The 48,689-nt window shown below is 47.0% G+C and carries 44 protein-coding genes and 1 pseudogene (1 of these 45 cut by a window edge); 18 read left to right on the forward strand and 27 right to left on the reverse strand.

Features of this window, described 5'->3' with window-relative positions:
* The 11 genes from H6F90_RS01940 to H6F90_RS01990 all read right to left on the reverse strand — a co-directional run.
* Window positions 1-324: the 5' portion of a glycosyltransferase family 2 protein gene (locus tag H6F90_RS01940; protein ID WP_190549732.1), read on the reverse strand. It extends 675 nt beyond the left edge of the window; the window shows 324 of its 999 coding nt (coding positions 1-324); its start codon is at window positions 322-324; its stop codon lies off the left edge, out of view.
* A gap of 6 nt (window positions 325-330) precedes the next feature.
* Window positions 331-1,428 (reverse strand): glycosyltransferase family 1 protein, encoded by a 1,098-nt coding sequence (locus tag H6F90_RS01945; RefSeq protein ID WP_190549734.1) that lies wholly within the window; start codon window positions 1,426-1,428, stop codon window positions 331-333.
* Window positions 1,429-1,433: 5 nt separating this feature from the next.
* Entirely contained in the window at window positions 1,434-2,384 is a 951-nt protein-coding gene (locus H6F90_RS01950; RefSeq protein ID WP_190549737.1) for a glycosyltransferase, read from the reverse strand.
* Window positions 2,385-2,397: 13 nt separating this feature from the next.
* Window positions 2,398-3,048: a bifunctional 2-polyprenyl-6-hydroxyphenol methylase/3-demethylubiquinol 3-O-methyltransferase UbiG gene (locus tag H6F90_RS01955; RefSeq protein ID WP_206756145.1), complete on the reverse strand. Its 651-nt coding sequence runs from the start codon at window positions 3,046-3,048 to the stop codon at window positions 2,398-2,400.
* Entirely contained in the window at window positions 3,045-4,058 is a 1,014-nt protein-coding gene (locus tag H6F90_RS01960) for a glycosyltransferase family 1 protein (protein WP_190549739.1), read from the reverse strand. The genes H6F90_RS01955 and H6F90_RS01960 overlap by 4 nt, the downstream gene beginning before the upstream one ends.
* A gap of 20 nt (window positions 4,059-4,078) precedes the next feature.
* Window positions 4,079-4,900 carry an FkbM family methyltransferase gene (locus H6F90_RS01965; RefSeq protein ID WP_190549740.1) on the reverse strand — a complete coding sequence of 274 codons (822 nt, stop codon included), beginning with the start codon at window positions 4,898-4,900 and terminating at the stop codon, window positions 4,079-4,081.
* A 21-nt stretch (window positions 4,901-4,921) separates the two neighbouring features.
* Complete coding sequence (locus H6F90_RS31345) at window positions 4,922-6,118, reverse strand: glycosyltransferase (protein ID WP_190549741.1); 1,197 nt, start codon at window positions 6,116-6,118, stop codon at window positions 4,922-4,924.
* 45 nt (window positions 6,119-6,163) lie between these two features.
* Window positions 6,164-6,979: an FkbM family methyltransferase gene (locus H6F90_RS01975; protein WP_190549742.1), complete on the reverse strand. Its 816-nt coding sequence runs from the start codon at window positions 6,977-6,979 to the stop codon at window positions 6,164-6,166.
* A 194-nt stretch (window positions 6,980-7,173) separates the two neighbouring features.
* Window positions 7,174-8,169 (reverse strand): glycosyltransferase, encoded by a 996-nt coding sequence (locus H6F90_RS01980; RefSeq protein ID WP_190549743.1) that lies wholly within the window; start codon window positions 8,167-8,169, stop codon window positions 7,174-7,176.
* A gap of 4 nt (window positions 8,170-8,173) precedes the next feature.
* Window positions 8,174-8,848: a bifunctional 2-polyprenyl-6-hydroxyphenol methylase/3-demethylubiquinol 3-O-methyltransferase UbiG gene (locus H6F90_RS01985; RefSeq protein ID WP_190549744.1), complete on the reverse strand. Its 675-nt coding sequence runs from the start codon at window positions 8,846-8,848 to the stop codon at window positions 8,174-8,176.
* Between the two features lie 35 nt (window positions 8,849-8,883).
* Window positions 8,884-10,170 carry a polysaccharide biosynthesis protein gene (locus H6F90_RS01990; RefSeq protein ID WP_190549745.1) on the reverse strand — a complete coding sequence of 429 codons (1,287 nt, stop codon included), beginning with the start codon at window positions 10,168-10,170 and terminating at the stop codon, window positions 8,884-8,886.
* 620 nt (window positions 10,171-10,790) lie between these two features.
* Between H6F90_RS01990 and H6F90_RS01995 the strand changes: the two genes are divergently transcribed.
* Window positions 10,791-11,234, forward strand: a complete 444-nt coding sequence (locus H6F90_RS01995; RefSeq protein WP_190549747.1) for a hypothetical protein — start codon at window positions 10,791-10,793, stop codon at window positions 11,232-11,234.
* On the opposite strand, the gene H6F90_RS02000 is transcribed toward H6F90_RS01995, so the two are convergent.
* From H6F90_RS02000 to gcvT, 4 genes are all read right to left on the reverse strand, one after another.
* Entirely contained in the window at window positions 11,231-11,953 is a 723-nt protein-coding gene (locus H6F90_RS02000) for a hypothetical protein (protein ID WP_190549749.1), read from the reverse strand. The genes H6F90_RS01995 and H6F90_RS02000 overlap by 4 nt on opposite strands.
* Window positions 11,954-12,016: 63 nt before the next feature.
* Complete coding sequence (locus H6F90_RS02005) at window positions 12,017-12,433, reverse strand: hypothetical protein (RefSeq protein ID WP_190549751.1); 417 nt, start codon at window positions 12,431-12,433, stop codon at window positions 12,017-12,019.
* Window positions 12,434-12,540: 107 nt separating this feature from the next.
* A complete protein-coding gene (locus tag H6F90_RS02010; RefSeq protein WP_190549753.1) occupies window positions 12,541-14,553 on the reverse strand; it encodes an S-layer homology domain-containing protein in 2,013 nt (670 codons plus the stop codon).
* A gap of 353 nt (window positions 14,554-14,906) precedes the next feature.
* Window positions 14,907-16,052, reverse strand: coding sequence for a glycine cleavage system aminomethyltransferase GcvT (gene gcvT / locus H6F90_RS02015; RefSeq protein WP_370587923.1), 1,146 nt, complete (start codon window positions 16,050-16,052; stop codon window positions 14,907-14,909).
* Window positions 16,053-16,201: 149 nt separating this feature from the next.
* Between gcvT and H6F90_RS02020 the strand changes: the two genes are divergently transcribed.
* The 3 genes from H6F90_RS02020 to H6F90_RS02030 all read left to right on the forward strand — a co-directional run bounded on the left by H6F90_RS02020 (window position 16,202) and on the right by H6F90_RS02030 (window position 19,747).
* Window positions 16,202-18,382, forward strand: a complete 2,181-nt coding sequence (locus H6F90_RS02020) for an OmpA family protein (protein WP_190549755.1) — start codon at window positions 16,202-16,204, stop codon at window positions 18,380-18,382.
* Between the two features lie 207 nt (window positions 18,383-18,589).
* Window positions 18,590-19,243 carry a M23 family metallopeptidase gene (locus H6F90_RS02025; RefSeq protein WP_190549757.1) on the forward strand — a complete coding sequence of 218 codons (654 nt, stop codon included), beginning with the start codon at window positions 18,590-18,592 and terminating at the stop codon, window positions 19,241-19,243.
* Between the two features lie 156 nt (window positions 19,244-19,399).
* On the forward strand, window positions 19,400-19,747 hold the full coding sequence (locus H6F90_RS02030) for a helix-turn-helix domain-containing protein (protein ID WP_190549759.1): 348 nt from the start codon (window positions 19,400-19,402) through the stop codon (window positions 19,745-19,747).
* Between the two features lie 101 nt (window positions 19,748-19,848).
* Here the strand turns inward: H6F90_RS02030 and H6F90_RS02035 are convergent, their stop codons facing one another.
* Complete coding sequence (locus tag H6F90_RS02035; RefSeq protein ID WP_190436037.1) at window positions 19,849-20,859, reverse strand: phosphoribulokinase; 1,011 nt, start codon at window positions 20,857-20,859, stop codon at window positions 19,849-19,851.
* Between the two features lie 571 nt (window positions 20,860-21,430).
* Here H6F90_RS02035 and petH point away from each other — a divergent pair.
* Entirely contained in the window at window positions 21,431-22,687 is a 1,257-nt protein-coding gene (gene petH, locus H6F90_RS02040) for a ferredoxin--NADP reductase (protein ID WP_190549761.1), read from the forward strand.
* Window positions 22,688-22,858: 171 nt separating this feature from the next.
* Window positions 22,859-24,184, forward strand: a complete 1,326-nt coding sequence (locus H6F90_RS02045; protein ID WP_190549763.1) for a homoserine dehydrogenase — start codon at window positions 22,859-22,861, stop codon at window positions 24,182-24,184.
* Between the two features lie 125 nt (window positions 24,185-24,309).
* On the opposite strand, the gene H6F90_RS02050 is transcribed toward H6F90_RS02045, so the two are convergent.
* From H6F90_RS02050 to H6F90_RS02075, 6 genes are all read right to left on the reverse strand, one after another.
* Window positions 24,310-24,921, reverse strand: a complete 612-nt coding sequence (locus tag H6F90_RS02050) for a hypothetical protein (RefSeq protein WP_190549766.1) — start codon at window positions 24,919-24,921, stop codon at window positions 24,310-24,312.
* A 384-nt stretch (window positions 24,922-25,305) separates the two neighbouring features.
* Complete coding sequence (gatC, locus tag H6F90_RS02055; RefSeq protein ID WP_190549768.1) at window positions 25,306-25,596, reverse strand: Asp-tRNA(Asn)/Glu-tRNA(Gln) amidotransferase subunit GatC; 291 nt, start codon at window positions 25,594-25,596, stop codon at window positions 25,306-25,308.
* A gap of 95 nt (window positions 25,597-25,691) precedes the next feature.
* A complete protein-coding gene (locus H6F90_RS02060) occupies window positions 25,692-26,213 on the reverse strand; it encodes a photosystem I assembly protein Ycf3 (RefSeq protein ID WP_190436057.1) in 522 nt (173 codons plus the stop codon).
* 141 nt (window positions 26,214-26,354) lie between these two features.
* Window positions 26,355-27,083, reverse strand: coding sequence for a dethiobiotin synthase (gene bioD / locus H6F90_RS02065; RefSeq protein ID WP_190549770.1), 729 nt, complete (start codon window positions 27,081-27,083; stop codon window positions 26,355-26,357).
* 125 nt (window positions 27,084-27,208) lie between these two features.
* Window positions 27,209-29,242, reverse strand: coding sequence for a serine/threonine-protein kinase (locus tag H6F90_RS02070; RefSeq protein ID WP_190549772.1), 2,034 nt, complete (start codon window positions 29,240-29,242; stop codon window positions 27,209-27,211).
* A gap of 201 nt (window positions 29,243-29,443) precedes the next feature.
* On the reverse strand, window positions 29,444-29,902 hold the full coding sequence (locus tag H6F90_RS02075) for a GatB/YqeY domain-containing protein (RefSeq protein ID WP_190549774.1): 459 nt from the start codon (window positions 29,900-29,902) through the stop codon (window positions 29,444-29,446).
* Between the two features lie 373 nt (window positions 29,903-30,275).
* Here H6F90_RS02075 and H6F90_RS02080 point away from each other — a divergent pair, with 373 nt between their 5' ends.
* Window positions 30,276-31,292 carry a ribose-phosphate pyrophosphokinase gene (locus tag H6F90_RS02080; RefSeq protein ID WP_190549776.1) on the forward strand — a complete coding sequence of 339 codons (1,017 nt, stop codon included), beginning with the start codon at window positions 30,276-30,278 and terminating at the stop codon, window positions 31,290-31,292.
* 87 nt (window positions 31,293-31,379) lie between these two features.
* On the opposite strand, the gene H6F90_RS02085 is transcribed toward H6F90_RS02080, so the two are convergent.
* The 3 genes from H6F90_RS02085 to H6F90_RS02095 form a co-directional block, all read right to left on the reverse strand.
* A complete protein-coding gene (locus H6F90_RS02085) occupies window positions 31,380-31,832 on the reverse strand; it encodes an NUDIX hydrolase (protein WP_190549778.1) in 453 nt (150 codons plus the stop codon).
* 78 nt (window positions 31,833-31,910) lie between these two features.
* Window positions 31,911-32,366, reverse strand: coding sequence for a DUF3531 family protein (locus H6F90_RS02090; RefSeq protein ID WP_190436075.1), 456 nt, complete (start codon window positions 32,364-32,366; stop codon window positions 31,911-31,913).
* 194 nt (window positions 32,367-32,560) lie between these two features.
* Window positions 32,561-33,544, reverse strand: coding sequence for a Sll0314/Alr1548 family TPR repeat-containing protein (locus H6F90_RS02095; RefSeq protein ID WP_242024276.1), 984 nt, complete (start codon window positions 33,542-33,544; stop codon window positions 32,561-32,563).
* Window positions 33,545-33,999: 455 nt separating this feature from the next.
* On the opposite strand from H6F90_RS02095, the gene H6F90_RS02100 reads away from it, so the two are divergent.
* The 11 genes from H6F90_RS02100 (at window position 34,000) to H6F90_RS02150 (ending at window position 47,036) form a co-directional block, all read left to right on the forward strand.
* Window positions 34,000-34,680, forward strand: a complete 681-nt coding sequence (locus H6F90_RS02100; protein ID WP_190436078.1) for an ABC transporter ATP-binding protein — start codon at window positions 34,000-34,002, stop codon at window positions 34,678-34,680.
* A gap of 5 nt (window positions 34,681-34,685) precedes the next feature.
* Window positions 34,686-35,501 carry a 16S rRNA (guanine(527)-N(7))-methyltransferase RsmG gene (gene rsmG, locus H6F90_RS02105; RefSeq protein WP_190549780.1) on the forward strand — a complete coding sequence of 272 codons (816 nt, stop codon included), beginning with the start codon at window positions 34,686-34,688 and terminating at the stop codon, window positions 35,499-35,501.
* 183 nt (window positions 35,502-35,684) lie between these two features.
* Complete coding sequence (locus H6F90_RS02110; protein WP_190549782.1) at window positions 35,685-36,770, forward strand: ABC transporter ATP-binding protein; 1,086 nt, start codon at window positions 35,685-35,687, stop codon at window positions 36,768-36,770.
* Window positions 36,770-37,552, forward strand: a complete 783-nt coding sequence (locus H6F90_RS02115) for an ABC transporter permease (RefSeq protein ID WP_190549784.1) — start codon at window positions 36,770-36,772, stop codon at window positions 37,550-37,552. The genes H6F90_RS02110 and H6F90_RS02115 overlap by 1 nt, the downstream gene beginning before the upstream one ends.
* A gap of 90 nt (window positions 37,553-37,642) precedes the next feature.
* Window positions 37,643-39,319 carry a Gldg family protein gene (locus tag H6F90_RS02120; RefSeq protein WP_190549786.1) on the forward strand — a complete coding sequence of 559 codons (1,677 nt, stop codon included), beginning with the start codon at window positions 37,643-37,645 and terminating at the stop codon, window positions 39,317-39,319.
* Between the two features lie 182 nt (window positions 39,320-39,501).
* Entirely contained in the window at window positions 39,502-40,356 is an 855-nt protein-coding gene (locus tag H6F90_RS02125) for a DUF4340 domain-containing protein (RefSeq protein WP_190549788.1), read from the forward strand.
* Window positions 40,357-40,449: 93 nt separating this feature from the next.
* Window positions 40,450-41,304 carry a formyltetrahydrofolate deformylase gene (gene purU, locus H6F90_RS02130; protein ID WP_190549790.1) on the forward strand — a complete coding sequence of 285 codons (855 nt, stop codon included), beginning with the start codon at window positions 40,450-40,452 and terminating at the stop codon, window positions 41,302-41,304.
* Window positions 41,305-41,728: 424 nt separating this feature from the next.
* On the forward strand, window positions 41,729-44,047 hold the full coding sequence (locus H6F90_RS02135; RefSeq protein WP_190549792.1) for an ATP-binding protein: 2,319 nt from the start codon (window positions 41,729-41,731) through the stop codon (window positions 44,045-44,047).
* Window positions 43,998-44,432 (forward strand): response regulator, encoded by a 435-nt coding sequence (locus H6F90_RS02140; protein ID WP_370587925.1) that lies wholly within the window; start codon window positions 43,998-44,000, stop codon window positions 44,430-44,432. The genes H6F90_RS02135 and H6F90_RS02140 overlap by 50 nt, the downstream gene beginning before the upstream one ends.
* Window positions 44,433-44,459: 27 nt before the next feature.
* Window positions 44,460-45,626: a hybrid sensor histidine kinase/response regulator gene (locus H6F90_RS02145; RefSeq protein ID WP_199295659.1), complete on the forward strand. Its 1,167-nt coding sequence runs from the start codon at window positions 44,460-44,462 to the stop codon at window positions 45,624-45,626.
* A 180-nt stretch (window positions 45,627-45,806) separates the two neighbouring features.
* Complete coding sequence (locus H6F90_RS02150; protein ID WP_190549797.1) at window positions 45,807-47,036, forward strand: M20 family metallopeptidase; 1,230 nt, start codon at window positions 45,807-45,809, stop codon at window positions 47,034-47,036.
* 1 nt (window position 47,037) lies between these two features.
* Here the strand turns inward: H6F90_RS02150 and H6F90_RS02155 are convergent, their stop codons facing one another.
* Together H6F90_RS02155 and H6F90_RS30490 are read right to left on the reverse strand one after the other, a co-directional pair.
* Window positions 47,038-47,586 (reverse strand): hypothetical protein, encoded by a 549-nt coding sequence (locus H6F90_RS02155; RefSeq protein WP_190549799.1) that lies wholly within the window; start codon window positions 47,584-47,586, stop codon window positions 47,038-47,040.
* Window positions 47,587-47,789: 203 nt separating this feature from the next.
* Window positions 47,790-48,482: pseudogene (locus tag H6F90_RS30490) on the reverse strand (IS1 family transposase); the annotation flags it as partial.
* Between the last annotated feature and the right edge of the window lie 207 nt (window positions 48,483-48,689).

A 48,689-nucleotide genomic window follows, 5' to 3' on the forward strand; every position in this document is an offset into this window, starting at 1 on the left:
GAGCCACTTAAGTTGAGGAAATGCCTGAGCTGCAAACTTTGCTGCATAATTGCAACCAGCGCTGAAAGAGCGACCTTCACCAGAAGGAGGATAAAGACAATGAATAGGAAGATTTGGGGTTTGATCTGTAAATGCTCGTATAAACTCACTGCTGCCATCAGTTGAGCCTGCATCAAAGATAACTATCGCAGCATTCAGAGAAATGTAGCACAGCGCTTGAGTAATCGAAGGCAAGGCCCCTTTCAACAGAGGTAGCCTGTTGAATGAATTGATAATGACGACAAATTCCACACTGCTCGAATGAATTGGCGGCTTTTGGCTCATAAGTAGTTACGAATTATGGCCCAAACATGCAGCAAAGGTCTTGGCGTGTACCTGTAAGTTGTGAGCTTGATACCAGGCGTAAGCAGAGTCTGCGATCGCCTGCATTGCTGTTAAGTCTTTCAGAGCAGTATTAGGCATATCAGGAGCCCAGTAATATTTTCCAGCTTCTATACCGTCTGCTGAGTACCTTTGCTTAGCAGAATTTATAATAACTACTCCATGTGCACAATATGCTGCAAATATAGTTGATTTAGCTAAAAAGCTAGGAGAATACGTAAGAAAGCCTGCTAAAGAGTGTGACAGAATATGACTAATTTCTGCTACTGGTAGTGGGCCTCTTTCCACCACGGAAACTTCTTTAATAAAGGATAAATTTAAACCCGTGGGTGGTCCTATATCTAAGATTTTCTTAATACCTAAGCTTTGACAAACTTTTATTAAGGTCTCGGCTGAGTCTTGATACACTCGCAACCTAGAAGCACGACCACCGAATACTACTAATTGTGGAGATCGCTTTGCTAATGGTAAGACTTGTGTTGGTTCTCCTACAGTAGAAAAAACGGGCAGAACTGGAAGCTGAGGGCACCCTTCAGGAGCCAGCTTGAATAGTAGATCTGCATAGAGTTGTTTACTTGTCAGACAGCTATCGCTTAAGTGGCTCAACCGAGTAACTAAATGTTTTTGTACAGGCGATAACCAAAAAGAACTTGTCCAAGGAGGACCAGAGGCGTAGAGTTCATGAAACATCGTTACTAAACGTGGGCTGCTAGCGTGCTTCTTCCAGCGCTTCAAACCTTCAGCTAACCACAACGGACAGCCACGTTTAGCATATCCATAACCTACATAGTGCAATAAAACTGTGGAACTGCAACTTGTAGATAATGAGCGGGAAAGGTTATCAGCTGAGTTTGTCGTTATTTGAGTAATACGAAAGTCATCAAGCTGTTTGTTTGCCACCCAATTGGGATCAGTAACAATAAAATGTGTTTTTAAGCCTGAATCTTTATACAAATGAAGGGCTAAGTTTAAGGCATAATCTCCTACACCATCAACAGATGGAGGAATACGGGGAACAATACAGGTAAGTGATGAAGAGCTCTTCATGTAAATCAGAGATAATGTTTAAGCTGATACCCTAATTTATATAGGGAACAGCCTAAAGAAGATGGCAGTGATGTGCAAAGTTGTTGCAACCAACCTACAAGGTGTAACCGCTTAGTAGAAGGATAGTATGTACTTGTAAAAAATTCTTTGGCTTGGCAGTGTTGCTTCTCTAATAAACAGCGACTTACAGCATTAACCATCAACGATGATAGTAAATCTTGTTTATAAGATTCAAGGGTTGAAGGTACATGTATCGTGAGTAGATAACTAACAAGCCTTTCAATTCGCAGCCCAGTCTTTGTAGCTGACTGCTCATGAACACGGTATTCAGATAAATATTGAGGGACAAAGGTGAAGCGCCCTCCTGCCTGGGCCAAACGAATAAATAACTCAATTTCAGGAGTATTTAAATCCTCTTTAAACCGCAGTTTTTGAACATCCTGTGTACGGATTAGAGAAGCAGACATAGGTATAGAGTTTTGCCAGGCTAGAGCTTCAGGCTGTTGTACCTCACCTGGAAGTAAAGCTTCACGACGATAACGCTTAGTACACTGATAGCTTTCAATCTCTAACCGAACCCCTTGGCTATTAATGATGTAATGATTAGCAAAAGCTAGATTTCTATCAGGATTTACCTCCTTTACCAAAAGCTCGACAAAGTTTGGTAAAAGGCGATCGTCATCTCCAGGAATCACTAAATATTCACCTTGGGCACTGTCAGCTAAAGCATTCCAATTGCCTGCCAACCCTAAATTATGTGTGTTGAATCGGTAACGAACTTTAGAATTTTCCCTGGCTAGGGTCTCGCTCCAAATTTTTATAGACTCATCTAGGCCAGTAGGACGAGGATCTTGACTAATGAGAATTTCAATGTTTGAGTAAGTTTGTGCAAGAGCAGAGGCTACTATCTCTTTTAAGTAATTGAGACGGCTATAGGTGGGGATTGCAATGGTCACTAACGGACTCATTTCAATAATCCTGTTTTAAGCGACAGCAAAAAATAAATTGAAACCCAAATAATCCCGGGAAAATTCGAACGGCAGTCCGGTCGAATAAAGAGCTAACTGAATGAGCTAAGAACTTACGAATGAATGGTAGGGGAAAATTACCATCAGCTTTAGCTTCAGTTACCTGATAGCCACTCTGCTCTATCAGTTCTTGAGCAGTTTCCCAATCAAAAAAACGAAAATGGGTTTTATCCATTAGCCCTCCATCTGTATATCGAAACTTACCGTTGAAGAATTTCCAACGCTGTTTCCAATACAAAACGTTTGGCAAAGCAACAATTAGAATACCATTAGGAGCCAAGCTGCGATGCAGTTGAGCTAATAAAAGTTGGGGCTGATAAAGATGCTCTAAAATATGGCTGCAAACAACACAGTCAAATTCCCCTAAAGCTTGCACGTTAAAATCATTAAGATCATGCACTAGAACTTGATCAAGGAATCTGCCTGCAAATCTCGCCTCTTGTTCTGAATAAGTTACTCCAACTATTTCACAGTCAATCTCTTGCTTGACTTTTTTTCCTAGAGAGCCTGTTCCACAACCAATATCAAGTAATCGTTTGGTATTTTTAGGAACTTGTAGAACCACAGGTTCATTTATAGATTCATATATCATAGGGATTGGGCACAAATTTCAAGAAAAGCCTTAGCACGATTTACAGTCGTATTCAAACTAATCCACTCATAGGTCTTCAGTTGAAACTTTTGATATTCATTGCTAGTTAAACTTGATACTTTGTAACTTAGCTCATCAAAATTATGGTAGATAAGGCAATTAGAGCTATCCAATCCATGCGGTGCACAACTATCAGGCTTCAAATCAAGATCTCTAAAACATAAAACACAACCATTCGCTGCCAGTTCATAGTGTCTTAGACAATCCCATCCAGCACGTTTTGTAGTTATGCCAAATCGAGAATACGTTAGATCATCATAATATTCGGCTTCTGAAGAAAATGGATATTGCTGTGAGCTACCAGTAATCTTAGTAGCCACTTCAGAATCTACAATATGTTTGGGGAAATCTTTAGATTTTAACTCCATACTCCTTGGTGAAACCTTTTGGTCAGGAATAGAGAAAGCAATAGGATATGAATTCTGCGGCAAAGGTACCCAGCGTCGTAGAGAATATGGAAGAACCTTCTCTAATGCATAGGAATACCCCTCACCGACCAACTCACGTTTGAAATATTTAATTTTTGAGATAGGAACGAAATAGGACCAAGGACGTTTTTTTATTCTCCATCCCAAAGATGTATAGGGAAAGAACGCAGGTGTGTCACTTCCATCTAGAATAACTAGTTTCTGAGGTTCGACTAGAGAAATTAAGTCCCAGACTATCTCCCATTGGCTCCAGATATTGGCGATTACTATAAGGTCATATTTATTTAGGTCTTTTTGCCAGAAATATCGTTCATGAGCAAGGTCAGGTATGTCTTCTAGTAATCCATATATTGTGAAGCCATACCCTCGCAATTTAGACCTAAGATGATCCTCCAATGGTGCATATAAGCTGTCATAGCGAGGGACATCTACACAATTTTTGCCTAACAGTGTACGCAAACCATGAAGGAGACTTTCTGCCAAATAGTCAGGCTGATTAGTGTGCAAATACAAAACTTTCATTATTTGTAAATCACAATTCCTTAAATCTTTCCTTTAAAGTATGGTTGCAAGCTTGATACTCTGTGAGGAGATATGGCAATAAAATTTGAATAGGCGAAATACTCACCGTAAACTTTGTAGTCTATTTGATAAAAACCATCTTTCTTGAGTAGGAATACTTCATATCCAAAATTCTCTAGCATACTTGATGCACTAGCCAGGGTACTTCCTGCTAATGCCCATGCTCTACCATACTCAAATTGAATTATCCCTATTTTTTGTGCTAAGAGAAGACTAGAGGCACCGCGTAATACATGAAGATCATATCCTTCAGCATCAACCTTTAGAAAATCGATGTATTCTAATCCATACCTTTCTACTTCAATATCTAAAGTGGTTACGGGCACTATTTTTTTTATGGATTTTGAATTGCTTACTCCAGATACCAAAGAAGAGGTCTCTCCAGCTTGTGGCTCCTCAAAGAAAGGCATTTCCCCTAATTTATCTGAAACTGCTGACTTGACAATCTTAATTTCCTTGTTTAAGGAAAATCTATCTTTTAACTTAGAAAATGTATAGTCAGAAGGTTCAAATAAAATTCCTTTCTTCAGTTTGGGTGCGGATTTTAGAAAATAGCTACTCCAGTTACCCAAGTTTGCTCCAACATCAATGAAAACAAATGAGCTTGGTGCAACTAGCTGTACCAACCACATTTCACCATTTTTTAGAGAGTCAGCACCTTCACTAATGTGATGATTAACTATACACTGCGCTTGATTTCGCAATAATATTGCCAGACGAACTATAAAGGGTGAGTGGCCGAGAACTCTGTGAAGATAGTCAAGATTCGCACGAAAATTCATATAGTAGCACTAATACTAATTCTATGAAGACAAGTATTTTTTGATGAGCATTCCTGTTCTAGTAAAGCGCATTAAATCACACGCTAAATCTCGAGGAGTTTCCCACCTTTTATGTAAATTTTCTTCAGGTATTTCCCCAGAGAGTAATTGAATCCACGACTTGCTAATAGTTTGAGTACTGAACCTGGTTCTAACAAATTCTCCTGCCAGCCTGCTATTGTTTTCAACTAGTTCTTTACTAAATAAACCCTTGATGATACAGTCGCCAAGTACATTGATGTTATGTTTTTGAGACAAAGACTGAAAAGCACCTTGATACACAGTTTCTTTAAGTCCACCTACCGCTACTGAAAAAACTGTACGGTCACAAGCCTGTGCATCAACAGCAGAAACGCAAAAAGTTTCAGCACAAGCCCATGAAGGATTAACAATTACAGCCCAAGAGCGGCTAATTTCAGTACAGAGTTGGTTAGGTGGCAATGCCCCTAAAAAATGAGGTTTGTAGGATGATGGTAAGGCTTTAAACCATGGTTCAACGTAATTATGTTCAAAATCTGCTTCTGCAACATTCAAGGCACCAGTTTTCACACTGCTGCCTTTGTGTAAACTAATACTTCCTGCAATAGCTAGCTGCAAGTCAACCTGCTTTTGAACTAAGTACAGCCAAAGCTGCATAAGTTCAATAAAACCCTTGTTAGGTGTGATTGCTCCAATAAACAACAAAATCGGTTGGCGATCCTGAACTGTAGGTGTGAACGTAGAACAGTATGAGTTATGAATTACTACTACTTTATTTCGCCAGCCTGATAAAGCTCGATAAATGTTAGCGTGATATCGTGAAGGAACTACAACTTGTCTTCCTCCCTTCTCTAAGAAAGAATGAACAAATGACCAAGATGTCTGATTCTGAAGCCAAATAATTGTTTTTGGTAGATTGTGATTTCTAAAGCTTAGTTGGAACCCATCCCAATGTGATTGATGAACAATTAAATAATCAAATTCTGTCCCTTCTACAAAATGGTGTTGAATACAAGAAAGTATTTTACTTCGAGTTTTAGAAGCAGCACTGAGATAAATTTGATAACCAGAAGAGGATAGAGAATAAGCTAGCCGAACTATTGAACCTATAGTTCCTGAACAGGATGCTGTACCGTTAATAAGATCATCAATTGAACTAAACTCTGGATGTTCAACTGGAAGAGAAATAAGAATTTTCACTTTAGATTAATCCTAGGAAGATCATCCTACTATTGCGATGAAAATTTACAGGGTTCTCATAAAAACCTCATCATACTGAGGTAATTCTTGAGGGCCAAATTTTGGTTTAAAGTCAAATTTTTCAAAAAAATCATAAATGTCATTTTTTTGAAAGCCTGATATTAGTAAATAAGGCTGACTAATTTCTACAACAAAAACTGCCTCATGCATTAAATGAATCATTGTCTCTAATCCCTTTAACACAAACATTTCATAACCTTCAACATCAATTTTACAAAGACGCACATCTCTAAGAATCGATTCAGCTAATAAACTATCTAGGGTAGTGAAGTAACAACTAGTAGATTTAGAGTAAGTGGTGATACGTGTTAGATCAAGGACTGAATTCATACCTGGATTGTGGTCGGCAGCAATATTCAGCTCAAGAAAACCGATTTTAGTAGAAATACCATAGGGGATTACCGTAATGTTAGTAAAATCATTTAAACAGATATTTCTATATAACCTATATATTTCTCTACCTGAAGGTTCAAATGCAAAAACTTTGACGCTAGGTAAGCTTGCCGCAATAAGAGAAAAATAGCCGATATTAGCTCCTATATCGAGAAATATTCCCCCTTTGCACAGTGTTTTATTTAAGGCTTCAAGCACGACCTCATCATGCCTTCCTTCGACAATAAGCTTTCTATCTATCATTGCAAGCGGATTTAATTCTATTAAAACTCCATGAAATTTATATATTGCATTACCAAAGATTAAGTGTATGATTTTCCCCAAACGATACTTTCCTCTCTCTATTGGTATGTTATTCAAATAACTACAATATAGGCGGAAAACTATTTTTTTAATTGTGTTGAACATGGGTTGTTGTGCAGGAATTGAGTTTTTGTCTTTGTAGCCATATTAAATATTTCAAGTATTACATAGATGGCATTTGCATCCGCTTTCACAAATAAAAGATGGAATAGACATGAAATTGAGTATTAGCTAAAAAATATTTAAGCTCAAAGATTGAATTGAGACTTCCAGTAAGTCTATGCAGTTGTTATATACACTTACCAATGCATAGTTAGGTTAGTCTTAATCAAAAATTTTATTGTGAACTTTATTTTAGCTAAGTTATTTTTATTTATTATGAAGAAATCCATATATTTGATGGAAATCAAGAATGCTCTGAAATGAATTCCAGTATTTAGATTCTGTTTGTAGCAATAAATTAAGTCAGCAATAAACTTTTTTTCTGATGAATCGAGTAAAGAAAAAGAGAGGATGTTTTCTAATCTAAAAATCTCTGCCTTGAAAACCTCTTCTCTTAAATTTATTGATTTGAGTTTTTGTAACAAATAGGAAATTACTTTATTTTTATGGGACCCTGATGATTGATAACTGTTATATGTAAAGCTTTGTTCATGTTGTCTATAGACCATTAAATCATCACTTAAAAACTTTATGCCTCCGAGCTTTGATGCTACTATGGCTAGCCATGCATCGTGATAAGGCTGACCCTTAGGAATGGGTAACGCAAACTTACATAAATCCTTTCTAAACATAACTTGGTGGCTAACTACCCAGTTGCTGGCTATTAGTTGCTTAGTCGCTTTGCCTGTGCCAAAGCGACTATACCAATTAAGATAGGATGCTACATCTGGTACTTTTGCAATGTAACCATCCTTATGAATATATTCAACAGCAGGAGAGTAGATGAGGCTATATCCTTCTATCTCAGATACCAAAGTTTCAATTTTCATCGGTTTCCAAATGTCATCCTGATCGCATAGAGCTATGTACTTCCCTTGACACATAGATATAGCGCTCTCAAAATTCCGTACGAGACCAAGATTTCTTTCATTGCAGAAATACCTTAGCCCATATTTACTACGATATTCTTCCAAAATATCAAGTGTTCTGTCACTGGAACAATCATCTGATACGACAATCTCAATATTTTTATAAGTTTGTCCAAGTATGGAATCCAGTTGTTCACGAAGATACTTTTCACCATTAAAAGTGGCAACTGCTACTGAGACAAGAGGTTCACTATTGTCTATCATGTTTTTATTTTTCTTGTAACTTCTTTCGCGCTACTGTGCAGTATTGAAACACAAAAAAGTCTCTAAGTATCCCGAAAGTCATAGCGTTAAAAAGCTTCTGCTTTAGGCCATACCCCCCCATATTGTTGCTTATTTTTTCAATGCAATATCCATTACCTTTAAACAAATGAACAATATTTTGCTTACAAAAAAACCTTAAATGAGTTCTATCTAAAATTCCACCCTCTTGATATTTAAAGTCTCCGTTGAAAAATATAGAAAATAGAATTTTGTAATTCCTGACATTAGGAATACTCGAAATAAAGAATCCCTCTTTCTTTAAGAAGTTTGATAACTTTTTTACGATGCTCCAAGGGTCAACTAAATGTTCTAATACATCAGCGCAAATTATTACATCAAAGTACTCTTCTTCAAAATCAAGTTCCATGGATTCAATATTTCCAAAAATAAATCTATCAATTTTTGGATTAACCTGTCTCGTTTCATTGAAATCTAAAAGCTCTATGCCAACAACTTCTTCTGCTAAATCCAGGTTTTTAGCCAACAGCAAGGTTTCTCCTGATCCCGCTCCAACTTCTAAAATTTTGTATTTTTTATTCACAGGAAGCAAGCTTATAATATCTTGCCGAGCAGTAGTAAAGTAACTACTTTCTTTGTTTTCATATATGCTTTTTATCATGATCTAAATTACCTTTGTATTTGTATGAAATAAATCTAGTGAACAACAGATTGTGTCTTCAATGCACTGAATCCTACATAACCCATATAAATGTTCAAGAAAAAATTCGGAATCAAAGATAGAATCCCAAATATTATTACACCATTAATAGTAGATACATTCAGGAAAAACAATAATACTGTTTGCATGAGAATCGTAATTGGAATTTGTAGCCAGCAATGTTTAACCCATGCCTTATAAGCGTTTAAATGCCACATGGTTCCTACAATGGAGTTAACAACGGCACTGACTACTATCAAAAGAACTTCATTCTTTAAATAAGAATATTTTGCACCTAAAACCCAAAGCATTTTATCTGGAAAAAGAGCTGTAATTCCTATAAGAGATATCCCAAATAGAAAAAGAGCCCCAATTATTTGCCAGTAACGATGATACATAATCTCAATTGTTTGACATCGAGAAAAGCTAGGTATTAATACATTGGTCATTACTGCACTGATGACAGCAAAAATAGCTCCTAGTCTTCCTAATGCTCCCACCTCGGCAATATTCTCTGTACTACCCAGAAGGCTGATCAACAAAATTGTTATCTGTCCTTGAAAGCAATAAAAAATGCCGAGGGGAATTTGCTTTTTATAAAGGTCTACAATGATTTTCTGATCTCCTTTGTCAATAGGAGCATTGACATCAATGCTTTTGTTAGCCCAACGTTGCAGCAACGAACTTTGTACTCCTGCCGCAATTGAAGTAGCCAAGATTGCTACAGCAGCATTGAGAAAAGACATAGATAATGCAATATATAAAAGTAATAAACGAGAGAAAGAAAATATTAGATCTAAAACTTGGATTTGATTTATTTGAGAATGTAACTGTAGAACTACAGAAAATATACCAATATTTATTTGAAAACTCAGGCTTAATAAAACTAGAGAAGTAACTAAAGCAGAATAAATAGCAGAAGCGTGATTACTAACTAGTATCCAAGACAAGATAGGTGCAATCAAAACTGTAACTATTAGAGCAATGTGTCTTCTTAAGTAAACTGCGGTATTTATTAAACGACCAAAGAGATAATGGCTCTGCCAAACCTTTCCACCAATAAATGTAATTCCTCCGCCAATACCACTATCTGTTAATACATGCATTGCGCTTTGCATAGTGCTAGCAATTGTGAGATAGGCATACTGCTGTTTATCTAATGTCCGAACTAATAAAATACCACTAGCGAACCCTAAAGCTTGAACTAATAGTTGTACTGAAACAAATTTACCTAGGATTCTTACTTTATGAAGAAATCGCTTTGGAGAAACCTTTAGGACCATTTAACACATCTCTAAAATCAAACAAATCCTACTTCTTTATATGATTGGCGAGTTGGTAAAAGACCGAGCTGTTTGAGCGAGCGCATCCCGTAAAGTCAGGTATCTCTCCTGTTTCTGGCGACCGATAATATATTTTTTACCTAAGTTCTCAACCTGGATCACCGTATCAGACATACTCAGCCAATAAATTACTTCTAAATATTCCGTCTAAGCTAAGTTTCTATTTGCTCTTAATAGTCTTCTGATCCCATAAAAGATACCCGGAAACTAAGCATTAATTAATCTAAGTTCACATTTAAAAACTCTCTTCAAAGAATAATCGTATAAATAATGCGAGCAAGAGAGTCTCAGCTCTGTTCCGTCTCTTCTTGTTGCTTGCATCAACATCTCCCTGTAAATCTCCCTCTAGCTTCTAGCACAGACAGCAACAGCTCCGGTAAACATAGAAATGCAACCATCCGTAGCATCCCTCAGGCTAACGAATGGAGCCCTAATTAATCAGCAATTCTGCCCTGACAAACCTGCGATCGCCCTCACTAACATGTTGAGAAGTGTGACTGACCTCCCAGGTATTGCTCACGCTCACCTCATTCCTCGGTACAGATCTAGGTTTAGTCAGCATGTTTAACAAATTCTCTAGAGTGGCGATCGCAATCGCTCTCTCCAGCGCCGCCATCAGCACCTCAACCCTCAAAGCTGAAGCAGTCACCAATCCCACCACTACACCTCCTGGTACTGCCTCAGCCGAGATTAGCCTAGCCACTCACCTAACTCAGGCAAACATAAAAATGTATGGTGCCTATAACTGTCCTTTTAGCCTGCTCCAGCGGCAACTGTTTGGCGAAGCCGCATTCAAGCAAGTGACCTATATCGAGTGCAACGCCAACGGCAAAAATGCCCAGGCCAGCCTTTGTCAAGCATTGCAAATCAAACAAACCCCAACTTGGGAAATTGGCGGGCATCTCTATTCCGGTGTCCGCTCCTTAGAGCAATTAGCCCGTCTCTCTAAGTACCAAGGATTCACTCACTTTCAGCAAGCTGAATCCTTGGTAAACAGCTTCTAGCGGCAGGACGCTTGACTAATCAGCATGCCATTACTAGTAGGGCTGACAGACTTGAGCTGCGATTGTTGCTGGCTTGTGGTTGAGTCGTAGGGGCAAGCCAAGTGCCCTCCCGCCCGGACTAGAAAGTCATCAAAGTCTCGGTCTTGAGCATTGGGCTTCACAATCACAGACCCCGTATCATCCCAAATAATGGCGATGCCTTGGTCGGCCAGGTTGCCCAGCCCTCCCTCAAATCTCACCAATCTGCTGCCATTGGTTTGGTTTTGGAAATTGGTGGAATAAAGTACGCCAGCAGGTCGTCCCTGAAAGCTAGATTCCAAATAGAAGGCATAGCGAGTATTGGCTTGAAACTCAAACTCAGCCAAAGGCTCAGGCACCGTATTGCCCGGAGTGCCCAAGAAATCATCGTTATCGCTAGTACCAATGTCAGAACTGTAATCCGAGGGTTCCATCAACGCTTGAGGATTGTCAGAAGGCTTCACTTCCGTAAACAGCGGCGTCCTCTCTCCCGTATCTAAGTTCACAATTCCAAAAATGGACTGGTACGCCCCGTTGGATTCAATAAACTCAAACTCCACAATCGTATCTACATCGAAGCGGATACCTTCTGTGCCAAAGATTTCCTCAGCTTGGACTGGAGCCGCCAATCCTCCCAATAAAAAGCTGCTCGCGATCGCGCCTAGCCACCACCCAATATTTCCAGCCTCTTTGTTTCGCATTGCCCGCCTTCCCATAGAGTTACTCCTCACTTAGACCACTGCTAATCCTCAATGCTGGAATGGTTACCAAATCTTCAAGTTCGCGCTTTTGAGTTGTTCAACTTGGGAACTATCCAAACCGCTGAGAAATTCCTGCGACGCTCTAATCGCTTCATTCAAACGAGACAAAGCTGGATTCACACATTCTTCACCAGGCCCACGAGCAAAGCGCCGGGGCACACGGGTCACTGCCTGCTCAGTCGTGTTGTAGGCATTGCGAGCCGCCGTTAGTTCTTGAGCCAGCCGATTCGCTGTTGCCAGGGTGTTAGGGTTCAGACCAGGTCTGGAAGGAAACCGGGGAGCCGTATTGTTAAAAACGTTAGTGCCACTTACATCCGACTGATTGTTGATTTGAACTTGAGCCTGAGCCGAGCCTGCAAAACAGCTCCCTCCCACTAAAGCAACTCCAACAATCCAACTCGCCCACCGCTTACTACGCATAAAGTTACTCCTGACTCCATCATCAAATTTTGGGGTTAAACTTTGCGGTTCAAGAGAAGGTAAAAGATTGGTCGCCCTTGATCTTCGACCTTCTCAGATTTCAGATACTAAAACTTCCAGGAATATCCCAGTCCTACTACAAAGCGAGCCCCATCGCCTGCACCAGCAATATCTCTCACGGCTGGAGTGATTACCAAGCTTTGATTTTTGAATGGCACAATTGAAAGACCTGCCGCTAAGTCTTCGCCTGTCCATTCCACTAAGGCACTCACAGGGCGAACAACTCTCACGGCCAAGCTACCAAAGACGTTGAAGTTATCTTTATCTTCAAACACATCATCTTCCGTTCGGAAACGACCATTGCCAATCCCTCCCGTGAGAGCAACTCGGCTGAATGGCGTGTTCAAATCTGGGCGAGTTCGGAAGATTTTAGTTGCGACTGCATAAATCGAGTCTTTAAAGTCTTCGTTGAATTCGTCACCAATCGTGATGAACCCATCCCAGCCCAAAGCAGCAGCAAAGTCTTCAGAGAAGGCGCGGTGAAGTTTCACATTGAATCCACCAGTGCCAAAGTCTCGGTTGCCTCCAAAGCTAGCCAGCGTATAGGACAACTCAACGCCTACATTTCTCTGGGCATCTCCTAAACCTACACCAAACCCAACTGCGGCATCATCTTTGTCACCGTAGCGAGTGCGTTCTTGATAGGTAGCACTGATAAAGCCAGTGCCGTTATCAGCTCCAAAGCCTACCGGGTTAGCAATGCTGAGAGCTGGCGATCCTTCAAAGACATTGCCGAAATTTTCTGACTCAGTTTGCACAGCTTCCAAGCGAGTCTGCAAGTCTTGAATCGTTTCCTCGGAAGGAGCTGCCGTCGTTGGCGTAGTTGGCAATGTCGGTGAGGGTGAAGTGGCAGGAGTTTCAGCCGTAGTTGCTGCGCCAGCAATATATTGCGCCGCCGTAGTGCTTGCATCCAGCGCCGATACTTCACCTGTTTGCACTAAGGCTTGGTAAATAAAAGCCGCTACCTCAGCTCTAGTGGCTAATTGCTGCGGGTTCAGCGCTCTCACATTTGGATAACTGACGACCAAGCGCTTGTCAGTTGCGATCGCCAAATCAGTTCGCTCTGCCGTTGATACCTGGGCCGCATCTTCGAAATAAGTTTCTAAAATATCGGCACTGGTTGACTCCGAGGTCAATTTCAAGCCATTGACTAAACCCACCAGCGCTTGATTGCGGGAGATACCTTGGTCGGGAAGAAACACATTGTTGCCAGATGCGGAGACAAACCCAGAACGGTACGCTTCGTCGATGGCGCTGTAAGCCCAGTAGTTCGTGGATACATCCGAAAACTGTACCGAGGTACGGACGGGTTGCACTTGGAAGGCTTGCCGCACGATCGCAGAAAATTGAGCTCTGGTCACCGTAATGTCGGGTCGAAAGGTGCCATCGGGAAAGCCACGCACCACATCTCTGGATGCCAACGACTCAATCACGCTTTGCGCCCAGTGGCCTTGAATATCTGAAAACGAGCTAACTTGGGCTACCTGGTATTCGCTTCTAGAACTGGATACAGGTGCGATCGCAGAGTTAGATTCACGGCGCTGAGGTGCAAACTCAGGTCTTAGAGTTTCTGCTCTAGTTTTAGGCGCAGGCGTAATTGCAGTTGATTCAGCGGCAGTTAGTTGTTTCGGTTGTGCCGCCACAACCGGAGTTTCAGGGCGATCGACCTCTGAAGCAACCACTGCGGATTGGGAGTCGGAGACTGACACAGATTTGTCAGTTACATCCGGTGCTGGAACTAAATCATTGATCGTTACGGCTGACTCCACTGATGCAGCTGACCAACCTAGCTGAGCATCTGGAACAGGTGTGGCCGCAAATTCAGTAACCGAAGCACTTTCTGGAGGCGCGATCGCGGGTGTGGTGACTAAATCAGCCGCGCTAGTTGAAACGACAGAGCTGCCAGGTTCTGGGACTGATGCCAATGGAACGACCACATCTGCCTTAGCTTCTGGCGTTAAGCCAGCTCCTACTAAAGCTAACAATGTACAGGTAGCCACGGTGCGAACATAACTCACCGTCTCTTTTTGCACCCAATGTTGCCAAACAGCACGCAACAAAAATCGCTTGTGCTCATTTGTAGTGTTGCTATTTGGACTCTGAAGAAGCCTGCGATCGCTCGGTATCATGACTGAACCACTCCTACTACCCACCAGGAAATCTCTTGTCTGTCGTGAACATTGCTCAGACAACATTCACATCCTTGCCAACTGCCAGCCAGCACCCGATCTGATCTCGCTTACAGGCTGTTAGGTTGAGTATCCGCATAAAACAGGATCAACCGTCGAAAAAGCTAAAAAACTTCTCCTAATCATGAGCGAGTCGGCAGGTGATGGCAAAAAATTTTTGGAAATATTTAAAGATTTTAGGTAGCGTAGCAAGACTAGCGGCAATTTGCTAGATCAGTTGAGCATCACAGACTGGCTTGTCGCCGATAAAAGGGGCGCTTTACTACTTCCCCTGGATAGAATTTGCCGCGAATCTCTACATTGAGTTGCTGCCCCACTTTGCTCAAAGCTACGGGGACATAAGCCAGCGCGATCGCTTGCTCTAAGGTGGGTGACCAACTACCACTGGTTACCTCACCCAGAGGTTGTCCCTCATACACTACCGGATAGCCATGCCGCGCAATATTGCGCCCTGCCATCCTCAGTCCTACTAAACGCCGTTGCACACCTGCTTGCTTCTGTTGCTCCAACACCGATCGCCCGATAAAGTCGCCTTTAGTGTCTAGATGCACCAACCAGCCCAGACCTGCTTCTAAAGGTGTGGTGGCTTCGTCAATATCTTGGCCGTAGAGGGCCATTGCCGCCTCTAAACGCAAGGTGTCCCGACAGCCCAAGCCACAAGGAGTCACACCTGCCGCCAGCAGCGATCGCCATAGTTCTACACCTGCCGCTGCATCGACCATGACTTCAAAACCATCTTCTCCGGTATAGCCTGTGCGAGCGAGGAAACCGAGTTGACCCAAGACTGGAGCCGCTAAATGACCAAAGGGCTTAACGGCACTCAAGTCGGCTTCAATTAAGGGTTGGAGACAGGCGATCGCTTGAGGGCCTTGTACGGCAATCAGGGCTTTTTCTGTAGACAGGTCTTGAAAATCCACCTGGCCCAAATCCAGATGCTCGGTCAACCAAGTTTTATCTTTTAACGTGGTGCCTGCGTTGACAATTAGCACTACCGTTGGTTGCCCTGCTGCATCTTCTCCTTGGTAATACACAATCAAATCATCCACAATACCCGCTTCTGGCGTGAGCAAAACGGTGTATTGGGCGGCACCAGGTTGGAGCCGAGCTAGATCGGAGGGCACTAAACACTGGAGTTGCTCAATTACTTGGTGGCCCTTCAGCACGAATTTGCCCATGTGGGAGATGTCAAACATTCCCGCTTGCTGGCGCACCGCTTGGTGTTCTTGAGCAATGCCGACATACTGCACAGGCATCTCCCAGCCCGAAAAGGCAGTCATGCGAGCTTTCAGGGCTACGGCATGCTCAAATAGGGGGGTCCGGGCCAAGGGCAGAGGAGTTGCAGCATTGTTTGCATCGCTTAATGAGGCCACAGCTTTGAATTCCGTTCGAGTAAGACTGTATTGATCCTACGGGAAACTACTACCAGTTGCTTTAACCGTTAGGGTCGCTGATTCTGGGTCAGCAAAATCAGGGTAAACTCTGAATCACTTCGTTGATCGTCACCTTCCATAGCTTGACCATGCCTGCATCCTACCGCTTCAAATCGGCTGCTCTCCTAGGACTCTGGGTTGGCCTTACAGAAATCGCGATCGCGCCCAGCGTCACAGCCGCTCCCAGCTCTGAGAATAATCCCTCCCTTGCGCCACATTTACGGGTAGTGGTCAACAGCAACCAAGATGGGCCGATCCAGCCAGATGCAACCATAACCCTGCGAGAAGCGATCGCCCTAACGAATGGCACCCTAGAGCGCGATCGCTTGAGTGCCGAAGAACAAGCTCAAGTCACAGCCCTAAGTGCCGATGCCCCTTCCCGCATCGAGTTCAGCTTACCTGCCGAGCAAACAACGATTCGCCTCACCTCCGTCTTGCCACCGCTCGATCGCCCTGGCTTAGTTATCGATGGCAGCACGCAACCCGGATATGATGCAGAAAAATCGGCTACGGCTGAAATCAGCGTTCCGATCCCAGTAGTCGCTATTACTCCCGCGGAGGGTCAGGAAGTCTTTCGGGGGCTAACTGTCGTTGCGGACAATGTGACGATTCGCGGCCTCAGCCTTTACGGATTCAACTCCCGTCGTCAAGTACCCGCCAGCACTCCGCCTGCCGATATTTTTATTGCACACCGTTTACCACCCCCAGACACCAGCCAGCAGCAACCTCCCAACGCCAACTTCCCGTTTGGTGCTGAAGACAAACCGCCGCAGAACGTCACAATTGAGAACAACTGGTTAGGCCTAACTATTGATGAAAAGATGCCTACCAATCTCTCAGCGTTTGGTGTGTCTGTGTTTAACGGAGTCGGCACCGTGATTCGGCGCAACCGAATTGCCAACCATGAAGGCAGCGGCATTATTACGGCGGTGCGGGCGGAGAATACCCAAGTTACAGAAAACATCATTGTAGGCAACGGTATTGCGGGGATGCCCGACGCGATTCGCTTGGAAGGTGTGATCGATCGCTCCCAAATTACGGCTAACTTGATTTGCGGCAACGATGGCAGTGGCATTTACTTGTTTAAGCCTGATGGATCGGTCCAGATTCAAGCCAACCAAATTAAGCTCAATGGACGGCGGTTGCGGCGAGCCGCAGTCTATTTAATGGGCAATCAGCATCAGGTGATCAAGAACCAGATCAGCTACCAAACGGGGCCAGGAGTTGTTGTCACCTCCTATCCCAAGAGCGATCGCAACTTGATTCAAGACAACCAATTTGCCGCCTTAGAAGGACTCAGCATTGACCTGAACACGCAGCAGAACGTAGGCGTGCAAGACTATCAGCGTGGCGATGGCCCCAATCCTCCTCGCAATTCGGGCAATCGGCGCTTAGATACTGGCAACTCAGCCATTAATGCTCCTCAGTGGCTTAGTTCAGAATTTATCCTGCTCAATGATCAAGTGAATGTGGATGGCAAAGCCGATCCAGGTGCTCAAGTCGAGATTTATCGGGTTGAGGCGAAAGGCGAGGAAACAGTGGCAGGCAGCAAAGCCATTAATCTGTTTCCTGGTTATGCACCCTTAAGCAAAGCGATCGCCACCGCAACAGCCAACGAAAAAGGTCGATTTAGCGCCACTTTGACCAACGTGCAGCCCGGCGAGCAAATTAGCGCGATCGCCACAGATAGCCGTTACGGGACCTCCGAGCCAGCCGCCAACGCCACTATCCGCACCACCCAAGGCGCTGTGGCTCCTCCCGAACCTACGCCAGTTACAGAAGTGCCCCGTTGCACCACTCCCCCCGTGGCTCAGGTGCCACCCACACCTCCAGTAGAACCTACACCAACTCCACCTCCCATTCGGTTGCGCGTACCCAGAAACATCCACTTTGCTCTCGACAAAGATATTGTTAGCCCAGAGAGCGCGGCGGTACTCAATCAAATCGCTGATGTGCTGCGAGAATATCCTTTCATCGTGGTGGATATTGAAGGCCACACTGACCCTCGGGCTAGCGATGCCTACAACTTAGATCTAGGTCGTCGTCGAGCTTTAGCAGCCAGAAACTATTTACTCCGTCGAGGCGTTGCACCAGAACGGTTGACCATTCGTTCTTTGGGCGAAACCCAACGTAAAACCACTGGCGCCAGTCGCGTAGACTACGCTCGCGATCGCCGAGCCGAATTTACCTTCCAAGACATACGCGGTGTAGACATCATCTTTGAGTCTCAAGAAGAAGACTTGCAAGTTGAACCTGGGGGTAGCAGGTAAGTTACATCCGTAAATTCCGTCAAATCACCAGGCCCTTTAAAGCAACTGGCTGGGTGGAGATCCGTGTGAACGCCAGTTAATTCTCCATGCGTTCCAGGCAAAGTGAGGGCTATGCGATTTACTAGCTTTATTGCTAGGAGCAATCGTATTTTTGGTGTGAAATAGGGTGTCCTCGCTCAGTCCTTTATCGAATTGAACGAACCACGCATGACGATCCCATCCTTAAACTGCCGTCCCCTGCAATTGCTACTAACTGCATCATTAACGATAGGTAGCTTAGCAGCCGGATTGCTAGATCCAGCGATCGCGACTCCCCAAAATTACCGGATTCAAGTTACTACCAATTCAGCCACTGGCTCCATCAAACTGATTCAAGTACCAGTCCCCAGTTATCCCGTCGCGGCCTCCAGACCATCCAGTTCGAAGCCCAATTTTGCTTGGCCCACAGATTCCTCCCTTCAAGCAGGCTATATTTGGCCCGTCAAAGGCGTTGTCACCTCTGGATTTGGTCCCCGTTGGGGTCGCATGCACAATGGCATCGATATTGCTGGCCCTGTTGGTGCGCCGATTCAAGCAGCAGCAGATGGAATTGTGATCAGTGCTGGCTGGAACCAGGGTGGCTACGGCAACTTAGTCAAAATTCAACATTTGAATGGTAGCGTCACCTTTTACGCTCATAATCAGAGACTTTTGGTGCAGCAAGGCCAGCAGGTGCGGCAAGGCCAAATCATCGCTGAGCTAGGCAGTACAGGTAATAGTACTGGCCCCCATTGCCACTTCGAAATCCGCCCCCAAGGACAAAGCGCTGTTAATCCGATCGCCTATCTTCCCAGTACGGTGGCTCAGCAATTCACTCACTAACGATCTCTAGAAAAACTAGGGCTGCACCAAATCAGATTTGCGATTTTATATTGGGCAGGCGCAGACCACTCCACCAAGCAAAATTAACTTGAGGTAACACTAGGGGCTAAATGTAAGGTATAGACTAGAGAGCTAGATACCACCTCAAAAGATACTATGGAGCCTCAAGCGGAGAGCCGCGATCGCGTCACCTGTGCTGTAGAAACGACACTAGGCGTGATCGGCGGGCGTTGGAAGGTTTTGATTATTCGCGAATTATTTCCTGGGGTAAAACGCTTTGGAGAGTTACACCGAGCGTTGAATGGCATCACCCAAAAAATGCTGACGCAACAACTGCGAGAAATGGAACAAGACGGTTTAGTGCATCGCCAGGTTTACCTGCAAGTCCCACCCAAAGTGGAATACTCCCTGACTCCCCTTGGCGCAACCCTCAAGCCAATCTTGAACTCCATGCACGAATGGGGAACTAAGTTTTTGGAGAGCCAGGAGTTAGACCAGATTTGACCTTAGCTAGCGATCGCCATATTGCCATCAACGCTATAGAAAAAGCGCGAGACCTCAGCCTCGCGCCCTAGTAATACAGCCTGTGATGGAAACAAAAAGCTTTAGACGTTAGCTGCTACCTTGGTCTTCGCTTCTTTAGACGTCAAACGCTCGTAAGTTGCCCGCATCTTCAGACCCGTCAGCACTTGGAATAAACCAGTACCGTTGTTCGAACCGGGATACTCACGGTGTTGCAGCAACAGATGAGTGACTTCACCTTCGTACTTAGCCGAAGTCTTGCTGAGGTGCTTCTCAATGTAGATTACTTCCTCTAGCTCGTCGAACTGACCATCCACTTCCAGCACGGAAACGCTGTGATCGTAGTAGGTATCAGGACCGTAGAACATCTTGATACCGGGATACGAGCAAGTGAGCTTACGACCACAAGGAGTCCAGTCGATGGTAGAGCCTTCATCAAATAGATAAGCAGGCTCGAATCCTTCAACCCCATCTTTCTGCACCATACGAACGCGCAGAACTTTGCGCTCCGTTTCACCTTTGATCAGGTTAGTGGGTAGTACCTGAATCACCACATCAGCGTGGCCTTTTTGCGGATCGATATAAGCTTCGAAGTCAGGGCGACGAGCATTGATGGCTGCCATGACATCGTCATAGGTGTGACCACGCTCAGCCATATCTCGCTGAATCTTCCAAGCGATCTTCACTTCATCACTGATGTCGAGGTAAACGCTGAAGTCAAGCAGCGATCGCACCCGCTCATCATGCAGAGGATGCAAACCTTCAATCACGATGATGTGATTAGGATCAATCCGTTCTGGAGGATCGAGTTCGCCCGTTTCGTGGTTGTAGATAGGCTTATCAATAGACTGGCCGTTCTTCAGAGCTTTGACCTGCTCGTACATCAAGTCAAAGTTGTTAGCACGGGGATCAAGGGCGGTAATCCCGGTCTCCTTACGTTGCTTCCGGTCCAGACTGTGGTAGTCGTCGAGGCAGATTACGGTAACAAAATCTTCCCCAAACAAATCTGTCAATCGGCGCAAAAATGTAGATTTACCGCATCCGGAGTCTCCGGCAACGCCAATTAAAACCACGCGGTCTGGCTTACTGGTCATAGATTCCCTCTAACGATCGTTGAATAGACTGTTCACTAACTGAGTTTTGAGCAGATTCACTCTAGAGCCCGGAATTCACGCCCGAAGTGGGTAGTGCGGCTTAGAAGGCTGGCACAGAGGCAGATGCAAAACAAACGTGCAGCAAAAGAGCTACCGCTTATCCTGAGGAAGCTTTTCTAGTAAGTATTTAATACTACTTTAACAGTTCATCTTACCAGAACATGATCCCCTCTACAAGTTCAGCCTGAATTAAAAATTAGCTCGGTTCCTATCTATGCTAAGGTTAATTGCGCATTTTAAAGAAATGAAATTGGCTCGACATTGACATTCTTTTCCTGACTAACCTTTTATGCTTTGGGTAGCCATGAGAAAGAGGCCGAGATATTTCGGTCTTCCGATACTCTAGAAGTAGGCATGGCTTCTATAACTGCGTGATGTAATTGCGTGATGCAGATTTAATCTTTCAGTCCTTTGAGACTTGCGATTGAGGCGTAGGGCTAACATTAATGGGAGCCAAGGACGCTTTGTAGCAAAATGTTAAGTTAAGTTGGGTTCGGAGATATCTATAGCAATGTTCAATTCAAGTGCAGCGGGCGGTGCTGGCAACACGGCTTCCGGTAGCCGTCTCTTCCGCTATGAAGTCGTCGGTCTGCGTCAGAATTCGGAAACGGATAAAACGAACTACCCCATTCGTCGCAGCGGTAGCACCTTTATCACAGTGCCCTATAACCGCATGAACGATATGATGCAGCGCATTCTGCGTATGGGCGGCAAGATTGTTGGCATTGAGCCACTCAATAGTGAAACCCTTACCAACGGTAATGCGGCTGCTAGTAAAAGTTCACAGTCAGCGCAATCTGCTTCGGCGGCTCAACCCGCTAAGATGCAAGCAGATTCTGCTCCAGCAGCAGGTGCAAAGCATGAAGCTCTATTCGAAGAAAATGTTCCCGTTAACATTTATCGTCCAAATAGCCCCTATTTAGGCAAATGTGTTTCTAACGAGGAACTAGTGGGCGAAGGCGGGATTGGCACCGTTCGCCACCTAATTTTTGATGTTTCTGGTGGTGATTTGCGCTACCTAGAAGGCCAAAGTATTGGTATCATCCCACCTGGTATTGATAAAAAGGGTAAACCTGAAAAGCTCCGTCTGTACTCGATCGCGTCTACTCGGCATGGCGATCACGTCGATGACAAAACTGTTTCTTTGTGCGTGCGGCAGCTAGAGTACAAGCACCCTGAAACAGGCGAGACCGTTTACGGAGTTTGCTCTACCCACCTCTGCAACCTCAAGGAAGGCGACGAAGTTAAAATCACGGGACCAGTTGGGAAGGAAATGCTCCTGCCCACCGATCCCAATGCCAACGTGATCATGTTTGCAACAGGCACGGGGATTGCACCTTTCCGGGCTTACCTATGGCGCATGTTTAAGGACGCTGAGCGCCAAGCCAATCCTGGCTACCAATTTAAGGGTTTTGCTTGGTTGGTCTTCGGCATTCCCACCAGCCCCAACATTCTCTACAAAGAAGAGTTGGAAGAAATTCAGCAAAAGTATCCAGAAAACTTCCGCCTCACTTGTGCCATCAGCCGGGAGCAAAAGAATGCCTCTGGCGGTCGGATGTACATCCAAGACCGTGTGGCCGAGCATGCAGATGAACTGTGGAAGCTGATCCAGCAGGAGAACACCCACACCTACATTTGCGGTCTCAAAGGTATGGAAGGCGGCATTGATGAAGCGCTGTCTGCTGCGGCTGCCAAAGACGGTGTGACCTGGAGCGATTACCAGAAGCAAATGAAGAAGAGCGAGCGCTGGCACGTAGAAACCTACTAAGCTGCGATCGCTCCGTGAATGCTCCGCTGAGCTGAAGTCTCAGAGTGTCATCACTAGCAGTTAAACTAGCCCTAGAGTCTGGATCGATTGGGAAGCAACTTTTCTTCCTGAAGATTCAAACCCTAGGGCTTATTCGTTTGTCAGAACTTATTGGAATTTGGGATAACGGTTGTGACCTTCAAAGTCGGTTTGCTAGGGCTAGGAACAGTGGGCACGGGTACAGCACAGATTTTGCTCGATGCAACGCAGCGCCACCCTTTGTTAAAGGAGTTAGAAATTTATCGAGTCGGGGTGCGATCGCTCGACAAACCCCGTGAAATCGACCTGCCTGCTGACTTACTAACCACGGATCTCGAATCCATTGTGACCGACCCCAACATCGATATTGTGGTTGAAGTGATGGGGGGTTTAGAGCCTGCGCGATCGCTGATTCTTCAAGCCATTGCTCATGGTAAGCATGTGGTCACGGCCAATAAAGCTGCGATCGCCCGTTATGGTGCTGAGATTTTTACCGCTGCCAATGAAGCAGGTGTGTACGTGCTGCTAGAAGCAGCGGTAGGCGGGGGAATTCCAGTAATTCAACCCCTCAAGCAGTCACTCGGGGCCAATCGTATCGATACGGTTATAGGGATTGTCAATGGCACCACTAACTACATCCTGACCCGGATGCAAAACGAAGGCGTTGACTTCGCTGAGGTGCTAGCAGATGCTCAACGATTGGGTTATGCCGAAGCCGATCCCACCGCTGATGTAGATGGCCTAGATGCAGCCGACAAAATTGCGATTCTAGCTTCACTCGCCTTTGGCGGACGAATTAAATTAGCAGAAGTTTATTGTGAAGGCATTCGTCAGGTCAGTGCTGCTGATATTGCCTACGCGGAGCGGCTCGGTTTTGTGATTAAGCTGCTGGCGATCGCTAAGCGCAACACAGTTTCTACTGATAGCGAACCAGAACAGCTTCAAATTCGGGTACACCCAACTCTAGTTCCCAAATCTCACCCCCTCGCTAGCGTCAACGATGTCTACAACGCCATCTTGGTGGAAGGTGAGCCAATTGGGCAGGTGATGTTCTTCGGTCGCGGTGCAGGCGCAGGACCAACCGCTAGTGCAGTGGTGTCAGATATGCTCAACATTGCCGCTGTGCTGCAAGCTAATCTAGTGCCAGTTCCCACTCAGCCTACTCAAGCCGCACACCCTCTGTTAGCTTGCTCTCACCAGCACTACAGCGCGATCGCACCAATGACAGACTTAGTGACTCGCTTTTACGCCCGATTTCTCACTAAGGACTACCCTGGCGTCATTGGCAAACTAGGTACCTGCTTCGGCAACCATCAAGTCAGCTTGGAATCCGTTGTTCAGATTGGCAATCAAGATGGTCTAGCAGAAATCGTCGTCGTTACGCACGATGTTCCAGAAGGGAACTTTCGCCAAGCCCTAGAAGAAATCCGCAGCTTGTCATCAATCAGCAGTGTCTCTAGCGTGCTACGAGTGCTTTAACTTTGCAACATAAAATCCAGCTCTAAGAAAAGCCTCATTACTTAGAGCTGGATCGAATAGGATTCTAAGGTCTTGGTATGAGCTTGAAACAGTGAAACCCTGGGGGCTTTGTCTGACTGAGAACCTCAGGGGGTCTGAGGTGCAGGTGAATCTGAGCTGGGGGCTGATTCAGGAGACATAGAACCGTCAGGACTCATGCCGGGGTCGGTCGTACTCCCAGCGTCATCGGCGGGGCTAGATGGGTCTACTTCAGGTACAGTGCCGCTGTCAGGGCTACCAGGTGAGCTGGGTGGACCCGCAGGCCGAGTCATATCGGGCTCTTCGGTCTCGGTTGTGTCTGTTGTGCTGGGGTCGGTCGTACTCCCAGAGTCATCAGCCGGGGTAGATGGGTCTACTTCAGGTACAGTGCCGCTGTCAGGGCTACCGGGGGAGCTAGGTGGACCCGCAGGCCGAGTCATATCGGGCTCTTCGGTCTCGGTTGTGTCTGTAGTTGTATCCGCAGGTTCAGCCGTATCCTCAGAAGGGCTGGTGGGGGCTGCGGTCGAATCTAAAGGGGTACCACCAGGACAGCGGGAGTTTAGGGGAAAAACTTCGCACAGAATTCTGAAGCCTTCTGGAGAAAGCTTGATTTCTGCCGCAGAGGGGGCAGTTGTGCCACTCGATTGGGCAACAGCAGCACCGCTAGTGAGAGCCAGGGCTAGGGCTGTCCCAAAGAGGGTAACGTATTTAGCCTTCACAAGACTTAACCTCAACAAAGGACTTTGCCAATTAAATCAGAAGGCAAATTTTTAGAAATCCGCCTTATAGGTAGTGTGAATATCCTCCTATGGAGGGTAGACGGCTTAACATCCTACCCCGTGGCATCCATCTATAGATATGCCAAACTTTGATGTCAGAGCTTACTAACCTGTTTTTAACCTTTTGGCTCCTAGCCAAAAGAGGAGGGCAACTTACGCCCCTACTCTCCGTGCTGTTAGGACTCTATAGGTGTCCTAATAATTTATCCGGTTGGGGTTTGTGAGAGGTGCACCTTCCACAAATCATTTAGGATTGCTACATCTAATTGAGACACCAATTATTTGGTTAGCTTTCACTAATTAGCTTTCACTAATCAGCTTTCACTAATCAGCGTTGATGATTTTAGGCACTCTAAAAAAGTCAGCATCTCGCTCAGGTGCGCCTTCTAGAATCGTTTCGCGATCGCCATATGGCTGCAACTGGTCTACTCGCGTCACATTATTCAAATCAATCGCCCGTGTGGTTGGTTCTACATTGCTTGTGTCCAACTCACTGAGCTGCTCAAAATAGTCCAAAATGCTGCTTAGTTGTGTCGCAAATTTTTCTTCCTCTTCAACCGCCAATTCTAAACGAGCGAGGTGAGCAACTTTATGAACTTGATCGCGATCCAGCATAGGTAAGTAGCTCAGAAGTAAAGGTCAAAAAAATCACAGCTAACCATGACGAAAGATTAGCTGCTGTAGGTCAACTGGATAGAAAGAGCAACCGACTAAAAATACACATCCATCTGCGAACGGCCTGTGGTTTTGAGCCAGTTCTGCGCCTCAATATAGTTGTTAGGAGCCATCCGAATGGCAGTTTTCCAATATTGAGCTGCTTGATCAAACAAGGCTTCGGCTGCCTCATCGTTGCCCGCTTCTTTTTCCTGTTCGCCTCGGTAGTGGTAAATTACTGCCACGTTGTTGAGGGCCTGAGGTAAGCGAGGGTTCAGCTCGATCGCTTCTAGATAGTTCTTTAGGGCTTCTTCGTGTTCACCATTGTTGGTGCGAATTAAGCCAATGTTGTAAAGAACGTAACTGCGATCGTAGGGATCGTCTTCCAGCTTCAAGGCTTCGAAATAGTTGTCGAGAGCTTCCGCATACTCTCCATCAGCCTGAGCAGACATGCCATCTCGGTAATAGGCAAACGCTTCTTTTTCTTTCTTGGTGGCTGGCAGAACTTTGAGAATCATGTCTGCCATGACTGTGAAGCTTTTATCGATGAAGTTGTCGTTTCGTTGAAATCTTGGCATAGTCGCCTCTGCGAATGGGGGCCAGTGGCTCAGATAACCGCTTGGCTAGGTCACTTGCTAAACGCTTATTCCACTAATTTAGCGCCGATTGGTCACTTCCTGAGGAGCAATCCAGCTTGTAACAGTTCTTAGTGAGCTTAGTTAAGATGAAGCGCGATCGCCGACCGATAGAAAATCTTGTGGCGAGATGGCAATTGGCATCAGTCGTTCCAACTCCAAATTAGCGGCAACTTCCGTTAACTGCGCTAAATCGATGGCATCTATTAAATGGGGGATCACGCCTAACACTGGCACATTCGTTAAAGACTGAATCAAATCTCTGGGTGCCCAATCCTCGATCTCCTGCTCGGTGCGAGGTTGGGTACAGTTCAGCACAATGCCTTTGAGGTGCACCCGCGCTTGACGCGCTAAAGCAACATTAGCGACTGCTTGAGCGATCGCCCCTAAGCGCACAGGCACCACCAACACAGTCGGCAACCGCCAATCCCAAGCCAAATCTGCCACTGTGGTTTCGTGAGTAACTGGAGAACCCAAACCACCGAGCGATTCTACTAACACCCAATCTCGCTGTTGTCGGAGCGTTTCCAAACCTTTCCAAGCCAGTTCTAGCTCGATCTTGCGCCCTTCGCGATCGGCTGCCAGCGGTGGCGCTAAAGGAGCTTGAAAGTAAAGCGGGGTAATTTCGTCTATAGACTGATTCAGGTTGAAAAGGCGCAGATAGAGTTCGCGATCGCCCAGCCCTGACTGAATTGGTTTCATAATCCCTAAACTGCGGGCAGAGCAGTAAGTCTGCCAGTAAGCAGCAAGAGCCGTCGTCAAGACAGTTTTACCCGCGTCTGTATCAGTTCCAGCAATGAGTAGTGCGTTCAAGGGGAGTGGAATGGTATCTGTTAGATTACGAAGTCACGACCGTCTCAAACTATACTTTACCGTTCTTCCTCACATCAGTTAGGTTGAGCTGTGAATCCCATCATCGTGACTATAGCTGACCATAGCTATGGAGAGGGTTCCTGATTCTGGGCGCTAATATTTAGCGTGAAGCTAGTATCGCGAGCCGCAATCACATCAATTTGGTAATCCCCATCCGTTGGCAGCTGCGATTGCCACGAAACAACTCCAGAAGCATCCTCTACCAACCGACCATCTGGATAGCGGATGTCGAGTGTAGCAGCGCCATCCGTGATTTCTACGTTGAGTACTTGTCCTGCTTGAGCGGTGACTAAATAACGCTTGATTGTCGTGGGGTTAGTCTGACCAGATACTTGGGTCTCTGTTGCACCTGCAGGAAAACTGACTCGCTCGACATCAACCGCACCCGGTGTAGGGCTAGGAGTAGGCGTCGGGCTAGGCGTCGGGCTAGGCGTCGGACTCGAAGTTGGAGTTGGCTCAACAGGACTCTCTAAGTTCAACTCCAATTTATAATCTGCCTGAGCAATCCCTCGCACCGGACTGAGTTGAATATAGTAGTCTCCGGTATAGGGCAACGCTCCTTCCCAAGCGGAGACACGCTTAGCGCGATTGTTGACAGGGTTTTGATCCGGAGCGAGCACCGTCATTAAAATTCCTTCACCACCCAAATAAGCACTTAGGGTTTGGTCCTGCTGCCCTGGCACGATGTAACTAATGGTCTCGTTAGCTTTCAACCCGCCTTCAACTGTATTTTGTTCGCCAGGAGTAACATTCAGCCGCTGGCTAAATTGAACTGGACTAGGGCTGGGTGTTGGCGTCGGACTAGGGGTAGGACTAGGGGTGGGACTAGGACTAGGAGTAGAGCTAGAGGTGATAGTAACGGAAGGCGTTGGAGAAACAGAATCTCTTGGAGAGCGTAGTAAAGAAGTGACCAAAGCCCAAGAACCTAGCCCAGCGGCTAAGGCTAAAGCTGTTCCTACTGCTGCGATCGCCCAAGGATTTTCCCAAGACGGACCACTCGAAGGAGCGGGAATTACAGGATTGGTTCGGTTGGGATCACTATTGGGAGCGGGATTTACAGGGTCTGGGCGGCGACCTACGGCAACAGTGGCCACCTGAGACAAGTTGGGATTAGCCGGGGGCGAAGGCGTTTGAGGAGGCGTTTGAGGAGGCGTTTGAGGCGGAGGTGATGGTACTTGAGCCTGGACGGGAGGCGGCGGGGGTGATTGCGGTTGCCCAGGATAAGCAGGCGGAGGAGCTGGTGGAGAGACAACCGTGGGTTGAGTCAGAGCTTGTAGTGCTTGAACCACCTCAGCCACAGATTGATAGCGATCGCCCGGTTTATAACTCAACATTTGGTTCAAGATCTGAGCCAAGCCGGGACTGACCTTAGCCAAATCTTGCCAGTGCCAAGTCAGAGTACTTTCGTTGTAGAGTTCTTGTGGCTCCTTGCCCGTCAGCAAAACTATAGCCAGTACCGCCAAAGAATAGAGATCACTGCTGGGGTAAGCGCGGCCCGTCTGCATCTGTTCGCTGGGTGCGTAACCAAACTTACCAACTGTGGTAGGTTGCGGCACCGTCTCCGGAGACTGAATCCGGGTCGCCAAGTCTTTCACCACACCAAAATCAATCAAAACTGGCAGGTGGTCACTTTCTCGCAAAATCAAATTGTCAGGCGCAATGTCTCGGTGAATAATGCCTTTACTATGAATGTGAGCCAGTACAGGCAATATTTGCCGCAGCAATTGGATCACCTCTGACTCCGAGAAGGGATAACCCTGCGCCGTCCGCTCCTGAACCAACGTGCCATAGGTTTTGCCCTCAACATAGTCCTGAACTAAAAAGAGGCGCTGATCTTGTTCAAACGTGGCTCGAAATTGAGGTACCTGCGGGTGCTGAATTTGATACAGAATCGCCGCTTCTCGCTGAAACAATTCCTTGGATTTCTCCAAAGCGTAAGGACTCGACTGAGCCGGAATAAATTCCTTTAAGGCGCAGCGCTCATTAAAACGCCCTTGATCCTCCGCTAAATAAGTTCGGCCAAATCCACCTTGGCCCAAAATACTAACTAAGCGGTAGCGGTTTTGCAGAATAGTCCCGGCAGGAATTGGCGGTTGCATAGCGGGTTAGTTTGCTTTGAATTGATTGCAACAGGCACATCACGGACTCAGCTCACCAGAGGTAGAGCCACCAAAAATTAGCTGAGGGTGGCCCATAGCTATAATTGCGCCCGTAACTATGTTGTGACAAAGAGCCTACAGCTGAGTAGGTTTAGCTAGCAACTTTAGGGACACTCAAGCTAGCTGTGTTCCCACCACAGCTTATTCGCTCAACTTGGCTTTGACTAGAGCTTGAATCTTCTTGCCATCTGCCTGACCTTTGACTCGTTGTACGGCAGCTCCCATAACTTTGCCTAGGTCTTTCAGTGAAGTTGCTCCCACCTCTGTGATAATTTCATCAATGATCTTGCTTAACTCGTCATCTGAGAGTTGTGTCGGCAAGTACGCTTCTAGAATCGCCAGCTCTTGCGCTTCTTGATCCGCTAAGTCTGTCCGTCCTGCTTGCTGATATTGTTCGATAGAATCACGGCGTTGCTTGGCTTGTTGCAGCAGTAATTCTATTTCCTGGGCTTCTGTCAAATCTGTCTGCCCACTGGGTCTGAGACTGACTTCTTTTTCTAACAACGCCTTTTTAATACTGCGGATCGTTTCTAAGCGAAGTTTCTCCTTAGATTTCATTGCCGCTTTTATATCTTCACCAATGCGATCTTTCAAGCTCATAAGGCCATCCTCAGAAGAAATTTTTCGCCCTACTTAAAGTGGAGCTGTTTGCCCCTATTTCCCCAATAAACTAGGCAGAATTTTTCTCATAAATATGAATGAGAAATTTTGCCTAAACCAGCTAGGTGATCAATTTTAGCTTGCTTACTGACTGTTTGGCGGGGAAGTGAACACAGCCATTGCCTTCCACCGATCTGCAAGTTTCTCTGAAATTCTCATTAATCTGCGCATTGTTCAGCCAAAAATCGCTAGTTTGCCTCTCCACTCTTGTGCGACAATTCCTAGTCAGTTTCCACAAAAATTACTCTCCATAGCTACACCTAATTCAGGGAATTTTTGGAGGATGATTCTGGATCAGAATGATAATATTGCGATGAATGCGCTTCGGGGGCCTGTTGTGATCCGTTCTGCAACTTTGACTCTTCACCCAACTCTGCCGACTATTTCTGACAATAGTCGTCTGCGGTTGTTTTCCGGCTCTGCCAATGTACCGCTCTCTCAAGAAGTTGCTCGGTACTTGGGCATGGACCTAGGACCTATGGTCCGTAAACGGTTTGCCGATGGAGAACTTTATATCCAAATTCAGGAATCGATCCGAGGGTGTGATGTTTATCTAATTCAGCCGACGTGCCAGCCGGTTAACGATAACCTGATGGAATTACTGATCATGGTGGACGCTTGCCGACGAGCTTCGGCTCGGCAAATTACCGCTGTGATTCCTTACTATGGATACGCTAGAGCAGACCGTAAAACTGCGGGGCGAGAGTCTATTACAGCCAAGCTTGTAGCTAACTTAATTACTCAGGCTGGCGCAAATCGAATTCTAGCAATGGATTTGCACTCAGCTCAGATCCAAGGCTATTTCGACATTCCCTGTGACCATGTCTATGGTTCACCAGTGGTGTTTGACTATTTAGCTAGTAAGAATTTATCGGATATTGTTGTCGTTTCGCCAGATGTGGGTGGAGTCGCGCGGGCCCGAGCCTTTGCCAAAAAGCTCAATGATGCTCCACTTGCCATTATTGATAAGCGTCGTCAAGCTCATAATGTGGCAGAAGTGCTCAATGTGGTTGGGGACGTTGCTGGCAAGACTGCCATCTTGGTAGATGACATGATCGATACTGCGGGGACGATCTGTGAGGGAGCTCGCCTCCTGCGCAAGGAAGGGGCTCGTCAGGTTTATGCTTGTGCGACCCATGCTGTTTTCTCACCCCCGGCGATCGAGCGGCTATCCAGTGGCTTGTTTGAGGAAATCATTGTCACCAATACCATTCCAGTGCCTGACACAAGTCGCTTTGCGCAACTGACGGTACTCTCGGTGGCCAATATCTTGGGTGAGGCCATCTGGAGAATTCACGAAGACAGCTCACTCAGCAGTATGTTTCGGTAATGTATTAGCGTTCTAGTTTTGTATGTTAGGCGTAGCCATAACTTAAGTAGGGGCACCTCTTGTGGGTGCCCTTCATTTTTTAAAGCTTTAGAGGTAATCAAAAAACTGCTCTGGAACCAGGGTGAGTTCTCCAGATTTGAAGCGATCGCTCTCAATCCAAAGGGCTTTTTTCTGGCGATCGCCTTCGGCAAACATCAATTCATCCAGTTCATAGAATTTGGGATCAGCGAAGTCGCATTTGTAGAGCTGGATTAGCTCATGACCCGACTGGCCATTAAACACAAAGACGTTCTCTAGACAGCCCAAGTAACGAATGTTAGCTAGCTCTGCTTGGATTTCTTCCTGAAATTCTCGCTGCAAAGCGATCAGGCTGGTTTCACCAAAGTCTACGCCACCTCCCAAGGCTCGATAAAAAGTTTTTTGTTTCACTGGGTCGTATCCTTCCGAGACAAAGATGCGATCGCCTTTTCCAGCAGCAGCAGCCTGACGGTCTTGGATTAGCCCTAGCGCTAAAACGCGAATTTGATTGACTCCGTACATAGTTCTTAGAAGATGGGATGCAAAAGTTACGCCAAACCTAACTAGCAGAATTAACGGGGTGGCGTATGGGTTAGCTGATTAATTATCGTCGTATTCTGAGTACTCTCGTTTGCGGCTTTCGGGGATCGGCCAGTCTTCATTCTCTCCGCCAATAATCAGCGTTGTGATTTCTACGTAATCTTTGCTGAATTGCCGCAAGGAATTGATTAAAACATCTAGGGCGATCGCGTCACTGGTGCCTAAGTCAAACCAACAACGGGCCCAGTTGCTTTCGTACTCTACTTCCCCAATGTTGTGCATCAAGGCCATGAAGCTATCTTCAGCCGCATCCTGGTTGTAATTCATGTAGCTGATTTCTAGGCCAACATCTTGCACCTGGAGATTTTCGGCGTTAAACCCGCCTAATTTCCCTAGAAAAAACCAGGAGTTGATAATTTCTTCAACGTACTGTTTTTCTAGTTCAGAGGGGTTCAAGCTGAACTCTAGCCAAATCCAGACATTAAAGGGATCAAACTCCCGAAACTGTACTTGCATTTTGTTTGAAAACCGAATAATTGGGGCGTGGCTTAAGCGATCGCGAATCTGCAAGCTAAGCAATTTCAGAATACCGCAGCAGGTTTAGCTTCCTCTAGCGAGACAGCCATTTACCATCGCAGCCATCCCACAAAAAAGGTGCCAATGCGGCACCTCTAAAAGTTTGATTGAGCAATTTATTCAGCGATCGCGACCTATTTCTTTAGCTCAGTACTGCAATTGCGCTCTTTTTGATCAATGCGGAATTCAGTTCTACAGCGCTCATATGCGATTTGGTTTCGCAGTTGGCGAGGCAATTGAGCGGTTTTATCCAAGGCTTTGCGGAAAAATTCTAGGCTTTCCTGATTTTTACCCTGTTTAACGAGAACTTGGGCTTTGAGGTAGTACAGATCTGGGTTGTTAGGGGTCAGCTTCAAGGCTTGGTCAACAAACTCTAGCGCTTTCGTCGGTTGGTTCAGGTCTCGGTAGCCAATCGCAATCCCCCGATAAGCCAAATAACGAGGCTGGGCATATTTGTTCAATCGCTCTACCGCATCGGCTGGATTGGCAAAGGGGAGATTAACCGCCAGCATCAAATCCATAAAACCTTTCACTAAGTTAAGTTCTGGGTCTTGAGGACTGAGCTTTTCAGCCGCATTCAATGATTGAAAGACTCGTTGAAGTTTGTTCAGGGCTTGAGGAGTCCCTCGCACCGTACCTTCACGGGAGACGATATAAGCGCCTTCCATAAATTCGCCCACTGCCACGTACAAGTTGCCGCGTAGGGGGTCAGTTTTGCGTAGCTGCTCAGCGGTTTCGCGAGTCTTAGTGGCATTGGTTCGCAAGGCATTCCAATCTTTGTCCAGGTAAGCCAGTGACGCTTTCATGGCATAGCTGAGTGGCTCACTGGATTCAGCTTGAGATAAGTATTTTCTGGCAGCTTGGTAATCGCCCCGCTCAAAAATCGCTTTGAAGGCTGCTTCGGTATTCTTACCAATGGCATGCTGGTCAGTAGTACGGAAGGGGTCGCCCGCAAAAGCAGGACTGCCGCATAAGCTAAGGGCGATCGCCGCAGTACCCGCAACGGCAGAAACGAACCGCCGGGAGGCGGAAACGGGGCGGCTTTGGCGTTGCATCCTAGAGGAGCAGGGTGGGGCACTCGTCCCAACACTACTGGAAGCAATTGGCATGTTCGTCATAATGGAGCCTCTCAAAACGTTCCTCGAATTCGTTCTGCTTGCAAATGCTCTAGAGCCTCGGATGGCGCTCGATGAGTTGAAAATTTGCTCATCGCGGTTGATGCCAAAGGTCTAGAAGCATCCGGTTCAGGTGCGATCGCCTACCGATTAAGGGTTCAGCTAGCTGCATAAATTTGACGCAGTCATTCGGTTTGGGTTCCAGTTAGACTGGTCGATGGGTAGGCTAAATTTGTCACCGTTGAAACAAAATTATGACTACCTCGCTACAGGCCACGCCCCAGGTTTGCAACTTTCCTTCTCGTTAGACTAGCGACTGGCACAACTGACTTGACTTAACTTAGGTGGCAATTTCAGCGTCAGGACAGGCTCTAGCCAACGGCGATCGCTGTATCCTGACATTCATCGGCTGCTTTGCGCTTCTCTAGAAACCTTGCTCCTCGCTGGTAACATCGTTAATGCTCTATCTCAAAAACCTGATCTATCATCCGACTGCTACCCCGACCGCCATCCTCAAATCAATCAATTTGGAGCTAGCGCCTCAGCAAATGGGCTTGATCATCGGCCCCAGCGGTTCAGGAAAAAGCACCCTCCTGGAAATTCTAGCGGGGTTGGCGGAAAAAACTTCAGGTGACATCCTATGGCGAGAGCAGGAACTGACTCCAGCCCATCTCCAGCAACTGGGTGGTCTTGTCTTCCAGTTCCCGGAGCGACATTTTTGCGGTGCCACAATTCTAGAAGAGCTGCGCCTTGGCCACCCAGAACTAGGGACAGAAAAGGTAAATCAGGCTTTAACAGAAGTGGGGTTGGGGCACTTATCGCTACAAACATCGCCTCATTCCCTGAGTGGTGGACAACAGCGACGCTTAGCCTTGGCGGTACAGTTGATTCGCCAACCCTATTTATTACTATTAGATGAGCCAACGGCAGGGTTAGATTGGTCTATGCGACGGCAGTTGGTCAATTTATTGGCTCGCCTCAAAGACCACTGGAGTTTGTTGATCGTGACCCACGATGCGGGTGACTTGCTAGCGATCGCTGATCGCTGTTGGACTCTCAACCACGGCGAGTTGCAGTCTGTCGATCCCCAAGTGCTAGAAATGAATGCGAAGCAACCTCAATCTGTTGTCCAAAGTTAACTTTAATGTTGGATCTTGAAACCGTGAACCTGCCAGAAATGATCGCTGTTTGGCAAAAAACCCTCCACTGGCAGCCCACCTCGCACCAGCAACAACAGTTACAGCGGCTTTACGAACTCGTTCTAGAGGGCAACCGTCAGTTAAACCTCACCCGCATTACCGAGCCAAGTGAGTTTTGGGAAAAGCACTTGTGGGACTCGTTGCGAGGCATAGCACCATTCTTCAAGCAGGAAGGAGGAGGGACGAAGGAGGAAGAGGAGCCAAATTCATCCTTCATCCCACCCTACGGAAGTGGCGAGGGCGTGCATCCTTCAGCCTTTCGCGTAATCGACATTGGTACAGGTGGTGGTTTTCCTGGTATTCCGGCAGCGATCGCCTGTCCTGACTGGCAAGTGACACTGCTAGATTCGACTCAAAAAAAGGTTACTTTTCTGCAAACTCTGGCAACCACGTTAGGGCTGGAAAATATCACCACTTTAGTAGACCGCGCCGAACAGGTCGGGCAGTTGCCTGAGCACCGGGAAGCTTACGATTTAGCCCTGATTCGAGCAGTAGGGCCAGCTTCTGTTTGTGCTGAGTACGCCTTACCACTGTTGAAGCTGGAAGGACAAGCCGTGCTCTATCGTGGTCAGTGGACTCCTGAGGAAACCGAAGCATTACGTCCAGCGGTGGCTCAGTTGGGTGGCGCGATCACCGCGATCGAAGAATGCAGCACCCCCGTTAGCCAAGGGATGCGGCACTGTCTCTACTTACGCAAAGTGGCTCCCACCCCTAGTGAATTTCCACGGGCGATCGGAGTGCCAGCAAAGCAGCCCTTATAGATTAAGTTGGCGATGAATTGCAGTTAATCCCAGATTTTGGTATCCTGCCAGACTGCAAGGCGCATTGCTTTTTGGGGTGAGTTGAAAGCGTGGCCTGTAAGTTAAAGCTGAGTTGAGTTAGGAAATTGTTGCCACGTATCAGGGTAACTGTCGGAATGAACAACTCCTGGGAGTGAAGTTTGCATGATTGAAGTTGAACAGTTGAGCAAGGTTTATGGCTCAACCCCTGCGATTCAAGATGTGACATTTGCGGTAGAACCAGGGGAAATCTTGGGTTTTTTGGGGCCAAACGGGGCTGGAAAAACCACCACCATGCGGATTCTGACTGGATACTTACCTGCAACGAGTGGCAGTGCGCGAGTCGCAGGCTACGATGTCCACGAAGATTCGATGGCGGTGAGGCAACGCATTGGTTATCTACCCGAAACGCCGCCGCTCTATCCAGAAATGACGGTGGAGGGGTTTCTCTATTTTGTGGCTCGAATTAAAGGCGTGAGTGCGGGCGATCGCTCCCGACAAGTCCAATCAGCTCTAGAGCGTTGCAGCTTGGTTGAAAAACGCAAAACCTTAATTCGTAAGCTATCTAAAGGCTTTCGCCAACGAGTAGGCATTGCCCAGGCGATCGTGCATGATCCCCCGGCGATTATTTTAGATGAACCGACTGTGGGCTTAGATCCGCGCCAAATTATTGAAGTTCGTAACTTAATTAAGAACTTAGCCGGGACTCATACAGTAATTCTCTCCACGCATATCTTGCCTGAGGTCAGCATGACCTGTAACCGAGTCGCCATCATCAATCGCGGGCGAGTCGTAGCAACGAACAGCCCGGAAAATCTGATGGCGCAACTCAATGCGGGGTCAGGGTATGAGCTAGACGTGGACGGCGATGTCAGCACTGTGGAACAACTAGTGCAACCCATTCCCGGTGTGCGCTTGGTAGAGCCGATGCAAATCGAAGAAGTAACAGACCAGGCATTCACGCCTCAGCGCTGTCGGGTGCGAGTAGTAGCTGAAGCTGATAGCGATCCAGGTCGGGATATTGCCGCTGCTGTCGTGGGGGGAGGTTTAGGTCTCTACGAAATGCGCCGGACTAAGGCCAGCCTAGAGGATGTGTTCTTGCAATTGACGATGACCGAAGAAAAAGCTTTAGAGTCGAGTGCAGAGACTGAGTTGAGCGCTGAGGCGGAAGTGGAATCAGTCATTGAAGACGCGCCTGGAGCACCAACTGCTGTCGTGTCTGAGTCAGCAGAGTCGGAGGAAGAAGCATAATGCGGGTGATTCTCAGCAATATTGTGGCGATTTATCGCAAAGAGTTGCAGGGGTACTTTGCCTCTCCCTTGGCTTATGCGATCGCGGGTGTGTTTTGGCTTTTATCTGGCTTTTTCTTTGTGATTGCCTTGCAAGACACCCTGCAAACTGCCGCCGCTGCGGACCAAATTGGGCAACCCTTTGATGCGGCTTATGCCCTAATTCAAGCTTTTTTGGGCTTGATGGGAGTTTTGTCTTTGTTTATTTTGCCAATTCTCTCGATGGGGCTTTACGCCGAGGAACGCAAGCGGGGCACCTTGGAACTGCTAGCCACCTCTCCCGTAACCAACTGGGTGGTCTCCTTAGGCAAGCTGCTAGGAGTTCTCACTTTCTTCATCACCTTAGTGTTGCCCTTGCTAGTTTACGAAACGATTACTTTAAGTGCTGCGAATCCTCCCTTAAATCCCACGCTATTGTTAACTGGCTACGGTGGCTTGATTCTAATGGCCGCAGCAGTTTTATCTTTGGGCATGTTTCTGTCTTCGTTGACTGAGAGCAGCATTTTGGCGGCAATTTTGACGTTTGCCCTCGTTTTACTTCTCTGGTCGATCCAGGCGATCGCCACAGTAGTGGGGGGGCCTGTGGGTGACGCCATCGGGCACTTATCGCTGCTGAAGCACTACGGCGATCTGGTTCGCGGTGTAGTGAATACCAGCGGCTTAATTTTGTTCGTGAGCTACATTATTTTGGGCCTGTTTTTGACTGCCCAGTCTATTGAAGCGCTCAGATTCCAGCGCTCTTAATCTAGCCATTGCACCCGCGTCCACGCTGAGTGGGTCACTGGCTAAAGCCACTTGCAAGTACTATCCCTGTTAAGGGTTGAGTAGAAGTCGATGAAACAAATTCCTACCACCTGGAAATCGTTCAAGCAATCTTGGCAATGGCTCTTCTGGGCTGGGCCAGTGCTGGTAGTTATAGGCTTATCCGCCGGAGCTGTGTCTGGCAATTGGGGTAGCATTCCGGTCGGTCTGACCGTTGCTGGCATTGTGTTGATTGGGGTCTGGCTGCTGCTGCAAAGCCAACCTGGCTCTGGCTTTTGGGGCCGCCGCTCAACTCAAGCCAGCACCAATGCGCTCCTCTCCACGCTGGCCGTTATCGTCATCCTAGGTTTGATTAATTTCCTGGGAGTCCGCTATGCCAATCAAGTTGACCTGACCGAAAATCAACTTTACACCCTTGCTCCTCAGTCACAGGGTATCTTGAGGCGCTTACCCCAACCTGTGAAAGTTTGGGTGTTTATGGACCCCAATAGCCCTAATCCAAATTCTGGCCCGACTCAAGCTTTGCTAGACCAATACAAGCGCCAGTCAAGGCAGTTTAATTTTGAGATGGTTGATCCGCAAGCTCAACCAGGTTTGGCGCAATCTTTTGGTATTCAGGATATTGGCGATGTCTATATTGAGGCAGGCCAAAAACGCCGTTTTCTCCAGAACCTTAAGAGTGAGCGGTTGTCAGAGGGCCGACTGACTAATGCAATTGAGCAGATTACGAGCGATCGCCAAGCCAAAATCTACTTTCTGCAAGGTCACGGAGAGTCGTCTTTGGATGGGGGTCAAAGGGGTTTAGCTCAAGCCAAAGCTTTGTTGCAAGAGAAAAACTTCATCAGTGAACCGCTGAACTTGGTCGAGCAACCTGCTGTGCCTGAAGATGCAGCGGCAGTTGTGGTGGCTGGCCCCAAGCAAGCTTTGTTTGACAAGGAAGTTAGGGAGCTGAGCGCTTATTTGCAGCAAGGGGGCAGTGTGCTGCTGATGATTGATCCCAATGTAGACCCGAAGTTAGAGGGCTTACTCAAAAATTGGGGTGTGACGCTAGGCAACCGAATTGCGATCAATGCTTCGGCTCAGCAAATCGCTGAATTAGGCCCGACCGCTTCCGTGGTTAATCAGTATGGCGATCACCCGATTACTAAGGATTTTGGCAATCGCTATTCGATTTATCCGATCGCAAGACCGATTCAAACGACTCCTGTTTCTGGGGTGCAGGAAACGCCTTTGTTGGTCACGAGTCCTCAGAGTTGGGCGGAAAGTGACCTGAAAAATCAAAACTTGGAGTTTAATCCGGAGCGCGATCGCCAAGGGCCGTTGGTGTTGGGTGTGGCGCTAAGCAAGGCGGCTCAGGCTACGGGATCTGCTCAGGCTTCTCCCTCACCTAGCCCATCTGCTAGCCCGTCTGTTTCTTCTTCTGCTAGTCCCAGTCCTAGCCCTAGTCCTACACCAACTACTGAGGCTAACAAAACGCTATCTGAATCTCGTCTGGTTGTGGTGGGTAATTCTAGTTTTGCTACGGATGGTTTGTTTGGTCAGCAGTTAAATGGGGATGTTTTCCTGAATTCGGTAAGCTGGCTGAGCAAGCGGGATGACCAGGTTCTATCGATTCGTCCGAAGGAGGACAAGAACCGCCGAATTACGATGACGGCGCAGCAGGCGAATTTGGTGGGTTGGTTGTCGCTGGCCGTGTTGCCTTTGTTGGGTTTTGGGACTGCTGGGGTGATGTGGTGGCGACGCCGCTAGAATCCGAGCCTTAGGGCACTCGCCCCAAACCCCCTCTGAGGGACGGTTGCGTCCCTCAGACTCCCTCCAAAAGTGAATTCAGAGCACTATGGAACTCTGGTGAGGGGAATGATCTTGCGGCGATCCAAAATCTAAAATCCAAGGTCGAAGATGGCATTACGAGGTGAGCGGTCAATACAAGTATGAAGCTGAATTCGAAAACTTTGATTTTGCTCTTACTGGCCTGCGGGTTGGGGGGCTTTGTCTATTTTTATGAGATTCGTGGGGGTGGCAAGGGCCAAGAGCAGCAAGTGCAAGGGTCGGGGCAGCGAATTTTTGCTTTTGAGGAGTCTCAGGTTCAAGCTTTGACGCTAATAACATCGGGGCAAAGGTTGGAGTTTGTCAAAGCTCCTACTCCTGAAGCAAAGGCTGGTGTGTCTCCATCTCCAGGGAAGCAGACTGAACAAGCTAGAGAAAAACCGACGGAGAAGCAATCTGAATCTAAGCAACCTCAGTCTCAGTGGTTGTTGAAGGCTCCGGAGGAGGGTCCAGCGAATGATGCTTCGGTAGCTTTCTTGCTGAGTTTGCTGGCAACGGGAAGGAGCGATCGCACGATTAAAGCGCCTCTCACTCAGAAAGCGGATTTTGGTTTAGACCAACCCACGGCGACGATTGAGCTGAAGCTGAATGATCAGAAAACTCACCGTTTTGTTTTGGGTAAACCTGACTTTAATCAGAGCTTTTGGTACGCTCAAGCTGATCCAGCGACTTCAGGAACGCCAGAGTTATCGGTTTTGTTGGTGTCTCCAGACTTTAACAATGCTGTGAGTCGTCCACTGTCGGAGTGGAAAGCAGCACCCGAAGCTCCTACTCCAGCTCTATCTACCTCTCCCTCTCCCTCGGCGGAGAATGCGGCTCCTAGCCCTGAGCCTGCTCCAGAAGAGGCTAGCTCTAGCCCTGAATCCCCTCCTCCGGCGGACAATGCCAGTCCAAGTTCCAACTCGTCAGCAAGCCCTGAGCCTGGCACTTCGTCTACTCCTGCGCCTCCAGCAGAATAAGCTGTTGAGCGTTCTATTTCGGTGATGATGAAGGGGTGAGCTTTGGTTTGCCCCTTTTCGTTATGCGTCTAAATCATTCAGTCCGAGTTTGATATGACTAGCCCTACCGCAACCCTTTTAGTCTCCTGTCCTGACCAGAGGGGACTTGTCGCAAAAATCGCCAATTTTATTTATGCCAATGGCGGCAATATTATTCATGCGGATCAGCACACCGATTTTGAGGCAGGGCTATTTCTGACACGGATTGAGTGGCAGCTCGAAGGATTTAATTTGCCGCGTGATCTGATTGGGCCTGCTTTCAATGCGATCGCTCAGCCTCTACAAGCAAATTGGCGATTACACTTTTCGGATGCGGTGCCTCGGATTGCCATTTGGGTCAGCCGCCAAGACCATTGCTTATTTGATTTAATTTGGCGACAACGGGCTCAAGAGTTTGCTGCCGAAGTTCCGTTGATTATTAGCAATCATCCAGATTTGGGGGCGATCGCCAAACAATTTGGCATTGATTATCACCATATTCCTATCAATAAAGAGAATAAGGCTGAGCAAGAAGCCAAGCAGCTAGCTCTACTTCAGCAGTACCGCATTGAGTTAGTGGTGCTGGCTAAATACATGCAAGTTTTGAGTGCTGACTTTATTGCTAATTTTCCTCAAGTAATTAATATCCATCACTCTTTCTTGCCTGCTTTTGCGGGAGCAAATCCCTATCAGCGGGCTTATAAGCGTGGGGTCAAAATCATTGGCGCTACGTCTCATTACGTGACTGAAGACTTAGATGCAGGGCCAATTATTGAGCAGGATGTCGTGCGCGTCAGCCATCGCGATGAGGTTAATGATTTAATTCGCAAGGGCAAAGACTTGGAGCGTATAGTTTTAGCTAGAGCGGTGCGACTGCATCTCGAAAATCGGGTGTTGGTTTACAGCAATCGCACTGTCGTATTTGAGTAGAGTAATATTCCCAACAATATCGATTTACAGATATAAATCTCGAATTATTTCAAAGAGTTACTAATTAAATATTAAGTATTAGCAATATTGGCTGAGTATTTACTTTTTAATATTTCCTCCAGAATGTCAGTTTGATCATCGTGCTAAACTTTTGAACGCGCCTAGATTAGGGGAAGAAAGCACAGGCGATCGCACTAGCAATTTAATTTAAAGCTGCAACTTTATTGTTGTAACTGCAATGGCAAGAATAAAGGATTGCAGGAAAGGATTGGGATATCAGAATTTTCTTGTTAACTGATTCTCTGCTCAATTAATCATTCAAGACACACAAAGGTTTTTATTCATCGTGTGTCCACGGTCAGGCATTCGAGACTAGATTCACACCTTAACTTTGCGGCTTCCAGAGGCTGGAAGAGAATTATCTATGGTAGGCCCTTTACAAGCACAAGAGCTTCATCTCGCTTATTTGGAGCAAGCGCCGATTCAGTTTCATAATCAAATTCAGCCGCATGGAGTTCTGCTAGTTTTATCGGAACCAGACTTAAAAATTGTCCAAGTCACTAATAATACGCTGGCTGTATTTGGGATTACTCCTGAAAATGTTTTACAAAAAGCCTTAGATGAATTAATCGATCCATTTCAAGTAGAACGGATTAGGGCAGGGCTAGTAGATAGCAGCTTGGAGTTAATTAATCCGATTAAGATTTGGACGAAAAATCGGCAAAAAGGAGATGATTACTTTGTTTTTGATGGAGTTTTCCACCGGAGCGCTGATGGCTTTTTGATTCTGGAGTTAGAGCCTGCCCTTTCTCAAGAAAGTATTCCGTTTCTCAGCTTCTATCATTTGGCTAGAGCCTCGATTAACCAGCTAGAAGCGAATTCCAGTCTCCAAGACTTCTGTCAAACAATCGTCCAGGAAGTGCGGCAAGTCACTGGATTTGATCGAGTCATGCTCTACAAGTTTGACCATGACGGACATGGTGTGGTTCTAGCTGAAGAAAAGCTGGACCATTTAGAACCTTACTTGGGTCTGCATTATCCCGAATCCGATATTCCTAAGGCTGCCCGCAAGTTATTTGCCTCGAATTGGATTCGGATTATCCCCGATACTCATGCGGAGGCGATCGCTCTAGTCCCCGCGCAAAATCCAGAGACGCAGCGATCGCTCGACCTCACTTTCTCGATCCTCAGAAGTGCCTCCCCCTGTCATATCGAGTATCTCCACAACATGGGCGTGGGAGCATCTTTAACGATTTCGCTGATGAAAGACCAGAAACTTTGGGGGTTGATTGCTTGCCATCACCAATCTCCCAAGTATGTTTCTTACGAACTACGAAAAGCCTGTGAATTTTTAGGTCGCTTAATCTTTGCCGAAATCTCAGCGCGCGAAGAAACTGCCGATCACGACTACCGCATGAAGCTGACCTACGTGCAGTCAGCCTTGGTGGATTACATGTCCCAAGAAGAAAACTTTGTGGATGGATTGGTGAAGCACAATCCCAATCTACTGGACTTGGCAGGGGCGCAAGGAGCGGCCGTTTGCTTTGGCAGTAATTGCACATTAGTTGGGGAAACTCCCAAAGAAGAAGACCTCAACTTTTTGCTGCAATGGCTGAGGCAGCAAGTTCAGGAAGAAGTCTTTTACACCAATTCCCTCTCTGAGCTTTACCCAGATGCGGAGCGGTTCAAGAACGTAGCCAGCGGTCTACTAGCGATTCCAATTTCTCAACGAAATTACGTGTTGTGGTTCCGTCCGGAGGTGATTCAAACCGTTAATTGGGGCGGCGATCCCAATCAGCCATTTGCTGCAACTCAAACAGAGGGTACGGTACATCTGTCTCCCCGCAAATCTTTCGATCTGTGGAAAGAAACCGTGCGCTTGACCTCGCTGCCTTGGCACTCCGTAGAAGTGAATGCGGCGCTAGAACTGAGAAAAGCCATCATCAATATTGTGTTGCGCCAAGCTGATGAGTTAGCCCAACTGGCTCAAGACCTAGAACGCTCCAATGCTGAGCTGAAAAAGTTTGCGTATGTGGCCTCCCATGACTTGCAGGAACCGCTGAATCAAGTCGCCAACTATATGCAGCTGCTAGAACTGCGTTACAACGACAAGCTAGACGAAAACGCCAAGGAATTCATTGGCTTCGCCGTCGAAGGCGTGAGCTTGATGCAGACCTTAATTGACGACGTGCTAGCTTACTCCAAGGTCGATATCCAAGGCGTTGAGTTTGAACTCACCGAGGTAGAAACAGCCCTCGATCGCGCCCTCGCGAATGTCCGGGGTCGCATCGCTGCCAGTAACGCGGTGATTACTCAAGATCCGCTTCCGACCGTGATGGCCGACAGCACCCAACTGATGCAGCTCTTTCAGAATTTGGTCGGCAATGCCATCAAGTTCCGCAGTCAGAATCCTCCAGAAATCCATATTGGGGCGCAACGGCTAGAAGATGCTTGGTTATTCTCAGTCAAAGACAATGGCATTGGTCTTGATCCCAGGTTTAGCGATCGCATTTTCGTCATCTTCCAACGTCTTCATACGCGAGATGAATATGCGGGCACAGGCATGGGCTTGGCGATTTGCAAGAAAATTGTGGAGTGCCATCGTGGCCGAATTTGGGTGGAATCCCAACTAGGGCAGGGAGCAACATTCTACTTTACGATTCCAGTAGGGGGGCGCGATCGTGAGCGTAGAAGTGGACGAAAGGTACAAAACCATCTTTTTGGTCGAGGACAACAGAGCTGACATTCGCCTGATTGAAGAAGCACTCAAGAACAGCAATGTCCCGCATCAAGTCGTAGCAGTTCGCAACGGCATGGATGCGATGGCCTTTCTGCGGCAGGAGGGCGAGTATGTGGATGCACCTCGCCCCGACCTAATTCTGCTGGACTTGAACCTTCCTCGAAAAGATGGGCGGGAAGTCTTAGCGGAAATTAAAGCTGATCCCAATCTGAAACGGATTCCAGTTGTCGTTCTCACCACTTCTAAAAACGAGGAGGATATTTCTCAAAGCTATGACCTGCATGTGAATTGCTACATCACTAAATCCCGCAACCTCAGCCAGCTATTTCAGATCGTGAAAGGAATTGAAGAGTTCTGGCTAGGTACTGTCACACTGCCGCCGGGATGAAGTGGGGAAAGGAGCGGATCGCAATTCATGATTATGCCTGCAAGCGCCATCAAGGTCTTGTTAATTGAAGACAATCTCGCGGAAGCCAGACTGTTGCAGGAGATCTTGCGGGTACCTAAGTTCAAGCAATTTAGCTTACTGCACGTCAAGCGGTTGGCGGAGGCGCTAGTTCATCTCCAGCAAAACAGCTTTGATGCCATTTTGTTGGATCTAACTTTACCGGACAGTCAGGGTTTAGCGTCTTTGCCGCCTTTACTGGATCAAGCACCCAATTTACCGATTGTGGTCCTCACCAATACCAATGATGATGATCTGGCGATCGCGGCAGTGCGCCAAGGAGCCGAAGATTATTTAGTTAAGCGCCAGGTAAATGCCGAATTATTGGCGCGATCGCTCTGCTACGCCATTGAGCGCAAACAGGTTTCAGAAGCTTTACGCAAAGTCAACGAAGCCCTAGCAACGCAAGTACAAGAACGCACCGCTGAGTTGATGAAAGCGAAGGAACTCAACCAGTTGAAGTCGGAATTCGTTTCGATTTTGTCCCATGATTTCCGCAGTCCGCTCAATAGCATTTTGCTCTCCACAGGTCTATTGCAAAATAACCAAGACCAACTAACCGAGGAGAGAAGACTCACTCACTTTCAATTGATTCGCTCTGCCATTACCAACATGGCCCATCTACTCGACGAAGTTTCCTTAATTGGTAAAGCTGATTTAGGCCACCTTCAGTGTCAGCTCACCGCCTTAGACCTGGCTCCGTTTTGTCGCCAACTGTTTGAAGAACTGCGATTCAGTTCTCACGAGAAATACCAATTTCTCTTTACTCAGCAAAGCGAAATACCTCAAGCCCTTTGGGATGAGAATTTTTTACGACATATTTTGAGCAACCTCCTCTCAAACGCACTCAAATATTCGCCCGCCGGAGGTTTAGTGCAGTTCGAGTTGATTGGTCAAGAAACTACAGTCACCTTTCAGATTCAAGACCAAGGCATTGGTATCCCTCCCGAAGATCAGCCTCGCCTATTTGAGGCATTCTATCGGGCTAGAAATGTAGATAACATTCCTGGGACAGGTTTAGGACTGGCGATCGCGAAAAAATGTGTAGAAGCCCACGGCGGCCAAATTTCTGTACAGAGTGAAATGGGAATCGGCACCACATTCACGGTCAGATTACCCATTTGGAAAGCCGTGTGATTACCGGGAGATAGGTGGTAGGCGATCGCTACCCTTGCTACTTGAGGTTAAAAAGTGAGTAAATTCGCAACTTAGCTTCACGCTTTACTATGAAGACAGGATGGGCAACCTGAGTATTAACGCCTCCCAATCATTCCTGTCTATTTATCTTTGTAGTTCAGTCGCAAGCCACTCTGCCCTATGGTTTCTACTTCTTTAAGCCCACTCCCCGTCGATCAATCTCGGATTCGGCCAACTATTCAGTCGTTGCAACCCCAACTCGTTGAGTGGCGAAGACGACTACATCAGCGACCCGAACTAGGCTTTTGTGAGAAGCTAACAGCAGAGTTTGTGGCCCAAAAGCTGACTGAATGGGGTATTGAGCATCAAACTGAAATCGCCCAAACCGGAATCGTGGCCACGATCGCCTCTGACAAACCAGGCCCCGTCTTAGCGATTCGAGCCGATATGGATGCCCTGCCCATCCAAGAAGAAAATGAAGTGCCCTATCGATCGCAGCATGATGGCTTGATGCATGCCTGTGGTCATGATGGGCATACCGCGATCGCCCTAGGCACCGCTTACTACCTCTCTCAACATCGGGATAGCTTTGCGGGTACGGTGAAAATTATTTTTCAACCTGCCGAGGAAGGCCCAGGCGGCGCGAAGCCCATGATTGAGGCAGGGGTACTCCAGAACCCAGCCGTAGACGCGATCATTGGTTTACACCTGTGGAATAACTTACCCCTGGGAACAGTTGGTGTGAGAACTGGAGCCCTGATGGCAGCCGTGGAACTCTTTCGTTGCACCATTCAAGGTAGAGGCGGACATGGAGCCATTCCCCACCAAACTATAGACTCGATTGTAGTTAGTGCTCAAATCGTCAACGCTCTGCAAACAATTGTTGCCCGCAACGTCAACCCCATCGACTCCGCGGTGGTGACCGTGGGAGAACTTCATGCAGGCACCGCCACCAATGTAATCGCAGCTTCAGCCAGAATGAGCGGCACAGTGCGTTATTTCAATCCTGCCCTAACAGGCTTCTTCCATCAACGGATTGAACAGATTGTTGCAGGGATCTGCCAAAGTCATGGAGCCAGCTACGAGCTAAATTATCAATCTCTGTATCCGCCTGTGATTAATGATGGGGCGATCGCGGACCTTGTTCGTTCTGTCGCAGAGAATGTGGTCGAGGCAGAGGTAGGCATCGTCCCCGAATGCCAAACAATGGGAGGCGAAGACATGTCGTTCTTCTTGCAGCAAGTCCCTGGTTGCTACTTTTTCCTCGGCTCCGCCAATATTAATAAAGGCTTAGCCTACCCCCACCACCATCCCCGCTTCGACTTTGACGAAACCGCCCTAGGCATGGGGGTAGAAATTTTTGCCCGCTGCGTTGAAAAATTCTGTGTTCAGAACCGCAAACCAATTTAAGTTAGCGCTTGTAGTCCAAAGGGTCCACTGCTAGTAACAGGGCTTCTTTGGTTTTGGGAATCAGCAGATAAACTCGGCGATCGCCTACCACCAAATCTGTGGAACCATAGTCAGTTGCGTCTGTCACTCCTTGAGCCAGCCAATCATGGGCTTCATTCCAGTCGGGAAGCATCACCTGCAAAAACTCTTCCATGTAGTTCAGGCTCTGCGGTTTTCTCTTCTTGGTCAACGGTTTGTGGACCACTAAAACCGCATTAGAAACCAACTCTTTAGGCGTGACGTTTAGGCGCACCGTCGCCACCCCATCCTTCGACTTACCGATGAAAGCTGTCTCAGTTTTAGGTTCTAGCCGAAATCCTAGTTGCTCGAAATTTCCTTGCAGAGACACCAGCGTAACGCCCAAGTTAGAGTTCGCAGCCCAAGCGGCCCCAGGCATCCATAGCGCGATCGCCACCAACAAAGCCAGCCCAGTTGCGATCGCCCCTCGACTAATCCGCGCGATCGCCTGACTAAAACGATTTGCTAAACGTGAATTGAAAGTTTGAATCATGACAAACAAAATTTAGTGAGAGTATATTCTATTGTCTCATCGTTACATAAATACACAAAATAGTTATGCCTGTCTATTTCTATGACGTCCATGAAAACCCTTATGGGTGTTTCACGAATTTCTCGCGCATGGGTTTGAACCCGATGGCGATTGGTGGTTAACAAGTGAGCATTATTTTCAGGCGCAGAAATTTGGGTGGTGCATCAAAAGATGGTGGGATAGGTAACAAGATCATGCCAAGTCCACGGCTTTTGGCTTAATCCTACACATTGCGCTGCTGTCGTCTGCAAGCGACTATGCTGCCAAATCCAGTTGAAATAACTCACTAATAAGCGCGTGGTCACCTTCATTTGCTCCCAGACCTTGCCAAACTTGTTCTGTCTCCGGTGCCTAAGCCTCCGGTACGCTTCGCGAACGTCCAGTTTGTTGTCTGACAATGCCATTCATTCTCTCTAAGCGTTGGGTCTTGTCCTTGCCGATATAATGCACAATTTCTGGCGGTAAGACTCGCTCGTAACCACCCCAATCGTCACTGTTAAATCGTTTGCAGGCTGTTTTTCCTTCACTACTGACCACCAACTGCTCAATCAATTCATCGGTGTGTTTCCCAACTCTTGCTGCCAAGATTAATCCACTTGAATTCGCCAAACTGACTGCAATCCTACAATCTCCTGCCTCTAGCTCTTGTGGGAGACATTGCTTCTGTTTTTTGAAACGAATGACCACAACTCATCCCTACTTACTTCCTCAGTTTGCACCGATTGAACCTCGGCGTTATGGACTAATTGAGCTTGCTGACTCGCAGCGCGAACAATATTGACGACTGTGTTGTATGCCAGTCCACTCGTCCAACTAATTCCCCTGAGACTGCTGCCTTCACTATGTGCTTGTAATAACCCTCATTCATCACTCTAGCGAGAGTAAGATCAACATAGATGCGCTTGCTTGAGGTGCCTGTGATGGTTGAACCTCGTCTCCCTCAATCCACAGCGATGAGGGCCAACACGAGCTCTTGACGCGGTTGCAGCAACATCCTGATTGGCAGAGGCGAAGGGATGGAAACGACGTTTCAACAACGTACAACTGCTGGTTCAACCCTTTAT

The sequence above is a fragment of the Trichocoleus sp. FACHB-591 genome (assembly GCF_014695845.1).
Taxonomy (GTDB): domain Bacteria; phylum Cyanobacteriota; class Cyanobacteriia; order FACHB-46; family FACHB-46; genus Trichocoleus.

Excerpts from the sequence above, each read along its gene's own strand:
- H6F90_RS01945 (WP_190549734.1), bottom strand. The coding sequence starts at position 1,428 with ATGAAGAGCTCTTCATCACTTACCTGTATTGTTCCCCGTATTCCTCCA.
- H6F90_RS01955 (WP_206756145.1), bottom strand. The coding sequence starts at position 3,048 with ATGATATATGAATCTATAAATGAACCTGTGGTTCTACAAGTTCCTAAA.
- H6F90_RS01960 (WP_190549739.1), bottom strand. The coding sequence starts at position 4,058 with ATGAAAGTTTTGTATTTGCACACTAATCAGCCTGACTATTTGGCAGAA.
- H6F90_RS01965 (WP_190549740.1), bottom strand. The coding sequence starts at position 4,900 with ATGAATTTTCGTGCGAATCTTGACTATCTTCACAGAGTTCTCGGCCAC.
- H6F90_RS01975 (WP_190549742.1), bottom strand. The coding sequence starts at position 6,979 with ATGTTCAACACAATTAAAAAAATAGTTTTCCGCCTATATTGTAGTTAT.
- H6F90_RS01980 (WP_190549743.1), bottom strand. The coding sequence starts at position 8,169 with ATGATAGACAATAGTGAACCTCTTGTCTCAGTAGCAGTTGCCACTTTT.
- H6F90_RS01985 (WP_190549744.1), bottom strand. The coding sequence starts at position 8,848 with ATGATAAAAAGCATATATGAAAACAAAGAAAGTAGTTACTTTACTACT.
- H6F90_RS01990 (WP_190549745.1), bottom strand. The coding sequence starts at position 10,170 with ATGGTCCTAAAGGTTTCTCCAAAGCGATTTCTTCATAAAGTAAGAATC.
- H6F90_RS01995 (WP_190549747.1), top strand. The coding sequence starts at position 10,791 with ATGTTTAACAAATTCTCTAGAGTGGCGATCGCAATCGCTCTCTCCAGC.
- H6F90_RS02000 (WP_190549749.1), bottom strand. The coding sequence starts at position 11,953 with ATGCGAAACAAAGAGGCTGGAAATATTGGGTGGTGGCTAGGCGCGATC.
- H6F90_RS02005 (WP_190549751.1), bottom strand. The coding sequence starts at position 12,433 with ATGCGTAGTAAGCGGTGGGCGAGTTGGATTGTTGGAGTTGCTTTAGTG.
- H6F90_RS02020 (WP_190549755.1), top strand. The coding sequence starts at position 16,202 with ATGCCTGCATCCTACCGCTTCAAATCGGCTGCTCTCCTAGGACTCTGG.
- H6F90_RS02025 (WP_190549757.1), top strand. The coding sequence starts at position 18,590 with ATGACGATCCCATCCTTAAACTGCCGTCCCCTGCAATTGCTACTAACT.
- H6F90_RS02030 (WP_190549759.1), top strand. The coding sequence starts at position 19,400 with ATGGAGCCTCAAGCGGAGAGCCGCGATCGCGTCACCTGTGCTGTAGAA.
- H6F90_RS02035 (WP_190436037.1), bottom strand. The coding sequence starts at position 20,859 with ATGACCAGTAAGCCAGACCGCGTGGTTTTAATTGGCGTTGCCGGAGAC.
- petH (WP_190549761.1), top strand. The coding sequence starts at position 21,431 with ATGTTCAATTCAAGTGCAGCGGGCGGTGCTGGCAACACGGCTTCCGGT.
- gatC (WP_190549768.1), bottom strand. The coding sequence starts at position 25,596 with ATGCTGGATCGCGATCAAGTTCATAAAGTTGCTCACCTCGCTCGTTTA.
- H6F90_RS02060 (WP_190436057.1), bottom strand. The coding sequence starts at position 26,213 with ATGCCAAGATTTCAACGAAACGACAACTTCATCGATAAAAGCTTCACA.
- H6F90_RS02070 (WP_190549772.1), bottom strand. The coding sequence starts at position 29,242 with ATGCAACCGCCAATTCCTGCCGGGACTATTCTGCAAAACCGCTACCGC.
- H6F90_RS02075 (WP_190549774.1), bottom strand. The coding sequence starts at position 29,902 with ATGAGCTTGAAAGATCGCATTGGTGAAGATATAAAAGCGGCAATGAAA.
- H6F90_RS02080 (WP_190549776.1), top strand. The coding sequence starts at position 30,276 with ATGAATGCGCTTCGGGGGCCTGTTGTGATCCGTTCTGCAACTTTGACT.
- H6F90_RS02085 (WP_190549778.1), bottom strand. The coding sequence starts at position 31,832 with ATGTACGGAGTCAATCAAATTCGCGTTTTAGCGCTAGGGCTAATCCAA.
- H6F90_RS02090 (WP_190436075.1), bottom strand. The coding sequence starts at position 32,366 with ATGCAAGTACAGTTTCGGGAGTTTGATCCCTTTAATGTCTGGATTTGG.
- H6F90_RS02095 (WP_242024276.1), bottom strand. The coding sequence starts at position 33,544 with ATGACGAACATGCCAATTGCTTCCAGTAGTGTTGGGACGAGTGCCCCA.
- H6F90_RS02100 (WP_190436078.1), top strand. The coding sequence starts at position 34,000 with ATGCTCTATCTCAAAAACCTGATCTATCATCCGACTGCTACCCCGACC.
- rsmG (WP_190549780.1), top strand. The coding sequence starts at position 34,686 with ATGTTGGATCTTGAAACCGTGAACCTGCCAGAAATGATCGCTGTTTGG.
- H6F90_RS02110 (WP_190549782.1), top strand. The coding sequence starts at position 35,685 with ATGATTGAAGTTGAACAGTTGAGCAAGGTTTATGGCTCAACCCCTGCG.
- H6F90_RS02115 (WP_190549784.1), top strand. The coding sequence starts at position 36,770 with ATGCGGGTGATTCTCAGCAATATTGTGGCGATTTATCGCAAAGAGTTG.
- H6F90_RS02120 (WP_190549786.1), top strand. The coding sequence starts at position 37,643 with ATGAAACAAATTCCTACCACCTGGAAATCGTTCAAGCAATCTTGGCAA.
- H6F90_RS02125 (WP_190549788.1), top strand. The coding sequence starts at position 39,502 with ATGAAGCTGAATTCGAAAACTTTGATTTTGCTCTTACTGGCCTGCGGG.
- purU (WP_190549790.1), top strand. The coding sequence starts at position 40,450 with ATGACTAGCCCTACCGCAACCCTTTTAGTCTCCTGTCCTGACCAGAGG.
- H6F90_RS02135 (WP_190549792.1), top strand. The coding sequence starts at position 41,729 with ATGGTAGGCCCTTTACAAGCACAAGAGCTTCATCTCGCTTATTTGGAG.
- H6F90_RS02145 (WP_199295659.1), top strand. The coding sequence starts at position 44,460 with ATGATTATGCCTGCAAGCGCCATCAAGGTCTTGTTAATTGAAGACAAT.
- H6F90_RS02150 (WP_190549797.1), top strand. The coding sequence starts at position 45,807 with ATGGTTTCTACTTCTTTAAGCCCACTCCCCGTCGATCAATCTCGGATT.
- H6F90_RS02155 (WP_190549799.1), bottom strand. The coding sequence starts at position 47,586 with ATGATTCAAACTTTCAATTCACGTTTAGCAAATCGTTTTAGTCAGGCG.